This is a genomic window from Streptosporangium sp. NPDC000095, assembly GCF_042899335.1.
Taxonomy (GTDB): domain Bacteria; phylum Actinomycetota; class Actinomycetes; order Streptosporangiales; family Streptosporangiaceae; genus Streptosporangium.
Genome location: NZ_JBIAZS010000010.1, coordinates 116,086 through 173,756 on the forward strand (window position 1 = coordinate 116,086; position 57,671 = coordinate 173,756).

The following is a 57,671-nucleotide window of genomic DNA, read 5'->3' on the forward strand; positions in this document are numbered from 1 at the left end:
TGTTGCCGCCTCACCCCACCCCCCCCCCGGGCCCCCCCCCCCCCCGGCCCCGCCCCCCCCCCCGGGGGCGGGCCCCCCCCCGCGACATGAGAGCGCCTGACATGCGCGAGGGCACCCGGCAGGAGAGGCCGGTATGGGTTCGGGACGGACGCGGAGAGCGCTCGTATCGAGCACTCGTCTCGAAACGGCGCGGCCGGCGGCAGGGTCCGATCAGGTGAGGCGCAGGGACATCACGAGGTAGCGGAAAGCGGGGTCGGCATCGCCGGGAACCTCCGTGATGAGGGCCGGTCGGCTCGGTGACTCCATGTTGAGCCTGACGAGCTCGGTCTCGACCCCGTGCAGGCCGTCGAGCAGGAACTGGGACTGGAAGGCGATCTGGATGTCGCCACCGGAGATCTCCGCGTCGACGACCTCGGTGCCCCGGCCGATGTCACCACCGCCCGCCTGGATGAGGACCTGCCCCTGGGCGAAGGAGAGCCGGACCGCGGTGTTGCGCTCGGCGACCAGCGCGACCCGTTTGATCGCGTCGATGAACGGCGTCACCGGCAGGTCGGCCCTGATCGACCAGTCGTCGGTGAGCCGCGAGCGATAGTCGATGAACTGCTCGTCGAGCAGGCGGACCGTGGTGGCCCGGCCGATGCTCTCGAAACCTGCCACGCCGTCGCCCAGCGCGACCGACACCTCGCCGCCGCGCAGCGACCTGGCCACATCGACGAGCACCCGCGCGGGCACCATCGCGGCGGCCGTGGTGCCGGCCGTCTCCGGGCGCCAGTCGAACTCCCTGGCCGCGATGCGATAGCGGTCGGTGGCGGCCATGGTCACGTCGTCACCGGAGATGTCGACCCGGATGCCGGTCAGCATGGGGAGGCTCTCGTCGCGGCTCGCCGCCGGGGCCACCTGATTGACCGCGCTCGCGAAGACCACACCGCCGACCGCGCCGATCTTCGGCGGCATCTCGGGCAGGGAGGGGAAGTCCTCGACCGGCATGGTCAGCAGGCCGAACTCCGCGCTTCCGCAGGTCAGAACCGCTTCGGAGCCGCTGGTGAGGACCTCCACCACCTCGCCGGGCAGGCTGCGGGTGATCTCCGCGAGGATCCGGCCCGGGATCAGCACCCGGCCCGGCTCCGCCACGACGGCCTCGATCGAGACGCGGGCGGAGACGTCGTAGTCGAAGGCCGACAGCACGAGGTCGCCGTCGTCGGCCTCCAGGAGCAGGCCGGACAGGACGGGGATCGCCGGTCGGTTCGGCAGCACCCGGGCCACCCAGGCCACGGCGTCGGCCAGGACATCACGGTTAACCTGGAACTTCACCTGATCATCCCTTCGTCCCGAACGGCACACCGGGCGCGGAAGCCGTACTTCAACAGCACGCTATCCGCTGAGACCGACAGAACCGGTACCCGGCCGAAGAAAAGCGGATCGTCCACGCGGGCGCCGAGATGAGCCGGCTCGTCGGTGCGCGACGTGCTCGCCGGGAACGGGCTCGGCAGGTCGACCGCGCGGACGTCAGGGGAGATCGCGTCGAGGTGAGTCAGCCGCGGGCGGCGTTGAGGTAGGTCAGGACGGCGAGCACGCGACGGTTGTCGTCGTCGGAGGGTGCGAGGTCGAGCTTGGCGAAGATGCTGGCCGTGTGCTTGCCGACCGCGCTCTCGCTGAGGAACAGCCGCTGGGAGATCGCCGCGTTGGAGCGGCCCTCGGCCATCAGCTCCAGCACCTCGCGCTCGCGTGGGGTGAGCGCGCCGAGCGGCTGGTGCCTGGCGGTGCTCGCCAGCAGCTTCGCGATCACCTCGGGGTCCATCGCGGTGCCCCCCGCCGCCACCCGGCGGACCGCGTCGACGAACTGCTCGGCGTTGAAGACCCGATCCTTGAGGAGGTAGCCGATCGCACCCGAGCCGTCGGCGAGGAGCTCTCGCGCGTACAGCTGCTCGACGTGCTGGGACAACACGAGCACCGGCAGACCGGGGATGGCCCGGCGCGCCGCCAGCGCGGCCTGGAGCCCTTCGTCGGTGAACGTGGGCGGAAGGCGAACGTCGACCACCGCGACGTCGGGTCGCAGCCCGGTCAGCGCTCCCAGCAGCTCCGGCCCCGACTCGACGGCCGCCACCACCTCGAAGTCGTGGGCCTGGAGCAGGTGGACCAGGCCGTCCCTCAGGAGATACAGGTCTTCGGCGATGACGACTCTCAGCATCGGTCCAACCATAGGCGGGCCGGCAGGACCTCCGCCAGCCGCTGCTGGCGGGTGTGTATGGCGGGGATGAGCGTGCCCGCGGTGTACATGGACAGGCCCAGGAGGATGTTGAAGACGATCAACGGCCACTGCAGGGACTCGGGCAGGTAGAGCGCGAGAACCCAGCTGCGCTCCTCGGCATCGAAGATCTTCATGAACATCGCTACCAGCCCCTGCGGGAAGAGCGGGAGCCAGCCGAGCCCCCAGCAGATCCCGACGATGATCGCCTTGCCTCGGGGCAAAGACGATTTGCGGTCCGGCCCGCCCTCCCCCGAAAGGGCGTTGGGCAGGTCGAACGTGGCGGTGGTCGGGCCACCCTTCGGGCTGTTGACCACGAGCACCCCGTCGAAGGCCGCCAGCCTGCGCTCGATGCCGCGCAGACCGCTGCCCAGGGACGGGTCGGCGCCCCCCGAGCCGTCGTCGGTGACCACCACCCGCAGCGCGCGGTCGTTGCTGCTGATGTCGATCCACACCCGCTCGGCGCCGCCGTGGCGGGCCGCGTTGGTGAGGAGCTCGCTGATCGAGAAGTAGGCGGCCGACTCCACGGGCGAGTCGGGGCGACTGGCCAGGTCCACGGTGACGATGACCTTCAGCGGGCTGTCCAGCGCGAGGGCCCGCACGGCATCGCCGAGGCCGCGCTCGGCCAGGACCGGAGGGTGGATGCCCTTGACGAGGTCGCGCAGCTCGACGAGCGCCGTGGAGGATGCCTCCCTGACCTTGCCGAGCAGGGCCTTGGCCGCCGCGGGGTCCTTGTCCATCAGCTCCTCGACCGCGCCGAGCGTCATGCCCATCGCGACGAGCCTCGCCTGCGCCCCGTCGTGCAGGTCGCGCTCGATCCTTCGCAGCTCGGAGGCCTGGGAGTCGACCGTCGCCAGGCGTGCCTGGTCGAGTCGCTGGACCCGCGCCGTGAGCACGGCCTTGGCCGTGGGCGACAGCAGCAGGTGGTTCCACCGCGCGTACCCCCGCAGCAAGACGGGCGTCGTGAGCAGCGTGAGGGCCGCGGCGAGCGCCAGGAGCGGTGAGCCGGCCGCGGGAAGATCGGACCGGAACGTGAGGAGGGCGTACCCGGCCAGGAGGAGAGGCAGCAGCAGCAGTGCACCGGCCAGCGGGTTGAAGAAGACCCAGAGCCCGTCCCGCCAGGTGGCCGGGTCGCCGAACATCCACTTCAGGCGGTTGTTCCAGTCGGGCCACCGCGGTGTCTTGTAGAGCTGGCGCTCGTAGCGGTACCAGCCGTCGGGCTGGGGACGCACCGGCAGCGGGGACGGCAGGTAGGGGACCGGCACCGCGATCCCGAGCCACCCGCCGGTCAGCCTCCTCGCCACCCCCGTGCGAAACCTGAGCAGCCGGACCATCGGGGGGAAGAAGAAGATCATTCCCAGCCCGAACGTCAGTAAGGACGTGACCAGGATCACGACGACGAGGGCCGCGTCCAGCAGCGCCATCGCTCCCAGGACGAGTGCCCTGCCGACCGTCACCGCGTACGTCTTCATGGGTCAAGTGTCGGTGATACGTCCAATATGTGCCCAGTGGTGGAGGGTGCCCTGCGGGGGTGGGGGTAGCCACACCCCCCTCGGGTGCCTGGCCCGCCCCCGCCGGGGGTGTAGACGGATTCTCCGCGTGCGGCGCGGCTCGTAGCGTCGGTGAGCATGAAGGTCATCGAGGTCAGCAACCTCCGCAAGCGGTACCGCGACCAACTCGCGGTGGACGACGTCTCGTTCACCGTGGAGGAGGGCGAGATCTTTGGAGTTCTCGGCCCCAACGGCGCCGGCAAGACGACCACCGTGGAGTGCGTCGCGGGCCTGCGCGTCCCCGACTCCGGCACCGTCAACGTGCTCGGAGGCCTGCACCGCACCGAACTCAGGGAACAGCTGGGAGTCCAGCTGCAGAGCTCCGCACTGCCGGAGAAACTCAAGGTGTGGGAGGCACTCGACCTGTACGCCTCCTTCTATCGGAGGCCCGCGGACTGGGTGAAGTTGATGGAGCGCGTCGGGCTCGCCGACAAGCGCGACACCCCCTACGGCAAGCTCTCCGGCGGCCAGCAGCAGCGGCTCTCGATCGCGCTGGCCCTGGTCGGCACCCCCCGCGTGGCGATCCTGGACGAGTTGACCACCGGCCTGGACCCCCAGGCCCGCCGCGACACCTGGGAGCTCATCGAGCGGATCCGCGAGGACGGCGTGACGATCCTGCTCGTCACGCACTTCATGGAGGAGGCCGAGCGGCTCTGCGACCGGCTCGCCCTGATCGACTCCGGCCGGGTGGTCGCGATGGACACCCCGTCCGGCCTCATCGCCAGGGTCGGCGGGCGGCAGACCGTCAGGTTCCGGTTGTCAGGGCCGCTCGACGACACCAGGCTCGAAGCCCTTCCCGAGGTCACCGGGGTGAGCCGCAGCGGCGGGCAGGTCGCGGTCACCGGCACCGGCAACCTGCTCCTCGCGGTCACGACAGCCCTCGCCGCCGCGAATGTCGTACCCACCGACCTGCGCGTGGAGCAGGCCACCCTCGACGACGCCTTCCTCAGCCTCACCGGAAAGAAGATCTCCTCATGAACAAGATGCTCCTGACCGAGGCCAAGCTCTTCCTGCGGGACCCGGGCAGCCCGATCTTCGCGATGCTGCTGCCTCTCGCCCTCCTGATCGCGCTGGGGCAGATCCCCGGCTTCCGGGAGGCGACCCCCGAGCTGGGCGGGGAGCGGGTCATCGACACGCAGCTGCCCGGCATGATGGTGATCCTCGCGGTGGTGACGATGGCGCTGACCGTCCTGCCGGCGACGCTGGTGAGTTACCGGGAGAGCGGCGTGCTGCGCCGGATGTCCACCACCCCTGTCCATCCGATCCGGCTGCTGGTCGCCCAGCTCGCCAACAACCTCGTGGTGGCGATCGTCGCCACCGTCCTTCTGGTCGGCGCGGGCCATCTCGTCCTGGGGTCGATCCTGCCCAGGAGCCCGCTCGCCTTCGCGGGGGTGTTCGTGCTCGGCACGGCCTCGATGCTGAGCCTGGGACTGCTGATCGCCGCCGTGGCGCCCAACGCGAAGGTGGCGCCGGGCATCGGCTCGCTGCTGATGTTCCCGCTGCTGTTCATGGCGGGGATGTGGATTCCCCGGGAGCTGATGCCCGACCTGGTGCGACGGATCGGGGACTTCCTGCCCATGGCGCCGTTCGCCGACGCGCTCCGCGCCACGTGGGCGGGACACGCGCCGCAGCCGCTGCACCTGGTGGTGATGGTGGCGACCGTGCTGGTCATGGGCGGGCTGGCGGCGCGGTTCTTTCGCTGGGAGTAGCCGGTGCGGCCTACGGTCCGCCGGGGTCCGTCCCACGCGAGGGGCAGGGACGGACCCCGGCTTCTCCTGTTCACACCGGCTTTCCCCGCCCGGTGCGTTCCTGCTCGGCGCTCCGGATGCCCAGCGATGGGAAGCCGGATATGTCACTCTTGACTGATGCTGATCCTGGCGCACGTAAGTGACGTCCACATCGACGGTTCTCCCCGCAGCATCGACAGGACCCGATCCGTCATGCGACACCTGGAGAACCTCCCCGGTCCCCTGGACGCGGTCGTGGTGACCGGCGACATCGCCGACAACGGCCTGATCGAGGAGTACGAGATCGCGCGTGAGCTGCTGACCACGCGCCATCCGACGATCGTCTGCCCCGGTAACCACGACGCCCGTCCGGCGTTCCGCAAGGCCCTGCTCGGCCTCGACGAGGGCGGCAACGGGCCGGTCAACCAGGTCCTCAGGCTCAACGGGCTCACCGTCGCGCTGTGCGACTCCAGCGTCCCCGGGCGGCCCGAGGGCTTCCTGGAGGACGAGACGATCACCTGGTTGAACGGCGTGCTCGCCGAGGCTCCGGACACCCCGGCCCTCGTCGGCATGCACCACCCGCCGGTGTCCCTGGGCATCCCGTACGTCGACGGGATCCGGCTACGGAACCCCGAGCGGTTGGAAGCGGTCGTACGGCGGCACCCGCAGGTGGTTTCCGTCATCACCGGCCACGCCCACACCGCGGCGAGCACCGTCTTCGCGGGCCTGCCGCTCTCGGTGGCGCCGGGGGTCGTCTCCACGCTGCGGCTCAGCCAGGAGCTCGACATCCCGATCCCCGTCGACTACGACCTGCCGCCGCAGATCGCCATTCACGTCTTCGACGGTGGCCGTCTCGTCACCCACGTCCGTCCGGTCCTGTGACATCGCCGCGGCCCGCCCTCCCGGCGTGCCGCGGCCTGAGCGGTACGCTCCAGGAGACCCGGCCACTTGACGGCCGTAGTCGTGGAAGATCTGACCTTCCCGTCGGGAGGCCCGTCCCCGGCGGCTCGCGCACCTCGGGAGAGCGGCCGGCCCGCATGTCCTGTCGGAGTGGTGCCGCGACCGGAAATCAGCCTGCTTTCACCCCTGGTGCGAAGGTTTTTCGGCTGACAATCGGAAAACCACATGATCCGTTGAACCCGCGGGGATCCGGCGACGTACTGCCTGCCGACACCGGAAAACGTCCGGCGCCCGAACCGGGGAGGGCACAGCGTGATCATGGACGCCCTGTGGCGGCCCGTTCCAGCGAGCACAGCCGTGATCGCGGAACCGCAGCCCGGCATCCGCGACCGCGAAGCGGCGGGCGACGCCACCCCGCGCTCCGGTCACGGCCGCCCGGCGCGAACCGCGGGAAGCGCGTGGTGACCCGGCAAGGCGCCTGTACCTCCCTGTCGGCCGATTCCCCCGGAGAAGACCCCATCGTGAAAGCCTCCTCCCGGTCCGGTGACCGGCCGCGCCGCTCCCATCGCCTGCGACCGGTCGACGCCCCCGACGACGAGTTGGTCGTCGCGGAGCTGTACCGGACGTACCGTCGGCCGTTGCTCTCCTTCGTCGTACGGCTCACCCGTGGCGACGTGCAGTGGGCCGAGGACGTGGTGCAGGAGACCATGGTGCGCGCGTGGCGCAGCGCGGACCGGTTCGACGCCGACGCGTCGTCCCTGATGCCTTGGCTCGCGACGGTCGCCAGACATATCGTGATCGATGACCAACGCCGTAAGGACGCGCGTCCCCACGAGGCGGGTGAGGGACCACTGGAGAGTGTGCCCATGCCCGATCAGATGGAAGATCTTTTGCGACAGGTCGTCGTGTCGGACGCGCTCAACTCGCTGTCCCCCGCCCATCGCGAGATCCTCAACGAGACCGTCCTGCGCGACCGGTCGGTGAACGACGCCGCCGAGGCGCTCGGCATCCCCGTCGGCACGGTGAAGTCGAGGGCGTACTACGCCCTCCGCGCGCTGCGCGTCGCCCTTGAGGAGAGAGGGGTGACGGCATGACCTCGCGGGTGGAGCACACCGATGTGGGCGCGTACGCCCTGGGCATCCTCGGGGAGCCCGACCGGACGGCCTTCTCCGACCACCTCGCCACCTGTCCGTCCTGCACCGCGGAGCTCCGGGAGCTGTCGGGGGTGGCGGACGCGCTCGCCGGCATCGGTCCCCTCAGGGACGACGTCGCGGGTGCCGGCGAGGGAAATCCCACCGAGGTGGTCAACCTGCTGCGCCGCCGCAGGACGGCCGACCGGCGTGCCCGCAGGGGCACGTTCGTGATCGGCGCCGCCGCGGCCGTCACCCTTGTCGCCGGAGGGATCGCGGCGGGCACCGCGATCTCCGGCGAGGGTGGCAGCGTCCCCGTCGGTCACTCCGCGCACGGTCCCGCGGAAGAGGCGTATCGGACAGGCACCCCGCTCGCCGGTAAGGGCGCCTCCGGGGTCACCGGCGGCCTGGTGCTGGAGGCGAAGGGCTGGGGCACCCACGCCGTCCTGGAGCTCAAGGGCGTCAAGGGGCCGCTGGAGTGCGAACTGGTCGCCGTCTCCCCGACCGGCGAGCGGCGTGTGGTCACCGGATGGGCGGTGCCCGAGCGGGGATACGGGGTTCCCGGCTCCCCGGAACCGCTCTACGTGCACGGCGGGGTCGCCTGGGGACCTGCGGGGATAGACCACTTCGAGGTGCGCACGAACGGCGGGGACACGCTGCTCACCGTCGCGGTCTGACCGGGCATTTTAGCCCTCCCGTTCTGCGGGAGGGCTTTTTCCCGGCCGTTTCCCTCTGCGTATTTTTACGTATTTGAATGTTGAACCATCGTCGGGCGTAGCGCCGTACAACCGGCTGAAGAACGCAGCAGCCCCTTACAGCTACGAGAGGTCCACGATGTCCAAGCGGTCCATGCGCAGCACCCTCACCGTCTCCGGCGTGGCCATCGCCGCGACCATGCTCTCGGCACTCTCCGCGACCCTCGCGCCGGTCGCGCAGGCCGGCACGACCGCGGCCACACCGTCCGGCACCGCGAGCACTGCGGACGCCTACTTCGCGGGCACCCTGCTCGGCAAGAACGAGGTGCCGACCAGCGGCGGTCCCGCCGTCGGTGACAAGGACGGCAAGGCCGTCGCCGTGGTCCGCATCCGCGGCAACGAGGTCTCCTACGCCGTACGGTGGGAAGGGACGGACACCCCCACCGCGTTCCACATCCACCAGGGCAAGGCCGGCAAGAACGGCGACGTGAAGGTCGGCTTCTTCATGGAGGCCCTGCCCGGCGGCAGCAAGGCCATCCTCGGCAGCGTCAGGATCAACGACGGCGGCCTGCTGGCGGGGATCAGGAAGAACCCGAAGAACTGGTACCTCAACCTGCACACCGCCGAGTTCCCGGGTGGCGCGGTACGCGCCCAGATGCACAGGATCAGCCCGACCAACCTGTCCAACGTGCTCGCCGCCGGCGTGCGTCCCGTCTACCACTCCAACGCCGATGGCCGCCAGGAGGTCCCGGTCCCCGGCAAGAAGGTCGGCGACCCGAACGGTCGCGCCGAATGGCTCGTCGGCATCAAGGGCTCGAAGGTCTACTACGCCACCATCTGGGAGAAGCTCGCCGCCCCCACCAACGGGCACATCCACCGGGGCAAGAAGGGCAAGAACGGCGATGTCGTGATCGACTTCTTCGCCGACTCGAACGGCCTGCCCAAGGGCGTCACCGGGATCGCGGGCACCGCGTCGGTGAAGCCCGACATCGCCCGGGGCATCAAGAAGAACCCGAAGAACTGGTACACCAACCTGCACACCACCGAGTTCGGCGGCGGCGCGGTGCGCGGTCAGCTCTACAGGTCCGGCGGCGGCTGGTGAACCGACGTCCGGGGATCGCGCCGCGGCGGTGAGTCCGGGACGCGGAGGGGATCCACGGTCGTCACAGACCACCCGTGACCCCGGAGACGACGGCGCCCGCCACACGGAGTTCGTTCCGCGTGGCGGGCGCCGCCGCGCGTGGTGACCGGCGGCGGGCCCGGATCCCGGACGGGGACCGCGCACGCCCGGGTCCTGGACGGGCCGAGATCCGCTCGGTTCGTCCAGGGGCCGCGCACGCTCGCCCCGCGGACGAACGCCGGGTCCGCTCAGCTCGTCCGGACCGGTCTGGGCTCCTCGGCCGCACGGAGGTCGTAGCGCTCGCGAGCGGTCATGATCTCGGCCACGTGCTTCTCCGACCAGCTCTTGATGCCCTCCATCAGCGCGACCACGCTGTGCCCCAGCATGCTGAGCTCGTACTCCACCCGGGGCGGGATCGTCGGGTAGATCGTGCGGATCACCATCCCGTCGCGTTCCATGTTCCGTAATGTCTGGGTGAGGCTCTTCTGGGTGATCCCATCGAGCCTGCGGCGAAGCACGCCGAACCGGACCGGACCGTCCCGCAGGGCGTCCACCAGCAGGCAGGTCCACTTGTTCGCGATCGCCTCCAGGACCTTCCGTGAGCCGCACTCCTTCAGGTACGCGTTGACGGCGCCGTGATCTCGCAGGTGAGAAGTGGTTTCCATAAGGTACCTATATCGCTAAAAGGTGCCTTCTTCCATATAGATACCGACTCCAGGGAGATTGATCTCGACAAACTTCCCTTCAGAGGAGATCACGATGCGTGTCATCACCCAGTCCGCCGTCGGCGCCCCTTCCGTACTCGATGTCGCCGAGGTCGACCGGCCGGAGCCGGATCACGGACAGGTCCTGATCAAGGTCGGCGCCGCCGGGGTGAACCCGGTCGACGAAGTGGTCCGCGCCGGGCTCATCCCACTGCTCGGCCCGCCGCCCTTCACCCTCGGCTGGGACGTCGCGGGCACGGTCGAGTCCACGGGACCCGGCGTGTCCGCGTTCGCCCCCGGTGACGAGGTTCTGGGCCTGCTCGCCTTCCCCGACGCCGGCAACGCCTACGCCGACTACGTGCTCGCCTCGCCCAACGAGATCGTCCACAGGCCCGCGCCCCTGCCCGTGGAGCAGGCGGGAGGACTCCCGCTCGCCGGGCTCACCGCCTGGCAGGCGCTGGTCGGCATCGCCCGCCTCGACGAGGGGCAGCGGGTGCTCGTTCACGCCGCCGCGGGAGGGGTCGGCCACCTCGCCGTCCAGATCGCCGCGTACCTCGGGGCGCACGTCACCGGCACCGCCCGTGCCGCCAAGCACGACTTCCTGCGCGGGCTCGGCGTGGACACCCCGATCGACCACACCGCCGTCGACTTCGTCACGGAGACCGAGCCGGTGGACGTGGTGTTCGATCTGGTGGGGGGCGAGTACGGAGAACGTTCCGCCGCCACGCTCAAGCCCGGCGGCCTGCTCGTCGGAGCGCTGGGACGCAACCTCGGCATCACGCCGGAACGCGCGGCCGAGCTGGGCATACGGCTCGCGGTGGTGAGTGTGCGTCCCTCGGCGGCCGACCTGTCGCGGCTGACGGCGCTGACGGAGTCGGGACGGCTCAGGGTTCACGTGGATCAGACACTGCCGCTGGCCGAGGTGGCGAAGGCGCACGAACTCCTGTCGACCCGCCGCACCACCGGGAAGATCGTCCTGATCCCCTGACCTACCGTCCCCCTCGGCTCAGGTGACGTAAGGGCGGGCGGTCCTTCCCTCACGCAGCGTCCGCGCCCACCAGGTCAGCTGGTCGAGCAGGACCTTGGCCGCGCCGTCGTAGCCCTGCGGGTCGACCGGCTCCCCCTTGTCGTCGAAATTCCTCCGGGCGCCGTGGAAGCTGACGGTGTCTCGGATGGTGACCGCGTGCAGCTCCGCGAAGACCAGGCGGAGCTGCTCGACCGCTCGAAGGCCACCGGAGATGCCGCCATAGGAGATGAAACCAACTGGTTTGGCGTGCCACTGCCGGTCGTGCCAGTCGATGGCGTTCTTCAACGAGGCCGGAAAGCTGTGGTTGTACTCGGGCGTCACGATGGCGAACGCGTCGGCTCTGGCCAGCCGCGAGGTGAGCACCCCCAGAGCCCGCGCCACCTCCGCGGCGGGCGCGGCCCCGAAGCGGGGCATCACCATCGGCAGAGGGGTCTCGGCAAGGTCGATGACATCGACGTCCAGGCTCTCGTGCCGCCGGGCCCGGCCCGCGAACCACTCCGCGACGGTCGGGCCGAGCCGCCCTTCGCGGACACTGCCGACGATCACCGCTAACCGGATCTGCTCTTCGGGCATGACGGTCCTTTGCTGGTCACAGTGGGTCTGTCCGCGCCCTCGCGGCGCCGTACGAACAGGTTCGTACCTCAACCTTGGTTCACGTCAAGCCGGAACCGCGCACCCATCGGCATCGGCGGTAGCCGGACATCGCCCGGCGGCTCGGCCGGACGGTGCAGCGAACCGTCCCGGCGGGTCAGAGTGCGTGCCCCTTCCGGCCCGAGCAGGTCCGGAGGCCTGGAGGTCCGGAGAAGACGACCAGGCTCGCCGTCGATCGGCACCGGGTAGACCGTCGGCTCGCGAGGCATCGCCCGCGCCCTGAACCCCAACGGCCGCGGCACGCGACATGCCGACGGAGACCGGTCGAACAGGCTTCCAGGGTCTCGTCATTGACAAGTTCGGCTAACCGTATTAGCTTTTAGCTAACTTTATTAGCCAAACCCGGAGGATGACATGACCGAACACCTCGCCGTCGACGGCGGCACGATCGCCTACGAGGTGACCGGATCCGGCCCGCTGATCGTTCTCGCTCACGGCATGGGCGACAGCCGCGCCGCGTACCGCGCCATGATCCCGTCGCTGGCGGCGGCGGGATACCGGGTCGCCGCGGTCGATCTGCGCGGCTGCGGCGAGTCCAGCGTCGACTGGCCGTCCTGGAGCCGCACCGCCGCCGCCGGCGACCTGCTCGCCGTGATCCGTCACCTGGGCGGTCCGGCCGTGCTCGTCGGCCACTCGTTCTCCGGCGGTGCCGCCACCATCGCCGCGGCGCAGGAGCCATCGCTGATCACCGCGGTCGTCGAGCTGGCGCCGTTCACCCGCAAGCAGTCGATCCGCGTCGGCGACCTGCGGACGAAACGCTTCCGGCAGGGCATGCTGCGGCTGCTCGGCACCGCTGTGTTCGGCAGCGTGCGGCTCTGGCGCTCGTACCTCGAGGTGGCCTACCCCGGCGCGAAGCCGGCCCACTGGGCCGAGCGGATCGGCCGCGTCGACTCCCTGATGCGCGAGCCGGGCCGGATGAAGGCCCTGCAGGCCATGGGCCGCAGCGCCCCGACCGACGCCGGCGCACAGCTCGGCAACATCCGCTGCCCGGTCCTCGTCGTGATGGGCACGCTCGACCCCGACTGGGCCGATCCGCACGCCGAAGGTTCGGCGATCATCGAGGACCTGCCCTCCGGCCTCGGCCGCCTTGAGATGATCGAGGGCGCCGGGCACTACCCGCACGACCAGTTCCCCGACCAGGTGGTCTCGCTCACGCTCGCCTTCCTCCGCTCGGACGCCGCTCGTGCCTAGGGCCGGTCTGGACCCGGCGACCGTGGTCGCGGCCGGTGCCGCCCTCGCCGACGAGGTGGGCCTCGCCAACCTGACGATGGGGTTGCTGGCCGAACGACTGAACGTGCGCACCCCCTCCCTTTACAAGCACGTGAGCGGACAGGAAGACCTCAGCCGTCGTATCGCGGTCCTGGCTCTGAACGAGGTCGCCGACGCCATCGGCGGCGCGATCCAGGGATACGCGGGTCGTGACGCCCTGGCGGCCGCGGCGCACGCCTTCCGCGCCTTCGTCCTGAATCACCCCGGCCGGTACGCCGCGACGATCGGCTTGAAACCGTCCGATCCGGACGATCCGCTGATCACCGCGGCTCAGCGATCGCTCGGCACGTTCAGGGCGGTGCTGCGCGGCTACGAGATCGGAGAGGCCGACATGGATCACGCCCTGCGCATGCTTCGCAGCCTCTGCCACGGCTTCGCCACCCTGCAGGCGGCCCACGGCTTCCAGATGAGCGCGGACATCGAGGAAAGCTTCGAGTGGCTGATCGCCTTCACCGACCGTGGCCTGCGCGCCATTTGAGAATGCCGCCGTCTGGGGCGGGTCCCTCCAGATCCCTCCGGCACGTGGGGGCACGCCATGCGGAACGGTTCACCGGTCGCGGCCCCCCTACGGCGAGGTCTAGTGGGGAGCCATGTCGACGAAACGGCTGTAGTGGCCCTGGAACGCCACGGTGACCGTCGCGGTGGGGCCGTTACGGTGCTTGGCCACGATCAGGTCGGCCTCACCCGCCCTGGGCGACTCGCGCTCGTAGGCGTCCTCCCGGTGCAGCAGGATGACCATGTCCGCATCCTGCTCGATGCTCCCTGACTCGCGAAGGTCGCTCACCATGGGCCTCTTGTCCGTTCGCTGCTCGGGGCCACGGTTGAGCTGGGAGATCGCGATCACCGGGACCTCCAGCTCCTTGGCGAGGAGCTTGATGGCCCTGGAGATCTCGGAGACCTCGTTCTGGCGGCTCTCGGTCTTCTTCGGCGAGGACATCAGCTGCAGGTAGTCGATGATGACGAACCGCAGGTCGTTGCGCTGCTTGAGGCGACGGCACTTGGCCCTGATCTCCATCATCGACATGTTGGGCGAGTCGTCGATGAACAGCGGCGCCTCGGCCACCTCGCCCATCCGCCGGGCCAGCTTCGCCCAGTCGTCATCGGTCATCGTGCCCGACCGCATGGCGTGCAGCGCCACCCGCGCCTCGGCCGACAACAGGCGCATCGTGATCTCGTTGCGCGACATTTCCAGCGAGAACACCACAGTGGTCATGCCGTGCTTGATGGCGGCGGATCTCGCGAAATCCAGGCCAAGAGTGCTGTTGTGCGTTGGAATGCAGGTCCTTCCGGCAAGGTACATGTGGTCGGCGTTGTCGACCTCCACGCATCTCACCGGCGTCGAGGGCACCGGCCGCACGTCGACGATGTATCGAACGAGCGCCGACGGATGAGGGGTGGTCACCTGCCGGACGGCCTTGCCGGACAGCCGGAACACCTTGTCCGCCGCCGTGAAGTCGATCATGTAGAAGGTGGAGGAGCCGACGCTTCCGTCTTTGACCGTCCGTGTCCTCGTCGTCGCCCGGTAGCCGAGACTCAGCACCAGTTCGCAGGCGTCCTCGGCCAGTCTCCTGTCGGTGACCTCGAGCTGGATCCGGCCGTCGCGACCGACGTGTCCGTCGGTGTCGAGGAGACCGGCGAGCAGGGCACGCCGCTGCTTCTCGGAGGCTCGCAAATAGATCTGGGGAATGTGCTTGTCTCCGAGGACACCGAGGGTGCGCAGGATGGCCCGCACCGTGTCATGACCGTTCCGGCACGCCTGGCACTGCCGCAGACCGCTGGACGGACCACCGCAGTCGGGACACGTGGTCGCCGGAACCGGACGGGCCCTTCCACCGCACGAGCGACCGCACGTCCGCGCCTGGGACATCCGGGGCACGAACAGGGCACCGCATACCGTGCAGGGCCGCTCCGTCACGGGCGACGGATGCGGCAGACCGAGTGCGTAGGGGAGGTCGGAGCTCGTACGGGTGACCCGCACCCCTTCGGCCTCCAGGTTGAGAGCGATCTCCGAGTCGATGGTGGTGAACCCGGCACCGTCGGGGTGACCGTCGCCAAGCCATACTCCGAGCGCGTAGGCGGGCAACGGCAGATCCCGCTCGGGCAGGTCGAACGCCGCCGCGACGGCGACGGCGTGGTTCGGTCGCCTGTCCGCCGAGGCGCAGCGCAGTGTGCGGGCGATCTCCTCGGTCGTCGCGACGTCCTCGTGGGCGGCGGTCGCGGAGGCGTTCGTCGGCTCCGCCGTCGACGTCTCGTACGCGCTCCCGACGTGCTCGATGAATTCGGCGGGCAGGTGGCTCTCCGAGTCCTGCCGGCGACGCGCGCGCGTGGTCGTCCGCCACTGGTGCCGGGCGTCCGCGACGATCACGGTGCCGTCACTGAACTCCACCTCGTAACAAGGCCGTCCGTGCATCACCTCGGTCGCCGCGACCACCCGTGTCGGCCTGCCGTCCGCACCGATCAGGTGGTCACCCGGCTCGACCTCCCCCATGGTCGTCCAGCCGGCGGGAGTGGGCAGCGGCGTGTCGAGAGCGAGCGCCTTGCCGATGGCGGGCCGGGCCGCCACAACGATCATCTGGCCCGGGTGCAGGCCGTTGGTGAGGGAGTCGAGGTCCTGGAAACCGGTGGGGACCCCGACCATCTGGCCGCTCCGGCCGCCGATGGCCTCCAGCTCGTCGAGGGCGCCCGGCATGATGTCCGCCAGGGGGACGTAGTCCTCGGAGGTGCGGCGCTCGGTGACCTTGTAGATCTCCGCCTGGGCGCGGTCGACGAGGTCGTCGACCTCCTCGTCCTGACCGCCGTAGCCGTAGGAGACGATGCGGGTGCCGGCCTCGATCAGGCGGCGGAGGATGGCCTGCTCGCGGACGATCCTCGCGTAGTAACCGGCGTTGGCCGCGGTCGGGACGATGGCGGTCAGCGTGTGGAGGTAGGCGCCACCGCCGATCCTGGCGACCTCGCCCCGCTTCTGCAGCTCGTCGAGGATCGTGATGGCGTCGGCGGGGTCGCCGCGGCCGTAGAGGTCGGTGACGATGTCGTAGATGATCTGGTGGGCCGGGCGGTAGAAGTCGTCGGACCGCAGGATCTCGACCACGTCGGCGATGGCGTCCTTGGACAGCAGCATGCCGCCCAGGACCGACTGCTCGGCCTCGATGTTGTTCGGTGGGGTGCGCTCGAATCTCGGCTCGAAGACCGGCGGCTCCGCGACGCTCACCACACACCCCCTCTTTCGAACACAGTTACGTTATCTCTATTTGTAGCGGACCGCTGTGACAGTTTCGCGGCTCCACGCCCGGCTGGCAACGCGACCTGTCGACAGAGGTGTGGATAAGCTGTGCACTTCTTCCCCAGAGGTGTGGGCACCCTGGGGACAGTTCTGTGGATAACTCTTGTCCACAGCTGTGGATAACGCTCTGACCAGGGAAAACTCCATCCACCGCCTGTGGAGAAAAGAAAGTTGGGGCGACACGCTGAAAGTCGCCCCAGATGGCATGTCCTGAGAGGTTCATCCCGCCGGAGATCCGCTGGGAGGTAAGAGGCACAATGGATAGGTGCCTCTTACCCCTCGATCCGGCCGACCCGATCGGGCCGACCAGGCCGATCGACCCGACCGGTCCGGTCGGTCCGGCTCCGGCTCATCCGACAAACCAGGTCAGATCGGTCGAGCCGATCGGCCCGGCGGCTCCGGGCGCGACCACGACAGGCAGATCCTGCGGCTCGCGCTGCCCGCGTTCGGCGCCCTGGTCGCCGAACCGCTCTTCCTGCTGACCGACAGCGTCGTCGTCGGCCGGCTGCCCGCCCCCGCGCTCGGCGCCCTGGGAGTGGCGAGCACGGTGCTGACCTTCCTGGTGGGGCTGTGCGTGTTCCTCGCGTACGGCACGACCGCGGCGGTGGCCAGGCAGATCGGCGCGGGTGAGACCGGCCGGGCGCTGCGGCAGGGGGTGGACGGCCTCTGGCTGGCCGCGGGGGTGGGATTGGCGATCATCGTGGTCGTCTGGCCCCTCGCGCCCTCGCTGGTCCACCTGATCGGCGCCGAGGGCGAGCTCGCCCGGCAGGCGGTGACCTACCTGCGGATCAGCCTGCTGGGCGTCCCCGCCATGCTGCTGGTACTCGCGGGCACGGGCGTGTTGCGCGGCATGCAGGACACCACGACCCCCCTGCTGGTGTCGGTGGGAGCCTTCGGACTGAACGCGGTGCTCAACATCGTCTTCGTCCTGGGACTGGGCTGGGGGATCGCGGGCTCGGCCTGGGGCACGGTGCTGGCCCAGTCGCTCGCCGCCGCCGTCTACCTCCTCCTCATCCTCGTCCGGTACCGCGCGCCGTTCCGCCCCGACCTGGCGGGCGTACGGGCGGCGGGCTCGGCGGGGGTCGCCCTGATCATCCGCACGGCGTGCCTTCAGGTGGTGCTGGCCGTCGCGACCACCGTCGCCACCCGCATGGGGGAGCAGCAGATCGAGGCGCACACCGTCGCCATCAGGATCTGGACCCTGATGGCGTTCGCCCTGGACGCGATCGCCATCGCCGGGCAGGCGATCACCGGCCGCGCGCTGGGCGCCGGTGACGTGGCGGGAGTCCGCGGCGCGACCCGGAGGATGGTGGCCTGGGGAGTCGGCTCGGGCGTGCTGCTCGGCCTCCTCGTGGTGGTGGTCAGGCCGTTCGTGCCCTCGCTGTTCGACGCGGGCCCCGTCGTCTCCGCCGAACTGCTCGGCCTGCTCTGGGTGGTGGCCGCCCTGCAGCCCGTCGCCGGGGTGGTGTTCGTGCTGGACGGCGTGCTGATCGGTGCCGGAGACCGGCGCTACCTCGCCTGGGCGGGGGTGTGGACGACGCTCGCCTATCTGCCCGCCGCGTTCCTGGTGGATCTCCAGGGCGGCGGTCTGGTCGCGCTCTGGCTGGCGCTCGGGCTGTGGATGGCGGCCCGGCTGGTGACCCTGTCGACGCGGGCGTACGGCACGGCGTGGTTGGTGGTCGGCGGCTGAGACGGCCGAGCGTCCACGCGTGGTCAAAAAGTAACGCATCGTATCCGGCGGACAGGTAATTCTTGCGTGACACTGTGGTGTCCACCACGTGATGGGATAGCCCTTGACCTGCGAAACTCTCCTGCGGCACTGTGAGACAAGTCCCTCGATACAGGGTTAAAAGCCCACCACGATTGGTCACGTCGTGCCCAAAGGCCCTTCCCCCTCGATCGTTCGCCGCATGCCGCCGGGCCATGCCACCGACCGGTGGACCGGTGCGCGCCACGGCCTCCCCACGGCCTATCGCGGGGCGGACCTCATCGTCCTCGGCATCGGTGTCATGATCGGCGCGGGAATCTTCGGCCTCGCCGGCCGCCAGGCGGCGAGCATGGCCGGACCCGGCGTGTTCCTCTCCTTCATGATCGCTGGAATCACCAGCCTGCTCGTGGCCTTCTGCTTCGCCGAGCTCGCCTCCGCGATGCCGACCGCGGGAAGCGCCTACACCTTCGCCTACGTCATCTTCGGTGAGGTCTGGGCCTGGGTCGTGGGCTGGGCGCTGATCCTGGAGCTCCTCCTCGCCGCGGCGGCGGTGGCCCGCGCCTGGTCGCTCTACGCCGCCCAGATGCTCACCGACCTCGGGGTGAACCTTCCCGGGGCGGTCGCGGGCATGGTCGGCCAGAGCATGGGTTTCGACCTGTTCACGCTGTTCATTCTGGTGATCCTCACCGCCGTGGTGGCCCTGGGCGCCCGTGTCGGACTGCGCACCCTGTGGATCATCGTGATCGCCAAGCTGCTCGCCATCGGCGCGGTCATCGTGATCGGCGCCCTCCACTTCGACCGGCGCAACCTCGCGGCCATCCCGGTGCCGGCGACGCCCGGGGGAAAGGCCGAGGACGCCCTGCACTCCCCGTTGCTCGGTCTCCTCTTCGGCCAGACGGGCGCGTTCGGCTGGTTCGGCATCTTCGCCGCCTCGGCGGCCATCACCTTCGCGTACATCGGTTTCGACGTCGTGGCCACCGCCGCCGAGGAGGCCGAGGACGCCCCGCGCTCGATCCCGAAGGGAATCATCCGCGGGCTGGTGATCACCACGGTCATCTACATCGCGGTCGCGGTGGTCATGGTCGGGATGATCCCGTACGACGAGATCGACACGGACGCACCGCTCGCCAGCGCCTTCCGCGACGCGGGCGTGGGTTTCATGGTGCACGTCATCAACATCGGGGCGGTGCTCGGCCTCACCACCGTCATCCTGGTGCTGCTCGTCGGCCTGACCCGGGTGATGTTCTCCATGGCGCGCGACGGGCTCATTCCCCGCCCGCTCTCCAAGATCAACCGCAGCTATCACAGCCCGACAAGGGTCACCCTGGTCATCGGCTTCGTCGCGATCCTGCTGGCCGAGCTCGTGGACGTGCTGACGCTCGAACCACTGGTCGTGATCGGTGCCCTGTTCGTGTTCATCGTCGTGGCCGGCGGGGTGATCCGGATGCGGCAGACGATGCCGGAGCTGCCGAGAGGTTTTCGCACCCCGCTCTCTCCCGGCCTGCCGATCGCCACGATCCTCGCCTGCCTGTGGCTCATGGTGAACCTCCAGCTCATCACCTGGCTGTACTTCATCATCTGGATGGCCTTCGGTGTGCTCGTCTACCTGGTGTACGGCAGACGCAACAGCGTGCTCGCCACGATGGCGCGCCCCGTCCCCGAGGCTCCCGCCGACCCCGCTCCGGGGCGGTACGACCCTGCACAGGGCCCTCCCGGCCGGCCCGGCGGCCCCGGGCCCACGGCCGGACCTCGCGGCAGGCACCGGCGCTGAGCGGACCGTCCACCGCGCGGGCCATGAGGCCCGCCGGGCCCCCGAGACGCCCGTGGACCTCACGACCTCGTGCGGCTTCGGGGACGGGCGGGCGAGAAGGGCTCAGAGACGCCGGGCGTCGATCACGTTCTGCACGAACTCCCTGGTGCGGGGCTCACGAGGATCGGTGAAGATCTGCTCGGGGGTGCCGCGTTCCAGGAGCACGCCGCCGTCGAGGAAGCAGACGGTGTCGGCGATCTCCCGGCAGAAACCCATCTCGTGGGTGGTCAGGACCATGGTCATGCCCCCCTCCTTGAGCTCCCTGATGATCCCGAGCACCTCCTTGACCAGCGCGGGGTCCAGGGCGGAGGTGACCTCGTCCAGCAGCATCAGGCGGGGCCGCGTGGCCAGCGCCCTGATGATGGCGGCACGCTGCTGCTGGCCGCCGGAGAGCTGGTCGGGGTAGGCGTCCGCCTTGTCCCCCAGGCCGAACCTGGCCAGCAGGTCGCGGGCCTGTGCCTCGGCCTCTTTCCCGCTCACCTTGTGGACCTTGCGCGGGGCCAGCGTGATGTTGTCCAACACGCTCATGTGCGGGAACAGATTGAACGCCTGGAAGACGATGCCGATGCGTTTGCGCACGTCGTCGGGGTCGACCCTGGCATCGGTGATCTCCTCGCCGTCCAGGGTGATCGTGCCGTCGTCGGCGGTCTCCAGCAGGTTGACGCAGCGCAGCAGGGTGGACTTGCCCGAGCCCGAGGCGCCGATCAGGCAGACCACCTCGTGCGACTCGACCTCCAGGTCGATCCCGCGCAGCACGTTGTGGCCGTGGTAGTTCTTCCACAGCCCCTCGATGGTGAGCAGGCTCATGCACTCTCCTCCCGTGCCGTCATCGTCTCGCCGGGCGACGGGACGCCGCCGTACGCCGGGGTACGCACGCTCACTGGCCCCGCCGTCTCTGCGAGCGAGCCGCCAGATAGTCGGTGAAGCGGGCCATCGGGATGGTGAGCAGGATGAACAGCAGCGCCGCCGCGAGGTACGGCGTGTAGTTGAAGGTGCTGGCGACGTGGATCTGCGCCTGCCGCAGCGCCTCCAGGGGGCCGATCGTCGCGACGAGCGCGGTGTCCTTCTGCAGTGAGACGAAGTCGTTGAGCAGCGGCGGCACCACCCTGCGCGCGGCCTGCGGCACCACCACGTGGCGCATGGTCTGGCCGTGGCTCAGCCCGAGGGACCGGGCGGCGGCCCGCTGGCTGGGATGCACCGACTCGATGCCCGCACGGAAGACCTCCGCCACGTACGCGCCGTAGGAGAGGGTGAGCGCGATGATGCCCAGCGTCGCGAGGTCCGTCGGTGTCCCCTGCAGGCCGAGCGCGGGCAGGCCGAAACCGACGAGATAGATGATGAGGATCGTGGGCACGCCGCGGAAGACGTCGGTGTAGATCACCGCCAGGGCACGCAGCGGGAAGAACACCGGCGCGGTGAGGTTGCGGGCGAGCGCGACGAGCAGTCCCACGATGAGGATGAGCGGCTCGGCGATCAGAAAGATCTTGACGTTGAGCAGGAACCCGCTCAGCACGTCCGGCAGCGCCCCTGTGAACTGGTCGAGGTCGAAGAACGTCTCCCGCACCCTCGGCCAGCCGGGGGAGGCCGTGAAGAGCCAGAGCAGCAGGACGATCACGAGGATCGTCGAGACCGTCGCGACGGAGCTCGAACGGATCGACGCCCTCCTGCGGAGCCGCTCGCGCTCAAGCTGCCGTTCGCTCTTCTGCCAGTCGACGGGAACCCGCAGGCGCTCGTCGTTCTTCATCGAGCGCCGCCGTGGCGCGGACCGTACGCGCGCCGCGCCCGCGGCGAGACCCGGGCGTCCGCGTCGGCTCCGGGGCCGGGTCCGGTCGCGGGCGGTGTCGGAGGGTGTTTCAGGGTCACTTCAGCTCCGGTGCGCCCGCGGCGGAGCCGAGCCACTCGGTCTCGATCTTCGCCAGCTCACCGGAGGCGGTCAGCTTGTCGATGGCCTCGTTCACACAGCTCACCAGCGGGCTGCCCTTCTCGAAGACCGCGCCGAAGACCTCGGGCTCACCGGAGGCCGCGCCGAACTGACCGACGATCTTGGAGTTCTCGACCTGTGCGGCGGTCACGTAGAAGGCGGTGGGCAGGTCCACCACCACGGCGTCGACCTGCTTGTTCTTCAGCGCGTTGACGGCGTCGATCTGCTCGTTGTAGACGTTGGGCTCGGACGAGGGCTTGATCACGTCCTTGACCGCCTGCAGCGAGGTGGTGCCGATCTGCACGCCGATCTTGGCGTCCTTCAGGCCCGCGAGGTCCGTGGTGGAGGCGATCTTGGAGCCGTCCAGCGCGACCACGGCCTGCTTGACCGTGTAGTAGCCCTTGCTGAAGTCGACGACCTTCGCCCGGTCGGGGGTCACCGAGACCTGGTTCACGTCGAAGTCGAACTGCTTGGCGCCCGGCGCGAACGCGGAGTCGAACTTCACCGTGGCCCAGGTGACGTCATCCTTGGCGAAGCCCAGCTGGTCCGCGACGGCGTAGGCGACCGCGCTCTCGAAGCCCTTGCCGTTGGTGGGGTCGTCGTCGCTGAACCACGGGTCGTAGGCGGGCTTGTCGGTGCCGATGGTCAGCTTCCCGGGGGTCTTCAGCGCGGGGCTGTCCTTGGCGCAGGCGCTGGGGGCCGCGGAGGCGTCGCCGGACGTTGAGGATGCGGGGCTCGCCGGGGTCGCCGTTTCCGAAGCCGGCGCACAGGCCACCGCGGTCGCCGCGAGGGCACCGAGCGCGAACAGCATCGAGGGACGGACCATGACAAAACCTCCAGGGCGAAGCAACGATTTCCGAATTGTATGTATTCGCGGTGACCTGGGGTAACGGGGTACCAGCATATGAATTCTTCCCGGCGGGAAAGGGGACTTTCATCGGTCCCCCGGGCTCCCCGGAGGACGGGAAAGAGCGCTGCCCGGATCCGCGGGAGGACCGGGAAAGGACAAGGGCCCCTCCCCGCGAACGGAGAGGAGCCCTTGTCTCACGGGGCCTGTCAGGCCGCGACGACCTCGACATCGAGGGACGCGGAGACCTCCGGGTGCAGCTTGACGCTGACCCGGTGGGAGCCGAGGCTCTTGATCGCGGAGGCGATCTCGATGCGACGGCGGTCGAGCAGGGGGCCACCGGCGGCCTTCACGGCCTCGGCGACGTCACCCGTGGTGATGGAGCCGAAGAGGCGGCCGGACTCGCCGGCCTTCGTCTTCAGGACCACCTTGAGGGCCTGCAGCTGACCGGCGACCTCCTTGGCGGTGCCAAGGTCGCGAATCTCGCGGGCGTCGCGGGCCTTCTTGATCGAGGAGATCTGCTTCTCGCCGCCGCGCGTCCAGAGGATCGCGAAGCCGCGGGGAAGCAGGTAGTTGCGGCCGTAACCGCTCTTGACCTCGACGATGTCGCCGGGGGCGCCGAGGCCGGTGACCTCACTGGTGAGAATGAGCTTCATCTGTCCGGACCTCCTTAGCGCGCGGTGCTCATGTACGGCAGGAGCGCCATCTCACGAGCGTTCTTGATAGCGGTCGCCACGTCACGCTGGTGCTGGGTGCAGTTGCCCGTCACCCGGCGGGCACGGATCTTGCCGCGGTCGGAGATGAACTTCCGAAGCAGCCCCGTGTCCTTGTAGTCGACGTAGGAGATCTTGTCGTGGCAGAACAGGCAAACCTTCTTCTTGGGCTTGCGCAGTGCCGGCTTGGCCATCGTGGTGCTCCTTTCAGAGCCCCGCCGTCAGGCGGGAATGGTCGCTGCGGATATGGACTGGGACGCGGGATGCCGGGCGCGGTCGTGACCGTCCCGGAGGAGCGTCCCTAGAAAGGCGGTTCGTCGCTGAAGTCGCCGCCGCCGAAGCCGCCGCCACCCTGCTGCTGCTGACCGCCGCCACCGTAGTTGTTGCCGCCGCCGCCGGAGAAGCCGCCACCTTGCGGTGCGGCCGGCGCCGCGGAGGCCCACGGGTCGTTGGCGGGACCGCCGCCGAAGCCACCGCCACCGCCCTGACGGGCGGTCTTGTTGACCTTGGCGGTCGCGTTTCTCAGGGAGGGGCCGACCTCGTCGACCTCGACCTCGTAGACGGTGCGCTTCTCGCCTTCCTTGGTCTCGTAAGACCTCTGGCGGAGCCGTCCCTGAACGATGACCCGCATGCCGCGCTGGAGGCTCTCGGCGGCGTTCTCCGCCGCCTGCCGCCACACGTTGCAGGTCAGGAACAGGCCTTCGCCGTCTTTCCACTCGTTGGTCGTCTTGTCGAGGAACCTCGGAGTGGACGCGATGCGAAACCGGGCCACCGCTTGCCCCGTGGGGGTGAAGCGCAGCTCCGGATCGTCGACGAGGTTGCCGACGATGGTGATCGTGGTGTCGCCTGCTGCCATGGCTAGCGCTGCCCTTCCTGCGGCCTTCGCTGGTTATCGGCTCAGAGTACGGCTGCCGTCCGACAAAATGCCGGAGATTAGTGCACGTCCGGGCGCAGGACCTTGGTGCGCAGGATTCCCTCGTTGAGGTTCATCTGCCGGTCGAGCTCCTTGACCGTGGCGGGCTCGGCGCTCAGGTCGATGACGGCGTAGATGCCCTCGGGCTTCTTCGCGATGTCGTAGGACAGCTTGCGGCGACCCCACACGTCGACCTTCTCCACGGTGCCGCCGTCGTTGCGGACGACCGTGAGGAACTGGTCGAGGGAAGGGGCGACCGTACGCTCATCGAGCGAGGGGTCAAGAATGACCATCACTTCGTAACGGCGCATGCTGACTTCCAACCTCCTCTGGACTCTTGCGGTCACGACACCGTGCCGTGACAGGAGGACGCTGACGTGCTTCACCCCGGAACTCCCATTTCGGCGCTCGGGGTGGAGGGTGGGCCATGACACACCCATTCGACGTAGCCGTGCCAGCCTACCAGCCCGTCAAGGGTTGGGCCGTCGCCTCGCCGGGCACGTCCCCACACAGGAAACGGGTTCGTCCTCTCCAGGACACGCCCTCATGGGAAAGGGGGCGATGAAGGTGCCTCATGTGTCCGGACAGAGCCCGAGCGGGCGTTTCCGGTTCAGGCTGAACAGCGACGGGCGGCGTCATCCCCTGGAGAACGTGCTGAGCGTCTGCACGATCCTCTGCGGGCTGGTCGCCTTCGTGGCCGGGCTCATCCCCTCCGCGCACCCCGTCGCGTCGTGGCTCGGGGTGCTCGGCTTCTGCGGAGGTCTCTACTCCCAGTACGTCTCCGCCACGACACCGGAGCGCGCGCTGAACATCGTGGGCATCGTGGCCTCGTTCGTCGGTGTGGCCTTCGGCATCCGCAACGGGGGTTTCCTCCCGTAGGGTCCCGAACCTGACGAGGGCCACACCGACGAGGACCGGGCCGCGAGCGGCCCTGGAAGATCTCGAACGCGAGCGGGGAAACGACCGGCCCCGTCCTCGGTACGTGCCGCCTCGCCGCGGGTCGGCGGCCGTGTCCGATCCGATGAGATCGGGGGCGCGTACAGGACGAGATCGGGGGCGCGTACGGGACGCGGGATCAGCCGAGGCGCAGATCCACGCCCAGCAGGATGAGGAACCACAGGAAGACGGCGAGCAGTGCCTCGGCGATGTCCTTCAGGAGCGCGGGGGTGATGTAGTCGTACAACCAGGCGACGTAGATGCCGATCAGGATGTAGATGAGACCGATGAGACTGATCCCTCTGCGATAGCGAGCAGCCACTTGGAACTCCTTGGGGTCGGCCCGTGGGGGCGGGCGGTGGGGCGCGACCTGCGACTGCCCCTGCCCTCGGCGTTGAAACGGCTACTCTCGGATACATGCCGCTTATCGGAGCTCACGTCGACCAGGACGACCCGTTGGCCCACGCCAGGGCACGCGACGCCCAGGTCGTGCAGTTCTTCCTCGGTGACCCGAAGGGGTGGAAGGCCCCGGTCATCGGCGAGAAGACCCGGGAGATCAAGGACTCGGACGTGGAGGTCTACGTCCACGCCCCCTACGTGATCAACGTCGCGACCGTCAACAACCGGGTGCGCATTCCCAGCCGCAAGCTGCTGAGCGCGCACCTCGCGGCGGCGGCCGAGCTGGGCGCCCGGGGTCTGATCGTCCACGGCGGGCACGTCGGCGCCGGAGACGACCCGCAGAAGGGCTTCGACAACTGGCGCAAGGTGTTCGAGCGCCTTGAGGAGCACGGGGTCCCCGTCCTCATCGAGAACACCGCGGGCGGCGGCAACGCGATGGCGCGCAAGCTCGAGCGCATCGCCCGGCTGTGGGACGCGCTCGACGGCTTCGACGTGGGCTTCTGTCTCGACACCTGCCACGCGCACGCGGGTGGTGAGGACCTGGCGGACGTGGTCGAGCGGGTCATGGCGATCACCGGCAGGATCGACCTGGTCCACTGCAACGACTCGCGCGACGCCTTCGACTCCGGCGCCGACCGGCACGCGAGCCTGGGTGCGGGTCAGATCGACCCCGAGCTCATCCTGGGCGTGTGCCGGAGCGCGAACGCGCCGATCGTGGTGGAGACCCCCTTCGACGGTCAGGCCGAGGACATCGCCTTCCTCCGGACGAAGCTCTGAGGCGAGGTTCCGGGGCCCAGGTGGCGGTGCCGCCGGACGGCGGCACCGCGGAGAACGTCTCGCCGGTGGGCGAAAGCCGATCCACAGCCTGTTGATCCACAGCCTGTGGATAACTTCATGGGATTACTTTTTCCGGAGAGTGGGTAAAGGGGCAACCCCTGCGGCTCAGCCCACCCAGGCGCCGTCGGCGAAGATCAACGCGTTGAGCGCCATCAACGGTCCCAGCACCAGGGCGTAGCCGAGGATGATCCATCGTCGCCACGGCTCAGGACCGCTGCTCGCCCTGCCGATCAGGACGAAGAGCGGCCACCACAGCAGCGCCGAGCGCGGTACCGACAGGTAGTAGGCGGAACACACCAGGGCGCCCACCTGGAGTCCCACATAGACGAACTCGCTCCATCTCCGCAGGTAGAGCAGGAGAAGCACGAGCGCGACCCCGACGATCGCCCCCGCGATCTCCAGCCGGAACGCCCAGGCCATCCGCCCCTCGCCCATCGCCGCGCCCAAGGTCGTGTTCCACGACTCCCAGGGCCAGACCATGTAACGTCCCCAACCGGCCTCCTGCGCGGTCTTCCAGGCCAACCAGTCACCCGTACGGGAGTACTGGTAGGCGGAGTAGAGGGCGAGCGGCACGAACGGAAGGAGCAGCCACCCCACCTGCCGTAGCGGGTGCCTGCGGACGAGAAACTCCACGATCAGCGCGACGGCGAGGAACAGGCCGGTGATGCGCACGCAGGAGGCGCCCGCCGCCAGGGCCGCGGCGAGCGGCCAGCGGCCCTGACGCGCCGCGAGCCAGGCGGGGATGGCGAAGGCGAGGAAGAGCGCCTCGCTGTAGCCCGCGAACAGGAACACCGCCATCGGCCAGAGCAGCAGCGCGAGCACCGCGTACCGGCCCGCTCCCCGCGGCCCCTCGAACTCGGCGAGCCTGGCGAGCGCCGTCATCGCGACGGCGCCGGCCACCAGGGAGATGAGCAGCCCGGCGAGCGTCCAGTCGTCGATCACGAGATGCACCGCGCGGAGCATCAGCGGCATTCCGGGGAAGAAGGCGGGCAACCCTCTGTCGGGCTCGCTGCCCGGAGGCCCGCCGTACCCGTGTTCGGCGATGGTGATGAGCAGATTGGCGTCCCAGTTGCGCCATCGCTCCAGGAAGGGCGCCGGTAGGGCGTCCCCCTCCATGAGCGCCTGGGAGCCGATGACGACCAGGACGACGATTCCCAACCTGGAGGCCAGCCAGAGCAGCAGCCCTTCCGTCGCGACATCGCGCCCAGGAGCGGAAGGCGCGGGAGGCGCGTCTCGCGGAGGAGCGGGGGGAGTGGTCACAAGGTCGAATTGTCCCGGATCATCTTGGCGAACCGCCAGATGTGAACGCTCACCGAACAGTCCCATCCGACCCCCTGTCACCCCGGCTGTCACCTCGGCCGAGCCCTGGACGCCCCGGCCTTTCCCCTTGCCCCCTGTCGCCCCGAGAGGGCTCGGCTCGCCGAACGGCCCCGAGGTCGGAGCACCGGTCAAGTAAAGCCCACGCGGTGTCCGGCCTTCGGCTGAACCGCAGGTCGCGACAGGTCGGCCCGGCCGCATTCGGTGTTGATCAACACTTTGTGCGGTTACTTGACCGGCTCCCTAGGAGAGCGCGAGCCGGAAACGGTCGGGTGCCTCGTCGAAGACGCCACCCGCCTGGTCGTCGGTCCCGTCCTGGCGGATCACGTCCTTGTCGGGGACGAAGATGTCCCGCACGACGAACGCCATCATGATCAGGATAGTGATCGCGCGGCCCCACACGGCGGTGAAGTAGGTGTCGCCCGCGATGCCCAGGGCCTCGTTGCCCGGCTGGATGCCGACCAGATACAGCCAGATCGCGAAGAAGTACCAGCACTCGGCGAGCTGCCAGAGCGCGATCGGCCTCCAGCCCGGCCTGGCGAGCACCGCGAAGGGGATCAGCCAGAGCACGTACTGCGGCGACCACACCTTGTTGGTCAGCATGAACGCCGCCAGGGTGAGGAAGCACAGCTGCATCAGGCGGGGACGGGTCTTCGCGGTCAGCGTGATCACGGCGATCGCGAGACAGAACGCGGCGAGCGAGACGACGCCCAGCCTGTCGAGGAGTTCGGCGTCACCCAGGATCGGCCACTGCTTCTGGTTGAAGAAGTACCAGATGGAGCCCCAGTCGGCCGGTCGCTCCTGGCTGAAGACGTAGAACCTCTTCCACCCCTCGAAGGCGAAGATCATGATCGGCACGTTGACGACGAGCCAGGCGCCCGCGGCACCGCCGATCGTCTTGAGGAACGGCACCCACTTACCGGTTCGCAGCGCGAGCAGGAACAGCGGGCCGAGGAACATCAGCGGATAGAACTTGGTGGCGATCGCGAGGCCCAGCAGGATGCCCGCGAGCCACTGCTTCCGCTTCGACCAGGCCAGCAGCGCGCCCAGCGCGAGGGCGTTGGCCGCCAGGTCCCAGTTGATGTACGCGGTGAGGATCAGCGCGGGGGCGAGGGCGTACCAGAGCGCGTCCCAGCGCCTGGCGGGACCGGCCAGCGCGGCCATCAGCAGCACGCCGACGACCAGGCAGAGCGCCATGAGGATGACGGTGAGGTCGTAGAACGCCGTCCCCGGATCGCTCATGGGGGTGACGATCCGGCGGAAGAACTCCATGATCCCGCCGATGCCGACGGGGTATTCGACCGGATAGTCGAAGTAGGGGACCATCCCCTCGTTGAGCTTCTCGTTCCACCACAGGGGATAGATGTCGGTGTAACAGAAGTTCGTGAACTGCAGGGTCCCGTCGTTCCATGCCCCGTCGACGCGGCACGGCCACTTCCAGAACCAGGCCAGAACCGCCCCCAGCCCCGCGAACAGGGCGAGGGGCGTGTACGGAATGGCCCGGTTGCCGAACTCGGACAGCGACTCCCGCTGCGGCAGAAGGTTCTTCATCAGGGACGTCGTCCGCTCGCTGTGGGTGTCGGCACGAGGGCCCCGGCAGGTGTTCCCGGTGCGCCGACCACGCCCGGCGCGCCGTTCTGCTCGATCACGCCGTTCGGCGGCCCGTCGCCGCCCCAACCGCCGTCGTCGCCGCCGTCACACGAGGGGTCCCCGGGCATGCACTCGTTGCCGCCGAAGTCGCCACCGTCGTCGGGGTTGTCGTTCGGCCAGCCGTCGTCGCCGTTCTCGTCGGGGAAGGGGTTGGTGTCCTCCATCGTCGGCGTCGGCGAGGGCGTCGGCTTGGGCGTGGCCAGGTTGTGCAGCGATCCGGTGTTGGCCCTCGGCGGGAACTGCACGACCTCGTCCTTCGCGGTCACGGTCTGCATGAAGTCGTGCCAGATCTGGGTCGGGGTGCCGCCACCGCCGATGAAGGAGGGCATGGGCTCCTCCTTCCAGACGATGTTCTCGTCCTTGATCTTCCTGCTCGGCAGGCCGTACTTGTCGACCTTGAGCTTGCGCGTCCCGGCCTTGTTGTAGGGCACATCCTTGGACATGCCGACCGCGGTGACGATCTGCGGGGTGAAACCGACGAACCAGGCGTCCTTGTAGTCGTTGTTCGTGCCTGTCTTGCCGGCCACCGGCCGGGTGCCGATGTTGGCCGCGCCACCGGTGCCGCTCTTGACGACGGCCTGGAGCGCGACGGTCGCGTCGGCCGCGGACTCGGGGGTGATGACCTGCCTCTCGTCGGCCAGTTCCTTGAGCACGACGGTGCCGTCGTGCTTGGTCACCTTGACGACGGTGTGCCAGTCGACGTGCTTGCCCTCGTTGGCGAAGATCGAATAACCGGCGGCCTGTTCGACCGTGGTCACCGAGGCCACACCGATGGTGGTCAGGTAGTTCTGGTGCTCGACCGCCCAGTCGACCGCGTTCTTGTCGCCGTAGGCCGGGTTCTGCTTCGCCGTCTCGCCGACCCCCGCCTCCCTCGCGATCCTCGCCACCTCTTCGAGGGTGACCTCCTTGCCCATCTGGGCGAAGACGGTGTTGACCGAGCTGGCCATGGCCTTGACCATGTTGATCGGCCCGAACGGCTGGTTCCCCGAGTTCTTGATCGGGGTGGTGTTCGGCATCTTGATCGACGCCATGCCTTCGACGTAGCTGTCGAGCGACTTGCCGCTCTCCAGCCAGGCGGCGAGCACGTAGGGCTTGAACGCCGACGCCGCCTGCTTGGTGGAGTCGAACGCGCGGTTGTTGAAGTCGTTGGTGAAGTCGTCACCGCTGTAGAAGGCGAGCACCCGGCCGTTCTTCGGGTTCACCGAGGCCAGCCTGGCGTGGATGGTCGGGTCCAGGCCGGCGGTCCTCGCCTTCACCGCGTCCCTGGCGGCCTTCATCATGTTCTTGTTGAACGTGGTGTAGACCTTGAAACCGCCGGTCTCCAGGTCCTTACGAGAGATGCCCCGGCCGTTGAGCTCACGGAAGACGATGTTGAGCATGTAGCCCTTGAGCCCCTTGAAGGTCTCCGTGACCTTGACGTCCTTGAACTTCAGGTCCTCGAAGGAGCTGTTCGCATACTTGCCGTACTCGGCGGGGTTCATGTCCGCCATGTTCCTGAGGGCCGCCTGGAAGCGCTCCTTGGTCGCGGCGTAGTTCTTCTTCTCCGACTCCTGGACGTCGAAGGCGGTCGGGTTCTGGATCCGGCCGGCGAGGTAGGCGCCCTCGGGCACGGTCAGATCGCCGACGTTCTTACCGAAGAACTCCTTCGCCGCGGCCTGGATGCCGTACGCGCCGCGCCCGAAGTAGACGAGGTTGAAGTACTCCTCAAGGATCTCGTCCTTCTCCAGCGTCTTACTGATCTTGACCGCGACGAAGATCTCCTTGATCTTGCGCTGGATCGAGACCTCCTGGCTGAGACCTTCGTAGTAACCGCGGGCCATCTGCTGGGTGATGGTCGAGGCGCCCTGGAGCTGGGCGCCGCTCACGGTGCTCCAGACCGAGCGGGCCATGCCCGCGACGTCGATGCCGCTGTCGGTGCGGAAGGTCTTGTTCTCCAGGGCGATCACCGCGTCCTGGACGTGGACGGGGATCTGCTTGAGCTTCACCGGGGTCCGCTTGGTGCCGTAGCGGGCCATCACGGTCTTGCCGTCGCCGTAGTAGATGACGCTGCCCCGGTCGTCGACGCCGGCCTGCCGGGACGAGGGGACGGGCGTGTTGGCGTAGGCGACCGCGATCATGCCGAAGACGCCCGCGGTGAGGACCACGAAGCTGGCCATCACGATCTTCCAGTTGGGCAGGAAGCGCGTCCACCTCTTCGGGGGGTCGTCGTCGCCGTCGAAACCGTCTCCGCCGGGGCCCTCGGGTCCTTCCGGGCCTCCTGGTCCCTCCGCGGCGAGAGCGCTCGCACCGCGTCCTCGGCGCCTGCGGCCGCCGTCGCCCGGCCTCGAACCTGCGGAACGCCCGCCACCCGACTGGGCGGCGAGCATCGCCTGGGTGTCCTCGAAGGCGGCCTCGGCGCGGCGGCCTGTCGGGTCGGTGTCACGGCGGCGCATCTCGCCGGGAGCACCGGGGCCGGGCCGAGGCGTCCCACCGGGAGCGCCGGGACCCGCGGGGCCGCGCGGGGGCACGCCGCCGGGAGCGCCCGCGTCGCGCCGGGGTGGTCCACCGGGCTGCTGGGACGTGCCGCCGGAGTAGGGCATGCCGCCGTGCTGGGGCATCATCGCGGTCCGGGGATCGGCTCCCGCCTGCGGTGCCTGTCGAGGAGAATCCCACCCCGCACCGGTTTGAACGTTTTGTGGAGGGGGGACTGCACGGGAAGCGGCTCCTGGGCTTGAGCGACGGCGCCGCCCCTGGCGAGCCGACTCGTCGGCGCCCTGACGGCGCCCGTCCGGCTCCGGGTCATTGCTGTTGCTGTAACTCACGCGTCCTCGTTCGGTCATCGGGGTCTACGACGGCGTGCAGGCGGGCGAGACTACCTCCTGATCGCCGGAGATCTCGTCGCCTTGGCTCACTGGTGGCCGGCCCATTCGGGTGGATCTCCATTCCCGGGGACGAACGAGATCGTCAGGTGGTTCCGGCAACAACCTTGGCAGACCTCTCCCACATTGAGGTGGGATTCCCGGTATTGAAAAGCGGCCCACGCCACGTGGGGGCCATCTCCCACCACCGTCTGCTGTGACCACATAGGCGCCAGACTACGGCTTTTTGGCGTTTGCTCCCAACCTCTTGGGAAAGTCGCTGATTGCAGCCTTATGTTGAATGGACGTATCCTGTCGATGTATCGGTTCGATACATCGACGCGAGAGGTGGTGGTTTCCAGTGGCCGGCGGACGTGGCGGCGTGCTGGAGCTGGCCGTGCTCGGGTCGTTGCACGAGACCCCCCTACACGGCTATGAGCTGCGCAAACGGCTCAACGCCCTGCTCGGTATGTTCCGGGCGTTCTCCTACGGCTCGCTCTACCCGTGCCTCCGCCAGTTGCTCACCGACGGACTGATCGTCGAAGACGGCGACGCCGCCGCGGCCACCACGGCCACCGACAGCGCCATCGTGCTCCCCGGCCGCCGTTCGAAGATCGTCTACAAGCTGACCGCGGAGGGCAAGGAACGCCTGCAGGAGCTCCTCACCCAGGCGGGCCCTTCCGCCTGGGAGGACGAGAGCTTCGGCGTGCACTTCGCCTTCTTCAGGCACACCGAGGCCGAGGTGCGCCTGCGCATTCTCGAGGGCCGCCGCAGCCGGCTTGAGGAACGTCTGGACAGCGTGCGCACGGCACTCGCCCGTACGCGCGAGCGGCTGGACAGCTACACCCTTGAGCTTCAGCGTCACGGCCTGGAGTCGGTCGAACGCGAAGTGCGCTGGTTGAATGAGCTGATCGCCACCGAACGGCAGGCATCGCCGCCGGAGGGGGAGCGGCGACCCGCGCGAGAGGAGACGTCCAGGGCGCCCGCGCCAGGGACGGGCACGACGGGGCGGCACGCCACCCCGGAAGAAAACTGACCATTGAGAAGAACAAAAAGGGGAGCGAGTGCCATGGGTTCGGTGCGCGTAGCCATTGTCGGTGTAGGCAACTGCGCCACGTCGCTCATTCAGGGCGTGCACTACTACCGGGACGCCGATCCCGGTATGCGGGTGCCGGGCCTGATGCACGTCAAGTTCGGCGATTATCACATCGGCGACGTGGAGTTCGTCGCGGCGTTCGACGTGGACGCCAAGAAGGTCGGACGTGACCTGTCCGAGGCGATCGTCGCCTCGGAGAACAACACGATCAAGATCTGCGACGTGCCGCCGCTCGGCATCACGGTGCAGCGTGGCCCCACCCTCGACGGCCTTGGCGAGTACTACCGGGAGATGGTCGAGGAGTCCGACGAGGCTCCGGTCGACGTCGTGCAGGTCCTCAAGGACAGCAAGGTGGACGTCCTCGTCTCCTACCTGCCGGTGGGCTCGGAGGAGGCCGACCGCTTCTACGCGCAGTGCGCCCTCGACGCGAAGGTCGCGTTCGTCAACGCGCTCCCGGTGTTCATCGCCTCCGACCCCACGTGGGCGCAGAAGTTCGTCGACGCGGGCGTCCCGATCGTCGGCGACGACATCAAGTCCCAGGTCGGCGCGACCATCACACACCGCGTGATGGCGAAGCTGTTCGAGGACCGCGGCGTCGAGTTGCTCCGCACCTACCAGCTGAACTTCGGCGGCAACATGGACTTCATGAACATGCTGGAGCGCAAGCGCCTGCAGTCCAAGAAGATCTCCAAGACCCAGGCGGTCACCTCGCAGATCCCGCACGAGATGCAGAAGGCCGACGTGCACATCGGCCCTTCCGACCACGTGCCGTGGCTCGACGACCGCAAGTGGGCGTACGTGCGCCTGGAGGGCAGGTCCTTCGGCGACACTCCCCTCAACCTGGAGTACAAGCTGGAGGTATGGGACTCCCCCAACTCCGCCGGCATCATCATCGACGCGGTACGCGCCGCCAAGATCGCTCTTGACCGGGGCATCGCCGGGCCGATCCTGTCCGCCTCCTCCTACTTCATGAAGTCGCCGCCGGAGCAGTACTCCGACGACGAGGCGCGCGAGTACGTGGAGAAGTTCATCCGCGGTGAGGTCGAGCGCTGACCTTCCCGAGCCTTCCGGCATCGAACGGCGAGAGCCCTCGGCCCATGTGGGCCGAGGGCTCTCGCCGTTGGACGACCGCCGGTGTGAGAGGCACCCACACCGCCGGAGCGGAAGGTCTCGATGGGAGGCGGGTGGAAGGCCGGCGCGTCAGCGGGCGGCGGGCGGGAGGTCGGCGGGGTCCGCGGCCCCCCAGGCGAGCGGGTCGGCGCCGAGCTCGACCAGCTGGGGAACCTGTTCGCGGCACCAGGGGGAGATCGCCAGGCGGTCGCCGAGCACCCCGTCGGTGAACTCCTTCCACGGCATCCAGCGGATGTCGTCGACCTCGTCGGGGTTCGGCGCGGCCTCCGCGGTCACGAGCACCCGGTAGACCGGGCACAGCTCCCGCTCGACGATGCCGTTGTCCATGACCGCCCGGTAGGAGAAGCGCGGCAGGAGGAGGTCGACCCGGTCGGCCGCGAGTCCGAGCTCGTGGGAGAGCCTGCGGGTCACCGCCTCGGCGAGCGGCTCCCCGGGGAGGGGGTGGCCGCAGCAGCTGTTGGTCCACACCCCCGGCCAGGTCGTCTTGTGCAGGGCGCGGCGGGAGAGCAGGACCCGCCCCTGCTCGTCGAACACGTAACTGGAGAAGGCCAGATGGAGGGGAGTGTCGAGACCGTGCACCGTGGCCTTCGCCGCCGTGCCGATCGCGTTTCCCTCTGTGTCGACGAGCACAACGTGTTCATCAGGTGTCACTCGAACGAGGGTACGTGATCATGTTGGTTTACCGCGCCCCCTAAGTGATACGTAGGCAAAGGTGGTAAATGCCCGCTAACACAATCAGGGAGGTTCCCGATGCCCGTCCAGGCCGCCCACGCATAGGCTGAGCGCGTGTCATTTGCATCCGATCTACGCGTGGTCCTGGAAGGTCGGGACTTCCGGAGGCTGTACGCGACCCGCCTGGTCTCGCAGTTCTCCGACGGGATCTTCCAGTTCGCCGTGGCCGGATTCGCGTTCTTCAGCCCGGAGAAGAGCACGAGCGCGGTGGAGATCGCCGCGGGGCTCGCCGTGCTGCTGCTGCCGTACTCGATCCTGGGACCCTTCGTCGGGGTGTTCATCGACCGCTGGTCGCGGCGGCAGATCCTCGTCATCGCGCCGATGGTCCGCGGGGCGCTGCTGCTCGTGGCGGCGACACTCGTCGCCGCGAACGCCCCGGACGGCATCTTCTACGTCGCCGCGCTCGGCGTCCTCGGGGTGAACCGCTTCTTCCTCGCCGCGCTGGGGGCCTCACTCCCGCACGTCGTGCCCGCCGACCGGCTGATGGTGGCCAACGCGGTCACCCCGACCTCGGGCACCGTGCTCACCTTCGTGGGCATAGGCGCCGGATACCTGCTCCGGGCGGTCTTCGGCTCCGGCCACCCGGGTACGGCCGTGCTGCTCGTCGTCTCCGGTCTCGTCTTCGGGCTCAGCGCGCTCATCGCCATGACCATGGGGAGGCGTCTGCTCGGTCCCGCCGACGACCCCGACCGGCCGCAGGCCCGCGAGGCCGTACGCCACGTGCTGACCGGCCTGGCCGACGGCGCGAGGCACCTCGTCCGGCACCGGGCCGCCGCGGCGGCGATGGGCGCGATGGCCACCCACCGGTTCATGTACGGCATGTGCACCGCGATGCTCGTGCTGCTGTCGCGCTACTACTTCGCGGAGAACGCCGAGGACGCGCTGAACGCGGTCTCCGTCGTGGTCGCCACCTCGGGGGTCGGCTACTTCCTGGCCATCCTGGTCACGCCGTGGGCCACCGAGCGCTTCACCATCGAACGATGGGTCCCGGCCATGCTGATCACCTCCGGGGTGCTGACGCTCGCGTTCTGCGCGGCGTTCCAGCAGTGGGGGTTCGCGGCCGCGGGCTTCGTCCTCGGCATCGCCGGGCAGAGCATCAAGATCTGCGCCGACACCGCCGTCCAGCGGGATCTCCAGGACGCCTACCTCGGCCGGGCCTTCTCCATCTACGACATGCTCTTCAACGGCAGCTACGTGCTGGCCGCGGCACTGGCGGCGGCACTGCTGCCGCCGGACGGCAGGTCGCTGCTCGTGCTGGTGCTCATCGCCACCGGATACGTCGCGGGCGCGGTGACCTACCGGGTCGTCACACCGGCCCGGGTGGCCGAACCGCTGCCGTCGCAGCCCTCGCAGTGAACGGGCGTCGTCGCCCCCGTACCCTTCACGACGACCGCACCACCGCCACCGTCGCCGTCGGGCCCCTCACGACGACCGGGCGGCCGCCGTCGCCCTCACACCGGTCACAGTGAGCGGGCCGCCGCCGTCATCGCCGTCGTGACCCTCTCCAGGTCGTCGTCGCCGATCGAGTAGGGCGGCATGGCGTAGATCAGCCGCCCGAACGGGCGGAGCCAGACGCCGTGCCGCATGACGAGGTCCTGGACGGCGGGGACGTCGACGGGCTCACGGGCCTCGATCACCCCGATCGCGCCGAAGACCCGCACGTCCCTCACCCCGGCCGCCCCCGAGGCCCCCTTCAGGCCCGCGAGGAGACCGGTCTCGATCCGGCCGACCTCCTCGCGCCACGGGCGCTCCCGCAGGAGCTCCAGGGAGGCGCTCGCGACGGCCGCGGCCAGCGGGTTGCCCATGAAGGTCGGCCCGTGCATCAGCACCCCGACGCCCCTCGCCACCCGTTCGGTGCACAGCGTCGCGGCCAGCGACATGTAGCCGCCGGTCAGGGCCTTGCCCAGGCACATGATGTCGGGCCTGATCCCGGCGTGGTCGCAGCCGAACAGCTCCCCGGTCCTGCCGAACCCGGTGGCGATCTCGTCGGCGATCAGCAGGACGCCGTGCTCGTCGGCGAGCTCGCGGAGCAGCCGCAGGTAGGCCGGGTGGTAGAAGTGCATGCCGCCCGCCCCCTGGACGACCGGCTCCACGATGATCGCGGCCAGCTCGTGGGCGTGCCGGGCGACCAGGTCCGACAGTCGTGTCGCGTAACCCTCGTCGTACTCGCGCGGCGGCCGGTCGGCGAACACGTGCTCGGGCAGCACACCGGAGAACAGGTGGTGCATGCCGTTGACCGGGTCGCAGACCGACATCGCCCCGAAGGTGTCGCCGTGGTAGCCGCCCCTCACCGTGAGCAGCCGTCCCCTGCCGGTGAACTGGAACGCCATCTTGATCGCGACCTCGACGGCGACCGATCCGGAATCGGCGAGGAACACCCTCGGCAGCCCGGTCATGGAGGCGAGTGTGGCGGCCAGCCGTACGGCGGGCTCGTGGGTGAGCCCGCCGAACATGACGTGCGCCATGTCCTCCAGCTGGTCCTTCAGCGCCCGGTTGAGCCGGGGGTGGTTGTAGCCGTGGATCGCCGCCCACCAGGACGACATGCCGTCGACCAGCTCGCGCCCGTCGGCGAGGGTGATCCGCACCCCGTCCGCGCGGGAGACCACGTGCGACGCCGTCGGCTGGGGCGCGGCCGCGTAGGGGTGCCACACGTGCTCCCGGTCGAGCAGGGCGATCCCGGCCCCGTCGAGACCGTCGAGGCCGCCGCGATCGGCCCGCGGACCGGAAGCGTCAAGGGCGTCACCACCGGGACGGGAGCCGGGGGTGACGTGATCGTCCGGCTCAGAGGCGCCGTTCAGAGCCCACCTCGCTCATCCCTCCCGCGTCACCGGCCTCGTCGGCCCTCGCCCACTCCCGGAGGGCGTCCGCGGCGGCCTCCTTGCCGATGACACCCCTGTCGAGGCGCATCTCCAGCAGGAACCTGTAGGCGCGGCCCACGACAGGCCCCGGCGGAACGCCGAGGAGCTCCTGGATCTCGTTGCCGTCGAGCTCGGGGCGGATCTTGCCGAGCTCCTCCTCCTCGGCCAGCCGGGCGATGCGCTCCTCCAGCTGGTCGTAGGTCTGCGACAGGGCCAGCGCCTTGCGCCGGTTGCGGGTGGTGCAGTCGGCGCGGGTCAGCCTGTGCAGGCGCTCCAGCAGGTGTCCGGCGTCGCGGACGTAGCGGCGCACGGCCGAGTCGGTCCACTCGCCCGTGCCGTACCCGTGGAAACGCAGGTGCAGCTCCACCAGGCGGGAGACGTCGGCCACCACGTCCTTGGGGAACTTCAGCTCCGTCATGCGCTTTCTGGCGAGCTGGGCCCCGACCACCTCGTGGTGGTGGAAGGAGACCCTGCCGCCGGGCTCGTGGCGGCGGGTCTTCGGCTTGCCCACGTCGTGCAGGAGCGCGGCCCAGCGCAGGATCTGGTCGGGGCCGTTCTCCTCAAGGTCGATCGCCTGCTCCAGCACGATCAGCGAGTGCTCGTAGACGTCCTTGTGCCGATGGTGCTCGTCGATCTCCAGGCGGAGCTTCGGCAGCTCGGGCAGCACGTGGGCGGCGAGCCCCGACTCGACGAGGAGCCGCAGGCCCTCGCGGGGACGGTCACCGCCGATGAGCTTGTCCAGCTCGTCGCGGATGCGCTCGGCGGAGACGATGTCGATCCTGTCGGCCATCGCGCCCATCGCGGCGAGCGCCGCCGGATCGACGGAGAAGCCGAGCTGGCTGGCGAACCTCGCGGCGCGGAGCATCCGCAGCGGGTCGTCGCCGAAGGAGCGCTCGGGAGGGCCCGGGGTGCGCAGCACCTTGGCGTGCAGATCGTCGAGGCCGCCGTGAGGGTCGACGAACTCGCGGGACGGCAGGCGCAGCGCCATCGCGTTGACCGCGAAGTCGCGCCGGGCCAGGTCGCCCTCCAGCGTGTCGCCGTAGGCCACGTCGGGCTTGCGCGACTTGGGGTCGTACGACTCGCTGCGGTAGGTCGTGATCTCCAGCAGCCACCCGTCCTTGCGGACGCCGACGGTGCCGAAGTCGATGCCGATCGTCCAGATGGAGTCGGCCCAGTCGCGGACGAGCTCCAGGACGGTCTCCGGCCTCGCGTCCGTGGTCAGGTCGAGGTCGTTGCCGATCCTCGCGAGGAAGACATCGCGTACGGAGCCGCCGACGAGGGCGATCTGGTAGCCCCTGGCCGCGAAAAGCTCGCCGAGCTCGTCCGCCACGGGTGCGATCTTCCGGAACAGCTCGCTCATGCCGTGGCGCTGGCTCTGGGTCAGATTTGAAAGGGACAAGCCGGGTAGGTCCTTCGGTTACGGAACATGTTCCCTGCGGGGATACACCTGAAGCGATCACCAGGTTACGGTCGGTCAGGAAACCTCGGGGACTGTGCGTCGAGGCAAGGAGCACACATGAAGGATGCGCTCGCGATCCACCGCTGGCTCCTCGCACACCAGGTCCATCATGAGATCGTACGCCTTCCGCGCGCGATGACATGTTCGGACGAACTCCCCGAGGTGCTGTCGGTGAGTCCTGAGATATGCGTGGGGGTCACGGTTTTCGAGGTCACGACACGACTCGGCCGCGATCCCGTGGCGGTCGTCACCTCCGTCGGCTCCCCGCCGCGTCCCGGCGTGGTCGGCGGCATCCTGGGGGCGAGAAGGGTGCGGGTGGCTCCGGCCTTCACCGTCAACTCCGCCACCGACTACGCCTCGGGACTGGTCTGCCCGCTGCTGTTGCCCGACACGCTCACCGTGCTGGTGGACGAGCGACTCACCCACGGCGCCACACTCGTTTACGTGCCCACCGGGGAGCGCAGGACGGCACTCCAGATCCGTGCGGACCACCTGCTCACACTGGTGTCAGGCAAGATCGTCGACCTGACCCGGCAGGGCTCCCGCGGGGAGCCGGCGATCTTTCCGCTCGCCGGTTAGGCGCCGGTTAGGCCATAGCATTACCGGCGTGCGCCGTACTCGACCCCTGGCCGGCACGTGATCCGCAAAGCCGCGCTGCTCGCCCTGTTCGTCACCACGCTGCTCGTTCCCGCGGCCGTGGTCGTTCCGGGTATGGCGAGCGCCCGGACGACCTCGGCGAGCCGGGCGGGCCTTCAGGTCGTGATGGAGGCGATCGGTCCCGACGCCCCCCGTGACCCGACCACCGAGATCAAACTGTCGGGCTCCCTGGTCAACTCGGGCGCCGAACCCATGAGCGGGCTGCGCATCCGGATGCACTTCTCGCCGCAGCCGTTCGCCAGGCGCGCCGACATGGAGGCGTACCTGGCCGGGCAGACCCTCCCGAGCTCGTGGTGCTGCGAGAGTTTCGTCCAGGCGTCGATCGCGCCCTCGGGCAAGCTGCCGTGGCAGTTCGCCTTCACCCCGCAGGAGCTGAAGTTCTCCGGCTTCGGCGTCTATCCGATCATGGTCGAGGTGCGCGACGCCTTCGGGCAGCAGGTCTCCACCCTGCGGACCATGGTGACCTACATGCCCAGGGAGACCAGGGTGCCCCGCACCCGGCTCGCCATGGTGCTGCCCATCGTCGACCAGCCGCGCCGGTCGGAGGACTCCACCTTCGCCGACGGGAACCTGCCCGCGGTGATGGCCCCCGGCAAGCGCCTGGGCGACCTTCTCAAGATCGCCCAGGACACCTCGTCCGCCAAGGGCCTCACCTGGATCGTCGACCCCGCCCTGCTCGACGACGCGCGGGCGATGGGCAAGCCGCACACGGTCAGGGTCAAGGACCGCGGCCAGCGGCGCCCCGCGGCCCCCGAGGCCGCCCGGTGGCTGAGCGACTTCCGTGAGGCCGTCGCCGACCAACCGGTGGTCGCCACCCCCTACGCCGACCCCGACGTCGTGGCGCTCGCCCACAACGGTTTCGACGACGCCACCCGGACCGGGATCTCGGCGGCCGGGATCGTCGCCAGGGAGACCCTCGGCCGCGACGTGATCACCAACGTGAACTGGCCGGTGGGCGGCCTGATCGACTACGACGGGCTTGACCTGCTCGCCACCGGCGGCGTCGACACCGTGCTGCTGAACGTGCTGAACCTGCCGCCGACGACGCCCCCGGTCACCACCCCCGACGCCTCGGCGACTCTGGAGAGCGTGAACGGCCCGCTCACCGCCCTCGTCGCCGACGCGACGCTGAGCGAGACCGTCGGCGCCGACACCTCCACCCCCGGCGCGGCGCTGACGAACCGCCAGCGGTTCATCGCGGAGACGGCGATGATCAGCTCGGAGCCCGTCACCACCGCCAGAACGGTGATCGCCGTCCCGCACCGCCGCTGGGACCCCGATCCCGCCTATGTCACCGACCTGGTCGAGACGGCCGCCGCCCTGCCCTGGCTGGCACCCGTCACGCTCGACACGGTCAAGCGCGGCAAGGGCGCCGCGGTCCCCAGGTCCGGCCTGACCTACACCGACGCCGACCGCAAGCTGGAGCTTCCCAAGCAGTACATGACGGGCGTCAGGAAGGTCGGCGCCCGCGCCGACCTGACCTCCGCGATCACCACCGCCCAGGACCTCGACGTCTTCGACCTGGCGCTGCTGCGCCTGACCTCCTCGGCATGGCGGGGCAGGACGGGCAACGCGACCCCGTACGTCCAGCAGGTCGCGGGGGCGATCGACGGCCGGATCGCCATGGTCAACATCACCGGCAGCGAGCAGTCGCGGCTGCGCACCCTGGCCGGCAGCAACGGCGACGTGCCGATCAGCGTGCGCAACGATCTGAGCGGCGAGGCCAGCCGGATCGCGGTCCGGCTCAGGGTGACCTCCGACCAGCCGGATCTGCTCAAGATCGAGCCGTACGAGGACAAACTGGAGATTCTCGGCGGCCAGAACCAGACCATCCGGATCCCGATGACCTCGACCTCCACGGCCAGCGGCCAGACGACCGTGACGGTCCAGCTCACCACCGACGACGGCCGCAAGTACGGCAAGCCGGTCGAGCTGACCGTGCGGACCACCGGCTACACCGGGGTCGCCCTGGTGATCGTCGGAGCCGCCCTCGTGGTGATGCTTGCCGCCGTCGTCCTGCGCGTCCTGCGCCGCAGGGGAGGCCGCCGCCCCGCGGCCGCTCCCCCGCCCGAGCGCCTGCACGAGCCCGCCGGCACCGAGTCCTGAGCGCCTGGCGCTCCCAGCACGTAGCGGAGGAAAGCGCATGAGCAGGGTTCTGCGCGCGAGCGCGATCATGGCGGCGGGGACGATGGTCTCCCGCGTCACCGGCTTCGTCCGGACGGCGGTGCTCGCGGCGGCCATCGGCACCTTCGCGCTGGGCGACGCCTACAACGTCGCCTACACGATTCCGCTCATCCTGTTCGACCTGCTCATCGGCGGGATCCTGAGCAGCGTCGTGGTTCCGATGATCATCAGGCGGCAGAAGTCGGACCCCGACGGCGGCCGGGCCTACGAGCAGCGTCTGATGACGCTCGGGGTGATCACGCTCACCCTGCTGGCGTTGGTCGCGGTGATCCTCGCCGGACCGCTGATCAGCCTCTACAGCACCGACTGGGGGCCCAGGCAGACCGAGGTCGCGGTCAGGCTGGCGCAGTTCATCCTGCCGCAGATCGCCTTCTTCGGGATCGGCGCGATCGCCGGCGCGATCCTCAACACCCGCGACAGATTCGCCGCGCCGATGTGGGCACCGGTGCTGAACAACATCGTGATGATCGGCGTCGCGATCGTCTACTACGTGAAGCTGGGCGGGGCGGGCACCGACGTCGACACGATCGCCGACGCCGACCTGGCGCTGCTCGGGCTCGGCACCACGGCCGGCATCGTGGCGCAGTGCGCGGTGCTGGTCATCGCGCTGCACCGGGTGGGATTCCGCTTCCGGCCCAGGTTCGACCTGCGCAACGCCGGGCTCGGCGAGATGGGCAGGACCGCGGTCTGGACCTTCGCCTACGTGGGGATCAGCCAGCTGGGCTTCCTGATCACCACCAAGCTGGCGACCGGCGCGGGCCAGCGTGCCCCCGGTGCGGGAAACGCCGCCTACTCCTTCGCCTACCAGTTCTTCCAGCTCCCCTACGGGATCATCGCGGTCTCGGTGATCACCGCGATGCTGCCCAGGATGAGCCGGGGGGTGGCCGACGGCCAGCTCGACACGGTCCGCGAGGAGTTCGCCTCCGGGGTGCGGCTGGTGTCGGTGCTGCTGGTGCCCGCCGGGCTGCTGCTGATGGTGCTCGGCCCCGCGGTGACCGTGCTGATCTTCTCGTGGGGCAACATGACCGTCGACTCGGCGGTCTACATCGGCAACGTGCTGCAGGTCTTCGGGCTCGCGCTGGTGCCGTTCTCGATCTTCCAGCTCCTGCTGCGCGTCTTCTACTCCTTCGGCGACACCCGCACCCCGGCGTTCCTCGCCCTCGGCAACGTGGCGGTGAACGCCACGCTCAGCCTCGTGGCCTACTACACCCTGCCCGCCAGGTACATCGTGATGGGCCTCGCGCTCGCGTTCACCGTCGCCTACGTGGCCGGTGCCGCGATCGCCTGGACGATGGCCTCGCGCCGCGTGGGGGGCCTGGCGGGACGCACGGTGGCCGCCGGACTGTCCCGGATGTATCTGGCCGCCCTCCCGGCGGCCGCGTTCGCGCTCGGCGTGCTGTGGCTCACGCAGGAACTCACCGCGTTGGACGCGCTGAGTGCGGCCGTCATGCTGGCGGCGGGCGGCGGACTCGGTATGGTTCTTTACTTGGCGATCGCCCACCGGATGCGCATCCCCGAGGTGAGTTCGATCGTTGGAATGGTCGCAGGACGGGTAGGCCGGTAAGCCAAAGACTTGTCTTAAACGTCTGACAAGACGAACACGGGCGGAACCGGTGCGGGACTACCATGGTGCGACGCGTGTGGTGACATGCGGCTAATGGAAGCAGGAGGGCGTGGGCGGATCCACCCAGCATCATGTGATGTGTCTTGATGTGCTGACCGGGCATGGTGTTGTCGTGTTCTCAGGTACGGGGTCCTCGTGAGTTCCCCCGCCGTAGAGCCCGGCACCAAGCTGGCCGAGCGTTTCCGGCTCGAAGACCGCGTTCACGAGTCGGGCGGGGCCACCCTGTGGAAGGCCATCGACGAGGTGCTCGCCAGGCCCGTCGCCGTCCACACCTTCGATCCCGACTTCCCCCGCCTGAACGAGGTCGTCACGGCCGCCAGGGTGGCGAGCCGGCTCACCGACCCCCGTCTCACCCAGGTCTTCGACGCGACCGAGGACGACGGCCACTCCTATGTCGTCAGCGAGTGGGTGAGCGGCGAGTCCTTCGGCGACATGATCGCGGGCGGGCCCCTCGACCCCGAGCGGGCCGCCGCGATGGTCGCCGAGGCCGCGGAGGCCCTGGCGCACGCGCACGAGGCGAACCTCGCCCATCTCTGCCTCACCCCCGAGCACCTGGTCTGGACGGCGGGCAGCACGGTCAAACTGCTCGGCCTGGGAGTCGACGCCGTCCTGGACGACGTGATGAGCGACGACCCCGCCCGCGAGGACGCCGAGGGCCTCGGCCGCCTGCTGTACGCCGGGCTGACCGGCCACTGGCCGGGCGACGAGCAAAGCAGCGGCGGCCTGCCCGTCGCGCCCGTGACCGACGGGCACTTCTGCACACCGCGCCAGGTCACCGCGGGCGTTCCCGGCTACCTGGACGCCATCGTCTGCCGGGCGATACTGCCGGAGACCAGGCGCGGGCTCGAACCGCTGACCACGCCCGCCGAGGTCGCCGAGGCCCTGGCCTCGGTGTCGCGGCCCAGTCCCCTGCCGATGCCGACGCCGATGCCCATGACGGCGCTGCCTGTGGCGGCCTCGCGCTCCGAGGGGGTCGACACCGCGGCTCCCCAGCGCCACACACCGCCCTCGCAGCATCAGACCCAGCACCAGCACCGCCCGATGCCCCGGCAGGGGGGCGGCATGGTCAACAAGGTCGCCATGACCGTCGTCGTGCTGCTGGTGATGGTCGCCGTCGGTCTGGGCGCCTGGACCCTCGGCCGCAGCATCGGCAACGCCGGCACCCCGGTGCCCGGCGAGGAGAGCACCACGCCCACGCCGACCGCGACCGTCGCGATCCGCGAGGTGAAGTCCTCCTCGGCCATCGGCTTCGACCCGCTGGGCGACAGGGAGGAGCGCGGCGAGCTCGCCGGCTTCGCGGTCGACGGTAAGGATTCCACCGACTGGCACTCGGAGTCGTACGACTCCGCCGACTTCGGCCGGCTCAAGACGGGTGTGGGCCTCCTGCTGGACATGGGCGAGAGTGTCCCGGTGAAGCAGGTGACGGTCGATTTCGGCGGCACCTCGGGAGGCACCGCCGAACTCAGGGTGGGCGACTCCCCGCAGCTGGAGTCCCTCTCGGTCTTCCAGAAGGTCAACGGAGTCTCCGGCAAGAAGACGTTCAGCGCGGAGGAGCCGAAGAAGGGCCGCTACGTGCTCGTCTGGTTCACCAAGATGCCTTCCTACCAGGGGAAGTTCCGCGGGCAGGTGCAGGAGATCAAGGTCTTCGCTGCCAAGTGACACCGCTCCGATTTGATCTGTTTTGCATGGCTTCTGACAGATCATCGGAGAATTCGTGGCACCATCTATCCCGTAGAGGTGTTCTCCCCGGATCGGTATAGCAGGACTCTCCTTGTGAATTCCCCACCCGAGACCCCGCCAGCGGCGGACGAGCAGACGGCGAAGGCCCCCGTGTCCGACGCCGACCTGCTCACCCGGCACATCGCCGGGGATCCGCACGCCTTCAGTGAAATAGTCAAGCGACATCGAGACCGCATGTGGGCGGTCGCCCTGCGTACGCTGGGCGACCCCGACGAGGCGGCCGACGCCGTTCAGGACGCCTTCGTCTCGGCCTATCGCAAGGCCGGGAGCTTTCGCGGCGAGGCGGCCGTGACCACGTGGCTGCACCGCATCGTGGTCAACGCCTGCCTCGACCGCATGCGCAGGAAATCGGTGCGCCCGGTGGCCGACGACGAGCTCGTCGAGGCCGCGGAGCGTGATACCCCGGTGCTCGACCAGACGGCCGAGCGCGAAGTGTCCATGGAGGTTTCCGCGGCACTGAAGCTGCTGCCCTCCGACCAGCGCGCCGCGCTGGTGCTCGTGGACATGATGGGCTACTCGATCGAAGACGCGGCCCAGGTGCTGGAGGTGCCGAGCGGCACGGTGAAGAGCCGGTGCGCGCGCGGAAGGGCGAAACTCGCCCCGATTCTTTCCCATTTACGGAACCGATCAGACCTGTCTCGCGTCTCATCCGCGAAGGGAGCAGAACTTCGTGACGGGTGATACGCACTACGACCTGGAGATCTTGGCCGAACTGGCCGAGGGGCTCCTCGACGCCGCCACCGCCATGCGGGTACGCGAGCATCTCGCGATCTGCGACCCCTGTGGCGAAAGCCTCGCCGATCTCGCAGCGGTCCGTGAGGTCCTGGCGGCGACCCCCACACCGGCGATGCCGATGGGAGTCGCGCTGAGGATCGACCGCGCGCTGGCCGCCGAGGCGGAAAGCTTCCGTGGAGGTGGAGTGGGCCTGGTGGAAGCACCGGCCTGGGACGACATAATGCGCGACGCGCCGTGGGAGACGTCCTCTCCCGCACAACCGGCGCCATGGGAGACGACCCCTCACCGGGACCCGATCCCCGAAAAGGAGCCAGAGCTCGAACCAGCCGTGCGGCTGGGGGTCGTCGACGACGACGGCACCGTGGTCCCGGTGGTCCCCACCAGACGTCGCGGCGCGAACCGACGGCGCCGGTGGGCGATGCCCGCCACCGCCGCGGCGGGCGTGGCGGCGGCGGTGATCGGCGCGACCGCGCTGGCGACCGGGACGCTGACGGCGTCCGGCACGCCCGGCGCCACTCCGATCCCCTACGCCGCACCGGCGCCGGCGGACACGATCCAGTACACGCTGACCGACAGCAACTACAACTACACCGACGCCGAGCTCCGCGGCTCGCTGCTCGACTACATCGGCCCCGGGACCATCGTCGGAACGACCGACAACTCCGGGATCGACAAGTGCGTCCGGCAGATCTCGGCGCGGGTCGGCACGTCGCCCTTCGCCGTGGACCAGGGGTTCTACAACGGGCAGGAGGCCAACATCCTGCTCTTCTGGCAGAACAAGGCCAAGAACACGGTGCGCGTCCACGTCGTGGGTCCGCAGTGTGACGACGTGCGCAAGCCAGGTCTCGCGAGCTGGTGACCGGGAAGAGGCGGCCCCGGGGGACCTCGGCAGGCCGCGCGGAACGGTCGGTGGGGAGATACACGGGGTGATCGGCGGCGGGTAATCCGCTCCCAAAACCCCCGCACCTTCTCCGTACTCTTCGGCTGCGCCCGGCATGGATTCGTCCGTGCCGGGCTTTCCCGTTCCATCGGCGGATCCGTCACCGCGCCCGGTGGGAATCAGCGGCGCCTAGGATCTGTTGACGCCGGTGGCAACGACAGAGGAGAGGCGCGAGCACTGATGGACGTCCGGAATGTGATCATCATCGGATCGGGTCCCGCCGGTTACACGGCCGCCGTGTACTCCGCGCGTGCCGACCTCAACCCGCTGGTCTTCGAGGGCTCGGTCACCGCCGGTGGCGCCCTGATGAACACCACCGAGGTGGAGAACTTCCCCGGCTTCCCCGGTGGCATCATGGGCCCGGACCTGATGGACGGGATGCGCAAGCAGGCCGAGCGGTTCGGCGCCGAGCTGGTCGCCGACGACGTGATCGAGGTCGACCTGACCGTCACCCCGAAGGTCGTCAAGACCGCCACCGACACCTACTACGCCAAGTCCGTCATCCTCACGACGGGCTCGGGCTACCGCGAGCTGGGCGTGCCCAACGAGAAGCGCCTCTCCGGCCACGGCGTGTCGTGGTGTGCCACCTGTGACGGGTTCTTCTTCCGCGGCCAGGACATCGTGGTCGTCGGCGGCGGCGACACCGCGATGGAGGAGGCGATCTTCCTGACCCGGTTCGCCGCTTCGGTGACGGTGGTGCACCGTCGCGACGAGCTCCGCGCCAGCAAGATCATGCAGGACCGGGCGTTCGCGAACGAGAAGATCCACTTCCTGTGGGACAGCGAGGTCGTCGACGTACTGGGCGAGTCCAAGGTGAGCGGGGTGCGGGTGCGCAACCTCAAGACCGGCGCGGAGGCGGAGATCGCCGCCACCGGCCTGTTCGTCGCGATCGGGCACGACCCGCGCGTCGAGCTGGTCAAGGGCCAGGTGGACCTGGACGACGAGGGTTACATCAAGGTCGACTCGCCCTCGACCCGCACCAACCTGGACGGTGTGTTCGCCGCGGGCGACGTGGTCGACCACATCTACCGGCAGGCGATCACCGCCGCCGGCACCGGCGCCGCCGCCTCGCTCGACTCCGAGCGCTGGCTGACCGAGCACGAGAACGCGTAACCCCCGGGCGGAAGAGAGCGACGGGCGGTGCCCGCACCGCCCGTCACCCCGTCCGTCAGGGCGGGCCTCAGGCGCCGTGAGCATCGTCACGGGTCGGCAGGGCTCTCGCCCGCCGGGCACACGTCGCGCACCGTCGAACGGCGCGTCGGGCGTGCGCCGGTCGCCATGCCGGTGATCCCATCGGTATCGTCCTCGCCGCCAGGTCGGCGGAGAGGTGAAACGCGTGTCGGGCCGGTGCGAGACCCCGGGGAGGGTTCTCCTCGGCGGGTGACCGGCGACGAAGCGGGAACACCCTCGCGGGCGACCGTGGGAACCCCCCTCGTTCACGAGGGGGAAAGTCAACAGCAGCAGTCCTCAGGCAAGAGCAAGAGGGAGAGCAGGAACCTTGGGCACCATCAAGCACGTGACCGACGCCAGCTTCGAGGCCGACGTTCTCAAGAGCGACAAGCCCGTGATCGTCGACTTCTGGGCCGAGTGGTGCGGCCCGTGCCGCCAGGTCGCGCCCATTCTGGAGGAGATCGCCGGCGAGAACGCCGAGAAGCTGACCGTCGTCAAGCTGAACGTCGACGAAAATCCGGCAACGGCGACAAACTACGGCGTACTCCAGATTCCTACCCTGAACGTCTATAAGAACGGAGAGGTTGTGAAGCAGATCATCGGCGCCAAGCCGAAGGCCATGCTGCTTCGCGAGCTTGAGGGCATCATCTAGGCCCCCTGCGGTCGGCCGCCCCCCACGGCGTCCGGCCGTATCACCCGCTTCCGAGCGGCACACCCACCCACTGAAGGCCCCCCGTCTCACCACGGGGGGCCTTCACATGAGCGGGCACATGCGCGGGGCCTTCCCACCGCGCCGGGACGGGCCGACGGATCCGGGGACGGGTTCGGCCGGGGAGGGAGAAGAGGGGTTCGACCGACGCGTTCGACCTCGGAAGCCCGGCCCCCGCGGGAAGGGCCGGTGCGGCTCCGGAGGGCCTCGGAAGGGTGCGTTCGGCCCCAGAGCGTGCCGTACGGGCTCCAGAAGGTCTCAGACGGGCCGTAGCGCCCTCTCGGGACTCATCGACCCGAGGAGCCTCTCCAGTGCCACCTCGACGTCCTCACGCCACGAGACGGCGTTCTTGAGCTCCAGGCGGAGGCGGGGGAAGCGCAGATGCGGGCGCACCGTCTTGAACCCCACGGAGAGCAGGTAGTCGGCGGGCATCAGGCACGCGCCCGGCTGCTCCCACTTCAGATCGCCGAACGCCTCGATCGCACGCACCCCGCGCCGGGTCAGATCCTTGGCCACGCCCTGGACCAGCATCCGGCCCAGGCCGCCCCCGGAGAACTCCGGGATGATGTGCGCGGTCATCAGCAACACCGCGTCCGCGCTCACCGGCGAGGTCGGGAAGGCCACCGAGCGCGGCACGTAGTGCGGCGGCGCGTAGAGGACGAATCCGGCGGCCACCCCGTCCACGTAGACGATCTTTCCGCAGCTTCCCCACTCCAGCAGGGTCGAGGAGATCCAGGCCTCTTTCTCCAGTCCCGGGTCGCCGGCCTTCATCGCCCGGTCCGCGTTCACGGGATCGAGCTCCCAGAAGACGCACCGGCGACAGCGGCGCGGCAGGTCGTCGAGATTGTCGAGGGTGACGTTTGCCAGCCGACGCGACACCTGTTGGCCCCAATCCTGGCGAGACGAGTGCAAGCCATGGCGAAAAACGCGCGAAAACGGCGTCTCCAGCTGGCATCGTAGCCCAGTGCGGGTCCTGCTTTCAGGAGGTCCTCTCCCTACACGCAGACGAACTGCGACCCCTGACGTACGCTGGTTTCTCTGGTATGAGCGCTTTGTGTGCTCCACACAACCTAGGAGGTGGACCGTGCCCCAGAACCATGATCACGGTCAGGCCGTCACCCCGGCCCAAGGTTCGCGCATCGACGCCTACGTCGACCGTTACGCGGCACGGGCAACCGGGATGGTCGCCTCCGAGGTACGAGCTCTCTTCTCCGTCGCGTCGAGGCCCGAGGTGGTCTCGCTCGCCGGCGGCATGCCGTACGTCACCGCCCTCCCGCTGGACGTGGTGGGGGAGCTGGTCGCCGACCTGATCGCCAAGCGCGGCCCCGTCGCGCTCCAGTACGGCTCGGGGCAGGGCGACCCGCACCTGCGCGAGCAGATCTGTGACGTCATGCGGCTGGAGGGGATCGAGGCCAACTCCAACGACGTCGTCGTGACCGTCGGTTCCCAGCAGGCCCTCGACCTCATCACCCGGATCTTCATCGACCCGGGTGACGTCGTGCTCGCCGAGGGACCCTCCTACGTCGGAGCCCTGGGCACGTTCTCCGCCTACCAGGCCAATGTCATCCACATCGCGATGGACAACGAGGGGATCATCCCCGAGTCGCTCGCCCAGACCGTCTACGCCCTGAAGAGCGCGGGCAATCGGATCAAGTTCCTCTACACGATCCCCACCTTCCAGAACCCGGCGGGCGTGACGCTCAGCGCCGAGCGCAGGCAGCGGGTCCTGGAGATCTGCCAACGGGCCGACGTGCTGATCGTCGAGGACAACCCGTACGGCCTGCTCCGCTTCGACGGCGACCCCGTCCGGACGCTACGCGCCGACAACCCCGAGGGCGTCGTCTACCTCGGCTCGTTCTCCAAGACCCTCGCCCCCGGTTTCCGGGTCGGCTGGGCCCTCGCCCCGCACGCCATCCGCGAGAAGCTGGTGCTGGCGATGGAGTCCGCGGTCCTGTCACACTCCTCCTTCACCCAGCTCGCCGTCGGCCAGTATCTGGCCACCCAGCCCTGGCGCGAGCAGATCAAGACATTCGGGGAGCTCTACCGCGAGCGCCGCGACACCATGCTCTCCTCGCTGGAGGCCCTGATGCCCGACGGCGTCACCTGGACCCGCCCCGACGGCGGGTTCTTTGTTTGGGCCACCCTTCCCCAGGGACTCGACTCCAAGGCGCTCCTGCCCCGCGCGGTCGCGGAGCGGGTGGCCTTCGTGCCGGGCACCGGTTTCTTCGCCGACGGCGGCGGCGCGCGGCACATGCGGCTCTCCTACTGCTATCCCGAGCCCGACCGCATCCGCGAGGGCGTCCGCCGCCTGGCAGGGGTGATCGGGCAGGAGCTCCGTCTCCGCGACACCTTCGGGACCGGCTCGCCCACCGAACGCGTCGGCATCGACACCCCGGGACCCGACCTCGCGTAACCTCGCCCCCGTAAGGTGCCCCGTGCCACGGGGCACCTCCAGCATGAGTTCCTCCCCCTCGGTGCCGTACGGTGACTTCCTGCGCCGGTGCGCGGTGATCGATCCCGATCCGTCGGGACGACCGCGCACGCGGGACGAGAGCGACAGGACAGGCTCGGAGCGGGCCATGACGAGAGGTATGTCGGATGAGTGACCTGGGCCATGTGCTCGTCCTGGCGGGCGGGCTCTCCTACGAGCGGGAGGTCTCGCTGCGATCGGGCCGACGGGTGAGCGAGGTGCTGCGGGGAGCGGGCGTCTCCGTGGAGACCCGCGACACCGACGCGTCCCTGGTTCCCGCCGTGCTCGCGGACCCGCCGGACGCGGTCTTCGTCACCCTGCACGGCGGAGCGGGCGAGGACGGAGCCATCCGCTCGGTCCTCGAACTCCTCTCCGTCCCGTACGTCGGCGCCGGCCCCGACGCCTGCCGGGTCGCCTACGACAAGCCCACCGCCAAGACCGTCGTCCGCTCCGTCGGACTGCGCACCCCCGACTCGGTGACGCTGCCCAAGGAGACCTTTCACGACCTCGGCGCCTCCGCGGTGCTGGCCCGCATCGTGGACCATCTCGGCCTTCCCCTGTTCGTCAAGCCGTCCCGCGGCGGTTCGGCGCTCGGCGCGTCGATCGTCCGCAGCGCGGAGGATTTCCCCGCCGCCATGGTCGGCTGCTTCGCCTACGGCGACACCGCGCTGATCGAGCGCTGCATCGAGGGGGTCGAGGTCGCCGTCTCCGTGGTCGACCTCGGGGACGGGCCCGTGGCACTGCCCCCCGTGGAGATCGTCGCCGACGAGGGCGTGTACGACTACGCGGCCCGCTACACCGCCGGGCACACCGAGTTCTTCGCCCCGGCACGCCTCACGCCCGAGGTATCGGCTGCATGTGCCGAGATGGCCGTGACCGCGCACACCGCCCTCGGTCTCCGGGACATCTCACGCACCGACCTGATCGTCGACGCGAACGGCCTGCCCTACTTCCTTGAGGTGAACGTCGCCCCGGGGATGACCGAGACGTCGCTCCTCCCCATGGCCGCCGAGGCCGCGGGGGAAGATCTCGGCACCCTCTGCCGGACCCTCCTGGAACAGGCCGTCATCCGCGGATCCTGACCTTCACGGGCTCCTTCGCGGAAGGCAGCCGGGGAAGGTCCTCTCCGCCTCGACGGCGATGGGGATGACCGAGACGTCGCTCCTCCCAATGTCGGGGGAAGACCTCGGCACCCTCCTGGAACAGCCGCCGTCGCTCGCGGAGTTCCCTCCCGCGAAGGTCTTGCACAGGTGAGGGCCACACGGTGAAATCAGGATTTCCCAGACGAAAGTCGAGCCGACGAGCGGGGCGAGCCCGGTAACGGACCGGGTTTGCCCATACGCTGACCGTGTGCTGACCTCCACCCCATTCCCCAAGAGATTCCCCAAGAGCTTCGCGAGCGACAACCACGCGGGCGTGCACCCTGCGGTTCTCACCGCCATCCTCAAAGCGAACACCGGAGACGCCCTCCCCTATGGGGGGGACGTCTGGACCACCGCTATGGAGGACGCCTTCCGCGCCGAGTTCGGCGCCCGCGCGACCGCATATCCCATGTTCAACGGCACCGGCGCCAACGTCGTAGGGCTCGGACTCGTACTCCGGGCGTACGACGCGGTGCTCTGCCCCACCACCGCCCACATCAACACCAACGAGTGCGGCGCCGCCGAACGCATGCTGGGTGCCAAGCTGGTCACCCTCCCCACGGACGACGGCAAGCTCTCCGTGAACGACATCCGTGGCCAACTGTCCGTGCTCGGGAACGAGCACCACTCCCAACCCAGGGTCGTCTCCATCTCCCAGGTGACCGAGTGCGGCACCTGTTACACCGTCGACGAGATCGCGGAGCTCGCGGAGTTCGTCCACGAGCACGACCTCTTCCTGCACATGGACGGCGCCCGGCTCGCCAACGCGGCGGCCGAGCTCGGCTGCTCGCTCCGCTCCCTCACCACGGACGCGGGCGTGGACCTGCTCAGCTTCGGGGGTACCAAGAACGGTGCGATGGGGGCCGAGGCACTCGTGGTCCTCCGCCCGGAGCTGGACCCCGCCGCACTGTTCCTCCGCAAACAGGGGATGCAGCTCGCTTCCAAGATGCGCTTCGTCTCCGCCCAGCTGACCGCCCTCCTCACCGGGGAGCTCTGGCGCGAGAACGCCGCCCACGCCAACGCGATGGCCCACCGCCTCGCCAACGGCATCGCCGGCCTTCCGGAGGTCTCGCTCCGCTACCCCGTACAGTCCAACGCCGTCTTCCCCGTACTCCCCGAGAAGGCCATCGCGGAACTGCAGCAGCGCTATCTCTTCCATGTCTGGGACGCGGCGGAGAACGTGGTCCGCTGGGTCACGGCCTTCGACACCGCTCCCGAGCACGTCGACACCTTCGTCGCCGACATCCGTCTCGCCGTCCAAGAAGCCGTTGGCTTCTGAGGGGCGTTTGTTTCACGTGAAACAGCCTTCTCCCGGAAGGGGCGGCTGTTTCACGTGAAACACCGGTCGCCGTCCTGGTGGGCCGTCGTCCACACGCCACGGGTAAGGGCGTCTCGAACCTGGTCTCGTGCGCGATGCGCGTCCTGGCGGGCCGTCCACACGCCACGGGTAGCCCTGCCATTGACGACGAGAGTCCGGCTCTCGGCGACAAGCCCGGCCTCCGGAGGACGAGAGTCCGGCTCTCGCTCCTCGTCGCCACTCCCGCCCTTCTCGGCGAGGCCCGTCGTCCCGTCTCCGAGCTCGGTCCGCATGGTCGCCCCTCTGTGTTTCACGTGAAACGATGCCGTCTCATCACAGAGGTGGCCGGTGCCGCTCCGGTCGAACTGTCGCGGCGAGTCGGCCTTCGCAGGCCGCTCTCACCTCCCGGGGAAGCACCCCGAGAAAGTCGAGGCTGTCGAGGGCATCCAGACTCCGGAATGGTGTCGGGGTGGATTCACCGACTCGCCGGGGGCACCGCAGGACCACTTCCCGACCTTCGCGGTGGGCGTACCTTCCCGGACTCACCTTCCCGAAGTCACCGCAACCGGTTCGCCCGCTCCGACTCGCCGAGTGCACCGCAGGACCACTTCCCCACCTTCGCGGTGGGCGTACCTTCCCGGACTCACCGCAACCGGTTCGCCCTCTCCGGCTCACCGTCCCGGAGCCACTGCCATCGGTTCGCTTTCCCAGGTCTCCGGGATCGGCGAGATCACCCTTCCATCGCCTGCAGCGACCCCGGAGCCATCGTGCCGATGATGCGCTCCAGATCGTCGATGGTCGCGAACTCCACCACGATGCGTCCCTTGCGGCGGCCGAAATCGACCTTCACGCGGGTCTCGAAGCGGTCGGAGAGACGGTCGGCCAGATGCCGGAGGGCCGGCTCCTCGTCGGGCTTCGCCCGAGGAGCTCGCGGAGCGGGTGCCGGGGCCGCCTTGGCATCGCCCACGGCGACGATCTCCTCGACCGCGCGGACCGACAGCAGTTCGGCCGAGATCCGGTTGGCGAGATGTTCCTGGGCGGCGGGATCGTCCAGGCGGAGCAGGGCTCGGGCGTGGCCCGCGCTGATCGTTCCGGCCGCCACCTTGCGCTGCACCCCGGGCGGGAGCTTCAGCAGGCGCACCGTGTTGGTCACGTGCGAGCGGGAACGGCCGATGCGGGCGGCGAGCTGCTCGTGGGTGGCGCCGAAGTCGTCGAGCAGCTGCTGGTAGGCCGCCGCCTCCTCCAGGGCGTTGAGCTGCTCGCGCTGGAGGTTCTCGATGAGCGCGTCGAGCAGGAGCTTGTCCTCCTGGGTCTCCCGCACGATCGCAGGGATCTCGGAGAGCCCGGCGAGCTTGGAAGCGCGCCAGCGGCGCTCACCCATGATCAGCTCGTAGTGTCCCTCGCCCGTGGCGCGCACCACGATCGGCTGGAGCAGGCCGACCTCGCCGATCGAAGTCGCCAGATCCTTCAGGGCGTCCTCGTCAAAGATGTCTCGCGGCTGACGTGGGTTGGGCGCGATGTCGTCGACGGGAATCTCAAGGAAGTAGGCGCCCTCGACCGGGGCGGGCCCCGGCCGCTCCGGTATCACCGGCTCCGGGGCGACCATGGTCGCGGTCATCGACGCGGGTGGCTCCGCGACGACGGCCGGGCCCGTCGGGATGAGCGCCCCCAGCCCTCTGCCCAGCCCTCTCGGCTGCTTGCTCACTTGCCCCTCCCGAGACTCAAGGTGTCGCACTCACTGACAGGCCCGTGACCGCGGCCACGAGATTCCCGGCGCTCATACGGCCGCACCGCGATAAGCGATCTCGCGGGCGGCGTCCATGTAGGCCATCGCACCGCTGGAGCCCGGGTCGTACGTCATGACCGACTGACCGTAACTCGGCGCCTCGGAGACGCGCACGCTTCGGGGGATGAGGGTACTCAACACCGTCGCGCCGAAGTGGGAGCGAACCTCCTCGGCGACCTGGGAGGCGAGGCGGGTGCGTCCGTCGTACATCGTCATGAGGATGGTGGAGAGGTCGAGTGTGGGGTTCAGGTGCGCGCGGACCAGATCCACGTTTCTCAGCAACTGGCCAAGGCCTTCCAGCGCGTAGTACTCGCACTGGATGGGGATCAGCAGTTCGTTCGCGGCCATCAGCGCGTTGACCGTGAGCAGGCCGAGCGAGGGAGGGCAGTCAATGAGGATGTAGTCGAACTCGACGGCGTCGTACGCGGTCAGCGCGCGCTGCAGGCGGGCCTCACGGGCGACCATGGAGACCAGCTCGATCTCGGCTCCGGCGAGGTCGATGGTGGCGGGAGCACAGTAGAGGCCCGGCATGTCCGGAACCGCCTTCACGACCTCCGCGAGCGGCAGATCCTCCACGAGCACCTTGTACATGTCCGGTACGTCGCCACGGTGCTCGACCGCGAGGGCCGTCGAGGCGTTGCCCTGGGGGTCGAGGTCGACCACGAGCACCCGCTGGCCGTGCATGGACAGCGCCGCCGCCAGATTGACCGACGTGGTGGTCTTGCCGACGCCGCCCTTCTGGTTCGCGACGGTGAAAATCCGGGTTTTGGCAGGACGCGGCCAGTCCCCATCCCGGACCCCGGTGGAGCCTCCGGGAGCGGTGGCGGTCTTCTGGGCCGATGTTTCACGTGAAACCACTGAGCTGAGTGCCTCTCGTACCAGCGGCGAGTCGCCGGGATTAAGGGGGGTCTGGGTCACGGTCGTCTTCCTTTCAACCGGCCTGACTACGGCACCGGGAGCCGGTGCCGGCCAGCCCAGACCGGAAAGCCGTCCATGGGGCAAAACGGCAGGAACCTCGGGCCAGCCGAGACCGCTCCTCGCGCTGGCGATCGCACTCGAATGGTCTTCCACTGGCCTCGTACTCGCTTTGCTCGGTCTATCTGGGGGCCTCGCACTACCTGCCGCGCGAGGCACGATCCTTCCGGCGAGAGGTCTTCCGCGCTCCCTCGGGAGCTCGACCGGCGACCACTCGGATGAGAGTTGCGGGCGGCTCGACCTTACCGCGCCCAACCGATGCGAGCTCGGCGGTTTGCACCCCACTCGACCGTAATTGCGCCTCTGCGTCCGCCAACTCCTCAGCGGCACGCTCGCCCTTCATGGCCAGTAGCTCACCGCCCTCGCGCAGGAGGGGCAGTGACCATTTCAGCAGGCGGTCGAGCGGCGCCACCGCGCGGGCGGAGGCGACGTCGAACTCCCGCCTGCCCGCGAACTCCTCGGCCCGGCCGCGCAACACCTCGACGTTGCCGAGTTTCAGCGACTCCACGCACTCCTCCAGGAAGACCGTCCGGCGAAGGAGCGGCTCCAGGAGGGTGACGGTGATGTCGGGCCGCACGATCGCGAGGACCAGGCCCGGCAGACCGGCACCGGAACCGATGTCGACCAGGCGTACGTCGGCGGGCACGACCTCGGCGATCACCGCACAGTTGAGCAGGTGGCGGTCCCAGATGCGCGGTACCTCCCGTGGGCCGAGCAGCCCGCGCACCACCCCGGGACCGGCCAACAGCTCCGCGAAGGCCTCCGCTCTCGCCCAGGCGT

At 69.2% G+C, this 57,671-nt stretch carries 52 protein-coding genes (1 of these 52 running past the window's edge); 28 read left to right on the forward strand and 24 right to left on the reverse strand.

Going from position 1 to position 57,671, the window contains the following annotated elements:
• Positions 1–210: 210 nt before the first annotated feature.
• From dnaN to ACFY3V_RS22560, 3 genes are all read right to left on the reverse strand, one after another.
• The gene (gene dnaN, locus ACFY3V_RS22550) at positions 211–1,311 is read right to left on the reverse strand and encodes a DNA polymerase III subunit beta (RefSeq protein WP_350941805.1); all 1,101 of its coding nucleotides are present in this window, start codon (positions 1,309–1,311) and stop codon (positions 211–213) included.
• 220 nt (positions 1,312–1,531) lie between these two features.
• Positions 1,532–2,185: a response regulator transcription factor gene (locus tag ACFY3V_RS22555; RefSeq protein WP_350943521.1), complete on the reverse strand. Its 654-nt coding sequence runs from the start codon at positions 2,183–2,185 to the stop codon at positions 1,532–1,534.
• Positions 2,182–3,717 carry a histidine kinase gene (locus ACFY3V_RS22560; protein ID WP_389775938.1) on the reverse strand — a complete coding sequence of 512 codons (1,536 nt, stop codon included), beginning with the start codon at positions 3,715–3,717 and terminating at the stop codon, positions 2,182–2,184. The genes ACFY3V_RS22555 and ACFY3V_RS22560 overlap by 4 nt, the downstream gene beginning before the upstream one ends.
• Positions 3,718–3,873: 156 nt before the next feature.
• Between ACFY3V_RS22560 and ACFY3V_RS22565 the strand changes: the two genes are divergently transcribed.
• From ACFY3V_RS22565 to ACFY3V_RS22595, 7 genes are all read left to right on the forward strand, one after another.
• Entirely contained in the window at positions 3,874–4,773 is a 900-nt protein-coding gene (locus tag ACFY3V_RS22565) for an ABC transporter ATP-binding protein (RefSeq protein WP_362901877.1), read from the forward strand.
• Positions 4,770–5,504 carry an ABC transporter permease gene (locus ACFY3V_RS22570; RefSeq protein ID WP_362901879.1) on the forward strand — a complete coding sequence of 245 codons (735 nt, stop codon included), beginning with the start codon at positions 4,770–4,772 and terminating at the stop codon, positions 5,502–5,504. Before ACFY3V_RS22565 ends, ACFY3V_RS22570 begins: the two co-directional genes overlap by 4 nt.
• 156 nt (positions 5,505–5,660) lie before the next feature.
• Complete coding sequence (locus ACFY3V_RS22575) at positions 5,661–6,404, forward strand: phosphodiesterase (RefSeq protein ID WP_362901881.1); 744 nt, start codon at positions 5,661–5,663, stop codon at positions 6,402–6,404.
• A gap of 330 nt (positions 6,405–6,734) precedes the next feature.
• The gene (locus tag ACFY3V_RS22580) at positions 6,735–6,887 is read left to right on the forward strand and encodes a hypothetical protein (RefSeq protein ID WP_389775943.1); all 153 of its coding nucleotides are present in this window, start codon (positions 6,735–6,737) and stop codon (positions 6,885–6,887) included.
• A 104-nt stretch (positions 6,888–6,991) separates the two neighbouring features.
• Positions 6,992–7,516 carry a sigma-70 family RNA polymerase sigma factor gene (locus tag ACFY3V_RS22585; RefSeq protein ID WP_386198990.1) on the forward strand — a complete coding sequence of 175 codons (525 nt, stop codon included), beginning with the start codon at positions 6,992–6,994 and terminating at the stop codon, positions 7,514–7,516.
• Positions 7,513–8,229 (forward strand): zf-HC2 domain-containing protein, encoded by a 717-nt coding sequence (locus ACFY3V_RS22590; RefSeq protein WP_362901885.1) that lies wholly within the window; start codon positions 7,513–7,515, stop codon positions 8,227–8,229. The genes ACFY3V_RS22585 and ACFY3V_RS22590 overlap by 4 nt, the downstream gene beginning before the upstream one ends.
• 73 nt (positions 8,230–8,302) lie before the next feature.
• On the forward strand, positions 8,303–9,349 hold the full coding sequence (locus tag ACFY3V_RS22595; protein WP_389775946.1) for a CHRD domain-containing protein: 1,047 nt from the start codon (positions 8,303–8,305) through the stop codon (positions 9,347–9,349).
• A 266-nt stretch (positions 9,350–9,615) separates the two neighbouring features.
• On the opposite strand, the gene ACFY3V_RS22600 is transcribed toward ACFY3V_RS22595, so the two are convergent.
• Positions 9,616–10,032, reverse strand: a complete 417-nt coding sequence (locus ACFY3V_RS22600; protein ID WP_389775949.1) for a winged helix-turn-helix transcriptional regulator — start codon at positions 10,030–10,032, stop codon at positions 9,616–9,618.
• Between the two features lie 94 nt (positions 10,033–10,126).
• Between ACFY3V_RS22600 and ACFY3V_RS22605 the strand changes: the two genes are divergently transcribed.
• Complete coding sequence (locus ACFY3V_RS22605) at positions 10,127–11,059, forward strand: NADP-dependent oxidoreductase (protein WP_362901891.1); 933 nt, start codon at positions 10,127–10,129, stop codon at positions 11,057–11,059.
• Positions 11,060–11,077: 18 nt separating this feature from the next.
• Here ACFY3V_RS22605 and ACFY3V_RS22610 read toward each other — a convergent pair whose 3' ends face one another.
• A complete protein-coding gene (locus ACFY3V_RS22610; protein WP_362901893.1) occupies positions 11,078–11,671 on the reverse strand; it encodes an NAD(P)H-dependent oxidoreductase in 594 nt (197 codons plus the stop codon).
• Positions 11,672–12,103: 432 nt separating this feature from the next.
• Between ACFY3V_RS22610 and ACFY3V_RS22615 the strand changes: the two genes are divergently transcribed.
• Both ACFY3V_RS22615 and ACFY3V_RS22620 read left to right on the forward strand, forming a co-directional pair.
• Positions 12,104–12,940: an alpha/beta hydrolase gene (locus tag ACFY3V_RS22615; protein ID WP_362901903.1), complete on the forward strand. Its 837-nt coding sequence runs from the start codon at positions 12,104–12,106 to the stop codon at positions 12,938–12,940.
• Positions 12,933–13,496: a TetR/AcrR family transcriptional regulator gene (locus tag ACFY3V_RS22620; RefSeq protein WP_362901905.1), complete on the forward strand. Its 564-nt coding sequence runs from the start codon at positions 12,933–12,935 to the stop codon at positions 13,494–13,496. The genes ACFY3V_RS22615 and ACFY3V_RS22620 overlap by 8 nt, the downstream gene beginning before the upstream one ends.
• 99 nt (positions 13,497–13,595) lie before the next feature.
• Here the strand turns inward: ACFY3V_RS22620 and dnaB are convergent, their stop codons facing one another.
• Complete coding sequence (gene dnaB, locus ACFY3V_RS22625) at positions 13,596–16,226, reverse strand: replicative DNA helicase (protein WP_389775954.1); 2,631 nt, start codon at positions 16,224–16,226, stop codon at positions 13,596–13,598.
• 442 nt (positions 16,227–16,668) lie between these two features.
• On the opposite strand from dnaB, the gene ACFY3V_RS22630 reads away from it, so the two are divergent.
• Positions 16,669–17,988, forward strand: coding sequence for an MATE family efflux transporter (locus tag ACFY3V_RS22630; RefSeq protein WP_362902155.1), 1,320 nt, complete (start codon positions 16,669–16,671; stop codon positions 17,986–17,988).
• A 220-nt stretch (positions 17,989–18,208) separates the two neighbouring features.
• The gene (locus ACFY3V_RS22635) at positions 18,209–19,777 is read left to right on the forward strand and encodes an amino acid permease (protein ID WP_362901909.1); all 1,569 of its coding nucleotides are present in this window, start codon (positions 18,209–18,211) and stop codon (positions 19,775–19,777) included.
• 102 nt (positions 19,778–19,879) lie between these two features.
• Here the strand turns inward: ACFY3V_RS22635 and ACFY3V_RS22640 are convergent, their stop codons facing one another.
• The 7 genes from ACFY3V_RS22640 to rpsF all read right to left on the reverse strand — a co-directional run bounded on the left by ACFY3V_RS22640 (position 19,880) and on the right by rpsF (position 24,521).
• Positions 19,880–20,623 (reverse strand): amino acid ABC transporter ATP-binding protein, encoded by a 744-nt coding sequence (locus ACFY3V_RS22640; RefSeq protein WP_350941829.1) that lies wholly within the window; start codon positions 20,621–20,623, stop codon positions 19,880–19,882.
• Between the two features lie 70 nt (positions 20,624–20,693).
• Positions 20,694–21,560, reverse strand: a complete 867-nt coding sequence (locus ACFY3V_RS22645) for an amino acid ABC transporter permease (protein ID WP_350941830.1) — start codon at positions 21,558–21,560, stop codon at positions 20,694–20,696.
• 115 nt (positions 21,561–21,675) lie between these two features.
• Positions 21,676–22,563, reverse strand: a complete 888-nt coding sequence (locus ACFY3V_RS22650; protein WP_350941831.1) for an ABC transporter substrate-binding protein — start codon at positions 22,561–22,563, stop codon at positions 21,676–21,678.
• Between the two features lie 230 nt (positions 22,564–22,793).
• On the reverse strand, positions 22,794–23,240 hold the full coding sequence (gene rplI, locus ACFY3V_RS22655) for a 50S ribosomal protein L9 (RefSeq protein WP_344744211.1): 447 nt from the start codon (positions 23,238–23,240) through the stop codon (positions 22,794–22,796).
• A gap of 14 nt (positions 23,241–23,254) precedes the next feature.
• Positions 23,255–23,491 carry a 30S ribosomal protein S18 gene (gene rpsR, locus ACFY3V_RS22660; protein WP_344892480.1) on the reverse strand — a complete coding sequence of 79 codons (237 nt, stop codon included), beginning with the start codon at positions 23,489–23,491 and terminating at the stop codon, positions 23,255–23,257.
• A gap of 107 nt (positions 23,492–23,598) precedes the next feature.
• Positions 23,599–24,153 carry a single-stranded DNA-binding protein gene (locus tag ACFY3V_RS22665; RefSeq protein ID WP_350941832.1) on the reverse strand — a complete coding sequence of 185 codons (555 nt, stop codon included), beginning with the start codon at positions 24,151–24,153 and terminating at the stop codon, positions 23,599–23,601.
• A 77-nt stretch (positions 24,154–24,230) separates the two neighbouring features.
• Entirely contained in the window at positions 24,231–24,521 is a 291-nt protein-coding gene (gene rpsF / locus ACFY3V_RS22670) for a 30S ribosomal protein S6 (RefSeq protein WP_350941833.1), read from the reverse strand.
• A gap of 265 nt (positions 24,522–24,786) precedes the next feature.
• Here rpsF and ACFY3V_RS22675 point away from each other — a divergent pair, with 265 nt between their 5' ends.
• A complete protein-coding gene (locus ACFY3V_RS22675) occupies positions 24,787–25,089 on the forward strand; it encodes a hypothetical protein (RefSeq protein ID WP_350941834.1) in 303 nt (100 codons plus the stop codon).
• A gap of 196 nt (positions 25,090–25,285) precedes the next feature.
• On the opposite strand, the gene ACFY3V_RS22680 is transcribed toward ACFY3V_RS22675, so the two are convergent.
• Positions 25,286–25,468 (reverse strand): hypothetical protein, encoded by a 183-nt coding sequence (locus ACFY3V_RS22680; RefSeq protein WP_350941835.1) that lies wholly within the window; start codon positions 25,466–25,468, stop codon positions 25,286–25,288.
• A gap of 95 nt (positions 25,469–25,563) precedes the next feature.
• Here ACFY3V_RS22680 and ACFY3V_RS22685 point away from each other — a divergent pair, with 95 nt between their 5' ends.
• On the forward strand, positions 25,564–26,322 hold the full coding sequence (locus ACFY3V_RS22685; RefSeq protein ID WP_350941836.1) for a deoxyribonuclease IV: 759 nt from the start codon (positions 25,564–25,566) through the stop codon (positions 26,320–26,322).
• A 165-nt stretch (positions 26,323–26,487) separates the two neighbouring features.
• Here ACFY3V_RS22685 and ACFY3V_RS22690 read toward each other — a convergent pair whose 3' ends face one another.
• The 3 genes from ACFY3V_RS22690 to ACFY3V_RS22700 all read right to left on the reverse strand — a co-directional run bounded on the left by ACFY3V_RS22690 (position 26,488) and on the right by ACFY3V_RS22700 (position 31,949).
• The gene (locus ACFY3V_RS22690) at positions 26,488–27,642 is read right to left on the reverse strand and encodes a hypothetical protein (protein WP_362901914.1); all 1,155 of its coding nucleotides are present in this window, start codon (positions 27,640–27,642) and stop codon (positions 26,488–26,490) included.
• 300 nt (positions 27,643–27,942) lie between these two features.
• The gene (locus ACFY3V_RS22695) at positions 27,943–29,250 is read right to left on the reverse strand and encodes a glycosyltransferase 87 family protein (protein WP_350941838.1); all 1,308 of its coding nucleotides are present in this window, start codon (positions 29,248–29,250) and stop codon (positions 27,943–27,945) included.
• Positions 29,250–31,949 carry a transglycosylase domain-containing protein gene (locus ACFY3V_RS22700; RefSeq protein WP_362901916.1) on the reverse strand — a complete coding sequence of 900 codons (2,700 nt, stop codon included), beginning with the start codon at positions 31,947–31,949 and terminating at the stop codon, positions 29,250–29,252. Before ACFY3V_RS22700 ends, ACFY3V_RS22695 begins: the two co-directional genes overlap by 1 nt.
• A 598-nt stretch (positions 31,950–32,547) precedes the next feature.
• Here ACFY3V_RS22700 and ACFY3V_RS22705 point away from each other — a divergent pair.
• Complete coding sequence (locus ACFY3V_RS22705) at positions 32,548–33,222, forward strand: PadR family transcriptional regulator (protein ID WP_350941840.1); 675 nt, start codon at positions 32,548–32,550, stop codon at positions 33,220–33,222.
• Positions 33,223–33,255: 33 nt separating this feature from the next.
• Positions 33,256–34,335, forward strand: coding sequence for an inositol-3-phosphate synthase (locus ACFY3V_RS22710; RefSeq protein ID WP_350941841.1), 1,080 nt, complete (start codon positions 33,256–33,258; stop codon positions 34,333–34,335).
• Between the two features lie 147 nt (positions 34,336–34,482).
• Here ACFY3V_RS22710 and idi read toward each other — a convergent pair whose 3' ends face one another.
• Positions 34,483–35,064, reverse strand: coding sequence for an isopentenyl-diphosphate Delta-isomerase (gene idi / locus ACFY3V_RS22715; RefSeq protein ID WP_362901919.1), 582 nt, complete (start codon positions 35,062–35,064; stop codon positions 34,483–34,485).
• A 135-nt stretch (positions 35,065–35,199) separates the two neighbouring features.
• On the opposite strand from idi, the gene ACFY3V_RS22720 reads away from it, so the two are divergent.
• On the forward strand, positions 35,200–36,501 hold the full coding sequence (locus ACFY3V_RS22720) for an MFS transporter (protein WP_389775969.1): 1,302 nt from the start codon (positions 35,200–35,202) through the stop codon (positions 36,499–36,501).
• Positions 36,502–36,605: 104 nt separating this feature from the next.
• Here the strand turns inward: ACFY3V_RS22720 and ACFY3V_RS22725 are convergent, their stop codons facing one another.
• Positions 36,606–37,820, reverse strand: coding sequence for an adenosylmethionine--8-amino-7-oxononanoate transaminase (locus tag ACFY3V_RS22725; RefSeq protein ID WP_389776240.1), 1,215 nt, complete (start codon positions 37,818–37,820; stop codon positions 36,606–36,608).
• 106 nt (positions 37,821–37,926) lie between these two features.
• Positions 37,927–39,363 carry a CCA tRNA nucleotidyltransferase gene (locus ACFY3V_RS22730; RefSeq protein ID WP_389776243.1) on the reverse strand — a complete coding sequence of 479 codons (1,437 nt, stop codon included), beginning with the start codon at positions 39,361–39,363 and terminating at the stop codon, positions 37,927–37,929.
• 156 nt (positions 39,364–39,519) lie between these two features.
• Here ACFY3V_RS22730 and ACFY3V_RS22735 point away from each other — a divergent pair, with 156 nt between their 5' ends.
• From ACFY3V_RS22735 to trxA, 8 genes are all read left to right on the forward strand, one after another.
• On the forward strand, positions 39,520–40,041 hold the full coding sequence (locus tag ACFY3V_RS22735; protein WP_362901923.1) for a YbaK/EbsC family protein: 522 nt from the start codon (positions 39,520–39,522) through the stop codon (positions 40,039–40,041).
• Positions 40,042–40,098: 57 nt separating this feature from the next.
• Positions 40,099–42,225, forward strand: coding sequence for a DUF6049 family protein (locus tag ACFY3V_RS22740; protein ID WP_362901925.1), 2,127 nt, complete (start codon positions 40,099–40,101; stop codon positions 42,223–42,225).
• Between the two features lie 37 nt (positions 42,226–42,262).
• Entirely contained in the window at positions 42,263–43,867 is a 1,605-nt protein-coding gene (murJ, locus tag ACFY3V_RS22745; protein WP_389775974.1) for a murein biosynthesis integral membrane protein MurJ, read from the forward strand.
• A gap of 195 nt (positions 43,868–44,062) precedes the next feature.
• Positions 44,063–45,586: a protein kinase family protein gene (locus ACFY3V_RS22750; RefSeq protein WP_389775977.1), complete on the forward strand. Its 1,524-nt coding sequence runs from the start codon at positions 44,063–44,065 to the stop codon at positions 45,584–45,586.
• Positions 45,587–45,700: 114 nt separating this feature from the next.
• Positions 45,701–46,348, forward strand: coding sequence for an RNA polymerase sigma factor SigM (gene sigM, locus ACFY3V_RS22755; protein ID WP_362513147.1), 648 nt, complete (start codon positions 45,701–45,703; stop codon positions 46,346–46,348).
• Positions 46,338–47,261, forward strand: a complete 924-nt coding sequence (locus ACFY3V_RS22760) for a zf-HC2 domain-containing protein (protein WP_362901931.1) — start codon at positions 46,338–46,340, stop codon at positions 47,259–47,261. Before sigM ends, ACFY3V_RS22760 begins: the two co-directional genes overlap by 11 nt.
• 258 nt (positions 47,262–47,519) lie before the next feature.
• Positions 47,520–48,455 (forward strand): thioredoxin-disulfide reductase, encoded by a 936-nt coding sequence (gene trxB, locus ACFY3V_RS22765; protein ID WP_362902161.1) that lies wholly within the window; start codon positions 47,520–47,522, stop codon positions 48,453–48,455.
• A gap of 385 nt (positions 48,456–48,840) precedes the next feature.
• Positions 48,841–49,164, forward strand: a complete 324-nt coding sequence (trxA, locus tag ACFY3V_RS22770) for a thioredoxin (RefSeq protein ID WP_329088095.1) — start codon at positions 48,841–48,843, stop codon at positions 49,162–49,164.
• A gap of 315 nt (positions 49,165–49,479) precedes the next feature.
• On the opposite strand, the gene ACFY3V_RS22775 is transcribed toward trxA, so the two are convergent.
• Entirely contained in the window at positions 49,480–50,100 is a 621-nt protein-coding gene (locus tag ACFY3V_RS22775) for a hypothetical protein (RefSeq protein ID WP_030919650.1), read from the reverse strand.
• A gap of 301 nt (positions 50,101–50,401) precedes the next feature.
• Between ACFY3V_RS22775 and ACFY3V_RS22780 the strand changes: the two genes are divergently transcribed.
• The 3 genes from ACFY3V_RS22780 (at position 50,402) to ACFY3V_RS22790 (ending at position 54,112) form a co-directional block, all read left to right on the forward strand.
• Entirely contained in the window at positions 50,402–51,634 is a 1,233-nt protein-coding gene (locus tag ACFY3V_RS22780; protein WP_350943528.1) for a PLP-dependent aminotransferase family protein, read from the forward strand.
• A gap of 185 nt (positions 51,635–51,819) precedes the next feature.
• Positions 51,820–52,773, forward strand: coding sequence for a D-alanine--D-alanine ligase (locus ACFY3V_RS22785; RefSeq protein ID WP_362901933.1), 954 nt, complete (start codon positions 51,820–51,822; stop codon positions 52,771–52,773).
• A gap of 268 nt (positions 52,774–53,041) precedes the next feature.
• Positions 53,042–54,112 (forward strand): threonine aldolase family protein, encoded by a 1,071-nt coding sequence (locus ACFY3V_RS22790; RefSeq protein ID WP_389775984.1) that lies wholly within the window; start codon positions 53,042–53,044, stop codon positions 54,110–54,112.
• Positions 54,113–54,860: 748 nt separating this feature from the next.
• On the opposite strand, the gene ACFY3V_RS22795 is transcribed toward ACFY3V_RS22790, so the two are convergent.
• From ACFY3V_RS22795 to rsmG, 3 genes are all read right to left on the reverse strand, one after another.
• Positions 54,861–55,835 carry a ParB/RepB/Spo0J family partition protein gene (locus tag ACFY3V_RS22795; RefSeq protein WP_389775987.1) on the reverse strand — a complete coding sequence of 325 codons (975 nt, stop codon included), beginning with the start codon at positions 55,833–55,835 and terminating at the stop codon, positions 54,861–54,863.
• 72 nt (positions 55,836–55,907) lie between these two features.
• Positions 55,908–56,834, reverse strand: coding sequence for a ParA family protein (locus ACFY3V_RS22800; RefSeq protein WP_350941859.1), 927 nt, complete (start codon positions 56,832–56,834; stop codon positions 55,908–55,910).
• Positions 56,835–57,030: 196 nt separating this feature from the next.
• On the reverse strand, positions 57,031–57,671 hold the 3' portion of the coding sequence (gene rsmG / locus ACFY3V_RS22805; protein ID WP_362513169.1) for a 16S rRNA (guanine(527)-N(7))-methyltransferase RsmG. The gene runs 55 nt beyond the window's last position; the window shows 641 of its 696 coding nt (coding positions 56–696); its start codon lies off the right edge, out of view; the stop codon is at positions 57,031–57,033.

Coding starts and splice junctions, on each gene's coding strand:
- ACFY3V_RS22560 (WP_389775938.1), bottom strand. CDS start 3,717: ATGAAGACGTACGCGGTGACGGTCGGCAGGGCACTCGTCCTGGGAGCG.
- ACFY3V_RS22565 (WP_362901877.1), top strand. CDS start 3,874: ATGAAGGTCATCGAGGTCAGCAACCTCCGCAAGCGGTACCGCGACCAA.
- ACFY3V_RS22570 (WP_362901879.1), top strand. CDS start 4,770: ATGAACAAGATGCTCCTGACCGAGGCCAAGCTCTTCCTGCGGGACCCG.
- ACFY3V_RS22575 (WP_362901881.1), top strand. CDS start 5,661: ATGCTGATCCTGGCGCACGTAAGTGACGTCCACATCGACGGTTCTCCC.
- ACFY3V_RS22590 (WP_362901885.1), top strand. CDS start 7,513: ATGACCTCGCGGGTGGAGCACACCGATGTGGGCGCGTACGCCCTGGGC.
- ACFY3V_RS22600 (WP_389775949.1), bottom strand. CDS start 10,032: ATGGAAACCACTTCTCACCTGCGAGATCACGGCGCCGTCAACGCGTAC.
- ACFY3V_RS22605 (WP_362901891.1), top strand. CDS start 10,127: ATGCGTGTCATCACCCAGTCCGCCGTCGGCGCCCCTTCCGTACTCGAT.
- ACFY3V_RS22610 (WP_362901893.1), bottom strand. CDS start 11,671: ATGCCCGAAGAGCAGATCCGGTTAGCGGTGATCGTCGGCAGTGTCCGC.
- ACFY3V_RS22615 (WP_362901903.1), top strand. CDS start 12,104: ATGACCGAACACCTCGCCGTCGACGGCGGCACGATCGCCTACGAGGTG.
- ACFY3V_RS22635 (WP_362901909.1), top strand. CDS start 18,209: ATGCCGCCGGGCCATGCCACCGACCGGTGGACCGGTGCGCGCCACGGC.
- ACFY3V_RS22640 (WP_350941829.1), bottom strand. CDS start 20,623: ATGAGCCTGCTCACCATCGAGGGGCTGTGGAAGAACTACCACGGCCAC.
- ACFY3V_RS22645 (WP_350941830.1), bottom strand. CDS start 21,560: ATGAAGAACGACGAGCGCCTGCGGGTTCCCGTCGACTGGCAGAAGAGC.
- ACFY3V_RS22650 (WP_350941831.1), bottom strand. CDS start 22,563: ATGGTCCGTCCCTCGATGCTGTTCGCGCTCGGTGCCCTCGCGGCGACC.
- rplI (WP_344744211.1), bottom strand. CDS start 23,240: ATGAAGCTCATTCTCACCAGTGAGGTCACCGGCCTCGGCGCCCCCGGC.
- rpsR (WP_344892480.1), bottom strand. CDS start 23,491: ATGGCCAAGCCGGCACTGCGCAAGCCCAAGAAGAAGGTTTGCCTGTTC.
- ACFY3V_RS22665 (WP_350941832.1), bottom strand. CDS start 24,153: ATGGCAGCAGGCGACACCACGATCACCATCGTCGGCAACCTCGTCGAC.
- rpsF (WP_350941833.1), bottom strand. CDS start 24,521: ATGCGCCGTTACGAAGTGATGGTCATTCTTGACCCCTCGCTCGATGAG.
- ACFY3V_RS22685 (WP_350941836.1), top strand. CDS start 25,564: ATGCCGCTTATCGGAGCTCACGTCGACCAGGACGACCCGTTGGCCCAC.
- ACFY3V_RS22695 (WP_350941838.1), bottom strand. CDS start 29,250: ATGAAGAACCTTCTGCCGCAGCGGGAGTCGCTGTCCGAGTTCGGCAAC.
- ACFY3V_RS22700 (WP_362901916.1), bottom strand. CDS start 31,949: ATGATGCCCCAGCACGGCGGCATGCCCTACTCCGGCGGCACGTCCCAG.
- ACFY3V_RS22710 (WP_350941841.1), top strand. CDS start 33,256: ATGGGTTCGGTGCGCGTAGCCATTGTCGGTGTAGGCAACTGCGCCACG.
- ACFY3V_RS22730 (WP_389776243.1), bottom strand. CDS start 39,363: ATGAGCGAGCTGTTCCGGAAGATCGCACCCGTGGCGGACGAGCTCGGC.
- ACFY3V_RS22735 (WP_362901923.1), top strand. CDS start 39,520: ATGAAGGATGCGCTCGCGATCCACCGCTGGCTCCTCGCACACCAGGTC.
- murJ (WP_389775974.1), top strand. CDS start 42,263: ATGAGCAGGGTTCTGCGCGCGAGCGCGATCATGGCGGCGGGGACGATG.
- ACFY3V_RS22780 (WP_350943528.1), top strand. CDS start 50,402: ATGGTCGCCTCCGAGGTACGAGCTCTCTTCTCCGTCGCGTCGAGGCCC.
- ACFY3V_RS22785 (WP_362901933.1), top strand. CDS start 51,820: ATGAGTGACCTGGGCCATGTGCTCGTCCTGGCGGGCGGGCTCTCCTAC.